Genomic DNA, 45,853 nt, shown 5'->3' on the forward strand with positions numbered 1-45,853 from the left:
TGATTAGTTGGTCGAATAACTATCTTAACCAAAGTGGGCACTTTTTTTATCCCTAATTACCTTTTAAAACAGCTTCTAAGCTAAAAAAGATACCCCAACTGGAGCCTCCGCTTTGCCTAAGCAGCATCGCGGGGGCTTTTTTATGATAACATAAAGTGCTCATTGAAAGTACACTACACCAAAGTTTTGGGGAGCGACTCCTGCGCGACATTTAGCGGATACAACTATGGAAGACAGACTTTTTAACTATACCCAGCTTAAGAAGGAGAAAGACCTGGACGTGTTGATGGAGGAGATCGGGGATGCCAGGGTGGTGATGCTTGGCGAGGCGACGCACGGCACTTCTGAATTTTATACCTGGCGCACCGCCATCTCGAAAAGGCTTATCCAGCAAAAAGGCTTTGGCTTTATAGCAGTGGAGGGAGACTGGCCGGAGTGCTACGCCGTGAACCGCCTGATAAAAGGCTATCAGGGAGAAAACAGCAAGATTGCCGATGTGCTGCAGGTGTACAAGCGCTGGCCCACCTGGATGTGGGCCAACTGGGAGGTGGCGGCCCTGATCGAGTGGATCCGCGAATACAATCATCTGAAAAGCGTGCAGGAGAAGGTGGGCTTTTACGGCCTGGATGTCTACAGCCTGTGGGAGTCGCTGGACCAGATCATGTCTTTTATGGAGAACAACAACGGGCAGGCGGCCGAGGCGGCCCGCATGGCCATCAGCTGCTTTGAGCCCTTTAACCGCGACCCGCAGGAGTATGCGCAGGCAACAGCCTTTGTGCCCACCGACTGCGAGCAGGAGGTAGTGGAGATGCTGCAGAAAGTGCAGGCCCAGCGCGTGTACCACGACGACTCGGAGCGGGAGTTTAACACGCATCAGAATGCCCTGGTGGCCGTGAATGCCGAGAGGTATTACCGGGCCATGATTCAGGGGGGGAGCAACTCCTGGAACGTGCGCGACAGCCACATGATGGAGACCCTGGATCGGCTGCTTGAGTTTCATGGGCCGGAGGCGAAGGCCATTGTGTGGGAGCACAACACGCACGTCGGAGACGCCAGCTATACCTCCATGGCCGACGACGGGATGTATAACATTGGCCAGCTGGCCCGCGAGCGGTATGGCCGGGACCAGGTGAAGCTTATCGGTTTTGGCACGTATCAGGGCACGGTGGTGGCGGGCAAGTCGTGGGGGGCGCCCATGCAAAAGATGGAGGTGCCGCCTGCCGTGGAGGGTAGTTGGGAAGACATGCTGCACCGTATGGATGACGAAGACAAGATCATCCTGGCGAAGGATTTACGCGATGTGCCTGCCCTGCAAAAGCCCATCGGGCACCGGGCCATCGGCGTGGTGTATGACCGGCGGTACGAAGCCTTCGGGAATTATGTGCCAACGCTTATACCGGATCGGTATGATGCTTTCCTCTACTTCGACGAGACGGAAGCCGTGCATCCGCTGCGCATGAAAACACGCAACGGCAAAGAGCCGGATTTATACCCCTGGAACTTCTAGCGCAGCGTCAAACCACCTCGTGCGGAACACGCGCGCCTTAAAAGCCTCATACTGCCGCTTGCCTTCGCGATGCGGTTGTTTTAGAGGGTAATTAGGAATAAAAAAGCGCCCTCCTTGTTTAAGATTGTTATTTGACCAACTAATCAAAATCTCGGTAAGCACCACGCAAGAGAAACAAAAAAGGAAAAGTTTTCTAAACGAGATCAGCCAAAACGGCTGGAAAAAGCTAAAACAAGCCGTGCCTGTTATCAGATCGGCAAACAAGGGCGCAGGCGTCCCGCAGCAAACACAAAAGAAGTCATAAACACGGTCTTTTACGTGGTGAAAAGTGGTTACATCTTGTCGCACAATTTTCCCTGCTGGCAAACTGTTTATGGCTATTTCAACCACTGGAGCAGGGACGGGGCCTAGGAGTCTCTATCAATTGATTTCTGATCAAGAAAATCCGAACTCAGGCCGTCCGTCGTGCTCGCCATATGGCTGGCATCGGGGCTACGACGCGGGAAAGCGGCTAAATAGCCACATGTACTTAATTATCACTTATATGCAAGGGATGTGCTGGCCGTCTGGGTATATACCGCTAGAGTGTTTGAGAAGAGGGGCAAGTCCCTGCTACGCTACCTGCGCCTCTTTGTTAAGAAGCTATGAGGCAGATGCTGGCAGGTGCTGCTGCGAAGCGACAGCAAGAAAGACTTTAAGGTAATGCCTAGGAGGTGGGTAGCGTAAAGGACATTTGCCTGGATGATACACGCAAGACGTCTGAGCAAAGGCTATGAGAAAAACAGAATAAACGCCCAAAGCATGCTCTAATTAACTATGATAGCAGTGAAGTTAAAAAGTTTTTTCAATAGGTTTTAAAGTAGCTTCTCAAATTTTTAAGCCAATTTATGTATCATAGCCCTATTAGTTTAAGAAATACTCACAAATAGGTATTGTTAGCTAAGTTATAACTTATCATCTTTATTTCGTACTAAAATAAAGACGATACTATGAAAGCAATTATATTCCTCTGCCTAATCTGCCTAGTTCCGGTTATAACTAATGCACAATTTTCTATACAATCTTATGTTCCAGATACAGTAAAAATAGAAGGACTCGCAGAAGTTTCATTTGTTGGAACCGGAGATATACAACTTGCCTTAAGTGAAGGTAAAGATATATCTGCAAGAACAGGGTTAGGAGGAACTTTATGGAGAATATGGCCAGATAATCTAGGCGGTGGGGAACTTCAACTCGATTTTATAATCAATGTAGCATCAACAGTAGATACATCTTTTGCTATAACTAGCAATAACGTCATAACAAATAATAGAACATTTGGAAATTACATTCTTGCTCCAGTGCCTTCAGGACGTGCAACTGATTTGAATTTTGTTTTTTACTTTAAAGAAAATTCCATTACCACTAGAGATGGAGAAAATTTGGGAGATAAGTTGAAAAATGTTTGGAAGAGGAGGTTATATATAGATGGCTTACAGATGAATGCTTTCGCTGCAAGTCAATTTTGGGCATACGATTCTACGTATTTAGGATCTAGCTCAGAAATATTATCAATTAAAAGGCATTTAGATGTCGCTGTAGTTGGTTGGAAAGCAGGTATATTTCATGAGTTTATTCCTCAATATGATAGGAGAAAAAGCGGAATTTCTGTTAGAGTTGGAGTAAGTTATATTGGTAGAAGCATTCAAAGTGATGCAGGAAACAAAAATGGAATTGGTCGTTTTACACGTGAGAAATATCTTCTTAATGACAGGACAACTTATCACGGGATAGAATACTCATTAACGGCAAAGTTCGGAAATATTAGAGCACAGGCAGTATTACCAAGAATGCAGGCATATAACAATCATGTTCCTGGCCTTTCAGGCACTCAGTTTATCACATCCATTAGCTTTGTCGGTGGATTTCCACTGCCCCTACGACTGAAGCCAACGCCATAGTAGCTCATTATCCAGTAATTAGCCCACTACCTAAATAATAATATCATAGAATTTTTCTAAAGACTGCCCTTCAAACCATGGATAAGTCTGATGATATCACCAAATACAATTGTATACTTGGGGGTACTATTATGTAACTAATCTATTATAGTACTCCCAAGTATCACTTATTTAAATTTTCTAAATTCTGATAGACTGTTATAAAACCTATACAAGCGGGAAAATTGGATTCTGGAAACTAATTAAACACTGTGGAAATGGCCTTTAGGACTATAGTCTATATTTCTAAAATAGCTCTTACAGAAGTTTTAAAACAGCTTCTAAATGTTTGCGCTGTTCCAGCCACGCTGTTTCATGTAAAGTTATCCCGCCATACCTGCTAACACAACCTGTACGCTCTTCCCCCTGAGTGCCAGCTCGGTGCGAGCATAGCCTGGGTTCAGGAGCCACAACTGTAGTTGCGCATCGCAGGCAGGCAACCATTTGCCTAAATTGTTGTGTTTAACCCATGAAGCGCTACTATGCGCAGGGCAGCTCGCTTGCGCGAAAATATTTTCGGCCCGGTATAAAGCAGGCTGCGCCGCGAAAACTACCATAATCGCATTATATTGGTTAGCTTTATCTTTGATTCAGGCATATGATTTCTTCGCTCAACCGAAAACATATGCTCACAATATGATCTAGCTAAAGAAGGGCAGGATTTTAAATGAAAAATTTAATCATGATACTCATGTGCATGCTGCTGGCATGTGCTGCTACCCTGGCACAGGGCAGAAACGAGGGCATCCCTTACATCACCAACTATACCCAAAAAGAATACAAATCCTCGCCGCAGAACTGGGCCGCGGTGCAGGACCACCGGGGTGTCCTTTACTTCGGGAATAACTTTGGGGTGCTGGAGTTTGACGGGAATCATTGGCGCACCATCAGCCTGGCCAACCGCACCATCGTGCGCTCGCTCGCGGTAGACAAAAAGGGCCGCGTGTATGTGGGCGGACAGGACGATTTTGGCTACTTGCAACCCGACGCGTCCGGGCGCATGTCGTATCAATCGCTCAAACCCCGGATCGAGAAAAAGTACCGCGATTTCGACGACATCTGGAAAATCTATATCTCCGAAGAAGATGTTTTCTTTTGTTCCGTGTTGGCCGTGTACCGTTTGCGCGACAATGAGATTACGGTATACGAGGCACCCGCCGCCCCCAGTGGTTTCCCTTTTGTAGTGCAGAAAAAACTGCTGGTGCCTGTGCCTGGCCAAGGGATTTACGAGCTCCGGAACGAGCGCTTTATGCTGATTCCGGGAAGTGAGGCGCTTGCCACAAAGGTTGTCGTGGCCATGCTGCCTTACAGCGGCGGCAAAACGTTGATCATGACGGAGGAGAACGGGGTTTACCTGTATGATGGCTACAGTAGCTTTGAGCCGGCGGGTTGGCCAACGGAAGACTTCCTGATCCGAAATAAAATCAATACGGCCATACCCCTGGGCGAGGAGTACGCCATCGGGACTTCGCACAACGGCCTCCTGATTGTTGATAAAGAAGGCAGGCCGCGCCAGCACCTGAACCGCGAGAAAGGGTTGCAAAACAGCACCGTCCGGAGTATCTACCAGGATCAGGGGGGGAACCTGTGGCTGGCGCTGAACAATGGCATCGACTACGTGGAGATAAACTCGGCATTCACGCTTTTCAACGCCAAGAACGGCCTGCCTGGCACAGGATACGCCTCGCTGCTGGACGGGGACATCCTTTACCTGGGCACGAACGACGGCCTGTTTTATAAACCGTGGTCGGATGCCGAGAATCCGCTGAACCCCTCTTCTTTCCGGCAGGTCGAAAACTCCCAGGGGCAGGTATACAACCTGCAGAAAATCAACGGGCAGCTGCTGATGTCGCACCACAGCGGGCCTTATACCATTGAAAATAACAAGGCCCGGAAACTGTCTGACCATCGCGGGGCCTGGATCTTTGTGCCTCTGGCATCGCGGCCAGACTACGTGTTGTGCGGCACCTATTCGGGTTTGCTGCTTTATAAAGTTGTGGATGGGCGGCTCATCTTTCAGCACAGAATGAGCGGTTTCGACGAATCATCCAGGATAGTGGAGGAGGACAAGGAGGGCCATATATGGGTGGCGCACGGGTATAAAGGGGTGTATAAACTCAAGCTTTCCGCCAATCTTGACACAGTGGAGCAGTTGCGTTTTTATGACCAGCGCGCGGGGTTTCCGTCTAACCTGTTCATCAACGTGTTTAAGGTAGACGGCGAGCTGGTTTTTACCGGGGAGCAGGGGGTATACCGGTATGATCAGGGCAAGGACCGCTTTGTGAGGCACGAGGAGCTGAGCAAGTTTTTTGCTGAGGGCACGCACGTCAGAAAGCTGATTGAAGACAGAGAGGGCAATGTCTGGTTTTCGGCCGGAGAAGAAATGGGCGTGCTCAAGAAGCGAAGCAACGGCAGCTATGAGGTCGAGAAAATACCGTTTAACAAGCTGGAGGGCAAGCTGATTGGAGGCTTTGAGCACATTATGCACTACAACCAGCAGAATGTGCTGATCGGCACCGACGAGGGCTTCGTGCATTTCCATCCGTCGTACCTGCAGGCCAAAAACTTTAACAGGAGCTTCCATACCCTGCTCCGCCGCGTCGAAATAACGGCCCAGGCCCAGGACTCCCTGCTCTCCGGCGGAACCTTTGCCCGCGAGGGGGAAGCCGTGCTCGATCAGTCAGAAAGCGAGGTGCCAGCGCTGCCCTATACCCTTAACTCCCTGAAGTTTACCTTTTCGGCCATCTTTTACGAAGACATCGACAAGGTGCAATACCAATACAACCTGGAGGGGTTTGAGACGAAGTGGTCGCCGTGGACGGCCTCCCTGCAGAAGGAATACACCAACCTGCCCGAGGGGCGCTATACCTTTCACGTAAGGGCGAAAAACGTGTATGGGAATGAGAGCGAAGAGGCCACGTATACCTTTGTCATAGTGCCGCCCTGGTACCGCTCGGTGTGGGCGTATATCGGTTACTTCGTGCTGGGCATGCTGCTGCTGCTGCTGCTAAAGCACCTGATGGACCGGCACATAAACGCCACAGAGGCAAGGCTGCAGGAAGAGAAAGAAAAGGAGATTAAGCTGAAAGAGGCGCAGCATATGGAGGAGGTGCTGCAGGCTGAGAAAGAGATCATCAGGCTGAACAACGAGAAACTGGAGAGTGAGCTGGTGCACAAGAACAAGGAACTGACCAGCTCCGCCGTGCACGTGATGCAAAACATGGAGGCCGTGCACAAGGTGAGAGACCAGCTGCAGGAGACGATCGATCAGATCAGCTGCAAGGACACGCAGAAGCAGGTGAAGAAGCTGCTGAAGTCGGTGGACGAGGAAATCAAGTTTGAGAACAACTGGGAGCAGTTTGAGTTGCATTTCGACCAGGTGCACCAGGATTTCCTGAAGCGCCTTCGGGAGGACTACCCGGAGCTAACGCACCGTGACCTGAAGCTGTGCGCTTACCTGCGGCTGAACCTAACCAGCAAAGAGATTGCCTCGCTGCTCAAGCTGTCGTTGCGGGGTATAGAAACGAGCAGGTACCGCATCCGGAAAAAAATAAACCTGAGCCAGGAGGAAAACCTGACAGAGTTTATGCTCAACTACTGAGGCGTTAAACAAGGAGAGGCAGGCCATACAGCCTGCCTCTCTCTTTTAGGGTTAGGGTAATAGTATAGGGGTGCTTCAGGCTACCGGCAGCAAATGGCTTCTGCTCGGGGTGTTTAGCCGCACTTGCTCGGATAGGGTAGACTGAGTGTTGGAATTCAAGAGCATCGGTTACAGCGTATTGGTTTCGGTGAGATTGAATTTCTGCGTTTGGTCTGCTATCTGTACCTCAAAGGCACCTGCCTCCACCAGCCTTTTGCCATCCCGGGCGGTATAAGCCAGATCATCGGGCGTAAGCGTGAACGACACCGTTCGGGTTTCGCCAGGCTTCAGCGTGATTTTCTCGAACCGGCGCAGGCGACGCACATCCGGGGTGATGCCGCTGGCATATAGGTCGGAGGTGAACAGCTGGATCGTCTCTTTGCCTTCCCGCTGGCCGGTGTTCTGCACGGTTACGCTTACCGTCAGTTTCTCGTTGGGGCCAATCTCGGGCTTGCTCAGCTTCAGGCCGCTGTATTTAAACGTGGTATAGCTCAGGCCATGGCCGAACTCATACTGTGGGCTGTAATCGGCCTCGTAGTTATAAACGCCGGCTGCCTTGCCCTGCTCCGCGGCGGGCTTGTGAATATAGGGCACAATTGCGTTGGGGTAGCGCGGGTAGTTGTAAGGCAGCTTGCCGGAAGGGTTCACGTCGCCGAACAACACGTCGGCCAGCGCGTTTCCACCGAAGTTGCCCGGCTGGTAAATCTGCACAATGGCCTGGGCATTTGGCTCGATGCGGCTGATGATGCGCGGGCGGCCCTCGTTGAGCACCAGCACCACAGGCTTCCCGGTGGCAAGCAGTTTGGTGGTAAGCTCAGTCTGCAGGTCAGAGAGGTATAAGTCGTTGAGGTTGCCGGGGGTTTCTGTGGAGGTGTTCTCTCCGATACACAGAATCACGACATCCACGTTTTGGGCCGCCGCTAATGCTTCTGCCATCTGATCTGCAGTCTCTTCGTAGTATTTGCCCTCCATCTTATAGCTCACGCCCGGCACATAGGTCACGTTTTGGTTGCCGACTTCCTGCTGCACCGCCTCCAGAATGGTGTTATACCTGGCGGCAAACGCGTCCGTTTTTTCACCTTGCCAGGAGTAGGTCCAGGCTCCGTTGAGGGTGCGCATGTTGTTGGCATTTGGGCCTGTTACCAGTACCTTTGCCGTTTTCTTCAGCGGAAGCACGCCATTCTGGTTCTTGAGGAGGGTAATCGATTCGGCTGCCATCTGGTATGCGGCGTCTTCAAACTCCTTGCTGCCAAACTTAGGGTAGTCTTTGGGGTTGGTGGTGGGCCGCTCAAACAGGTTGAGGGCGTACTTCACACGCAGGACACGGCGCACCGCGTCATTTATCCGCTCTTCCTTTACTTTACCCTCTTTCACCAGCTCCACCAGTCCATCGCAGAAAGGCTCATACTGGTATGGGATCATCGACATATCGATACCGGCGTTAATGGCCAGCATGATGGCTTCCTTCATGTCGCTGGCCACGCGGTCGCGGTTATGGAGGTACTCAATATCACCCCAGTCCGTTACCACAAGGCCTTTAAAGCCCAGTTCTTCCTTCAGCAACTTAGTCAGGATGTCGTGGTTGGAATGCACCGGAACGCCGTTCACGATACCGGAGTTGATCATGATGGTATGCGCGCCTGCGTCTATGGCCGCCTTGAAAGACGGCAGGTGATACTCGCGCAGCTCCACGTCGGAGATGGTGGTTGGGGTGCGGTCCTTGCCGGAGGTCGGAACCTGGTATCCCAGGAAGTGCTTCATGCAGGAGGCCACATGCTCGGGGTGCCCGATGTTGTTGTGCACGCCTTCGTAGCCGTCGATCATCTGCACGCCCAGTTCTGTCGTTAAGTAAGGGTCTTCGCCAAAGGACTCGAACTGGCGCGGAAACCGGGGATCTGGTGCCAGGTCCAGCACCGGGGAGAAGTTCCAGGGTATGGAACTGGCGCGGGTCTCGTACGCCGTGATCTCAGCGCCGCGCTTCACCAGCGCACGGTTGCGGCTGGCAGCCTGGTTTATCTGCTGCGGAAACATGGTGGCCCCCACGGTATAGGTCGCCCCGTGAATCTCATCCACCCCGTATATGACAGGTATACCCAGGCGGGTGTCTTTCATGGCTACCTGCTGTATCTCGCTGATAAGGCTATACCACTTTTGTGGCGTGAGGGCAGTGTTGTTGGCGGTATTCAGCACAGAGCCGATTTTATAGTCAACCAGTGCCCTTTTCAGGGCCTCTTTGTCCAGTTGCAGGGGCTCGAAGCTCGTGTAACGGTTCTCGCCCTTGCCCACCACGTCCAAGGTAATCTGCGCCATCTGGCCCACTTTCTCCTCCAGCGTCATTTTCTGCAGAAGCGCTTCTACCTTTTTGTTTAATTCGGCCTCGTTGTAGGGGGCCTCTGCTTTGACGGTGCCTGTTTTTGATTTTTGTGCCTGCACATTGGAGAAGCACGTGAGGGCGATACAGGCTGCCCAGGCTATAGTTCTTATTCTCATTTTTATTGGTTCTGGTTAATATCTGTGCGGTATCGCTACTCAATCATTTTGTACACGCGCACATAGTCTATTTGCATGCTTTGCGGGAACACGTTCGGATCCACGCCTTCTGCGCCTCCCCAGTTGCCGCCAACCGCAATGTTGAGTAGCAGGTGGAAGCGCTTGTTGAACGGCCAGGAGGCATAGCCCTTTCCGTCGTTGATGAACTCAAACACCTGCTGGTCGTCTATGGAGCCTCTCACCGCGTATGGGGTCCAGTCGACGCGGTAGAGGTGGAACTCGGTGCTGGCCGTGGGAATTACTTTGCTGTTTCCCTTTTGGGTGTTTTTGCTGTGGTTATAGGCTTCGGTATGCACGGTGATGTGGACCTTGTTCTGGTCGTAGCCCACGTGCTCCATGATGTCAATCTCGCCAGATTTGGGCCAGTCGCCGTATGCCCAATCGGTAGGCAGCATCCAGATGGCGGGCCAGGTGCCCCGGCCGGTGGGCAGTTTGGCTTTGATCTCAAACCTGCCATACAAAAAGTCGCCTTTGCCCTTGGTCACCAGCCTGGCCGAGGAGTACGCGTTGCCGTTCGTGTTCTCTTTTCGGGCCGTGATGACCAGTGTCCCGTCCGCCACGCTCGCATTGTCCGGGCTATTGGAGTAGTACTGCAGTTCGTTGTTGCCCCAGCCCGTTCCGCCGATATCATACCCCCATTTTTCAGGGTCGGGTGCGCCCGTGTAACTGAATTCATCGGCCCAGATGGGCGTGCTCTCAAATTTCCAGTTCTGGTCTGTGGGGGCCTGGGGTTTGGTGATGATGGGCATCGGCGTTTCGCTTTGTGAGCAGGAGCTGCAGACAGACAAGGCAAAAATCGCCGCCAGCGAGGCAAGGGGTTTTGTGATACTGATGAAAAGCATAAGAAAGGACGTTTAGCGCAGGTGAAACGCCTGTTCCACTGCATGTTTTGAATACTCAGATAAAGCGCGTGCTCTTAAAAAAAGCCAGGGCACAACACCCTGGCTTCCCAAACAGCTATTTCACAAGTTCGATGTCGTCGAGGAAGAAGATACCCGGAATGAAGTTGCCCTCGCCTCCTATCTGGATTACGATCCGGTCGAGGTCTTTCCGGTTCACCACATCGGCGGCTCCGAAGTCAAAGGTCAGTTCCACCCATTTGTCGAGCTCATTCACCTGCTGCTTCACTTCCACCTGGTTTGTCCAGGGCTGTGCAGAGGAGGCGTCCTGCAGCTTGACAGACACTTGCTTCAGCAGGTTCTTGTTCGCCCAGTCTTCGCCGGCTGCCGTCGTAAAGTCGTTGTAGCTGGGTATAAATACCTTGAGCTTGATCACGTGGCGCTCGCGCAGGTCCAGCTTGTGGGCGAACTCGGTGTACATGTTGGCGAACTCAAAGGCCTGGCCTTCCTGCTTGATGTACATCGCCACCTTGGCCGACTGGTTGACCGGGATGGGAGCGGGGTTGTCGTAGCTTTCGTTCAGGGTCAGGTTATCCCGCTTCCACACCACATTCCCGTCGGTGTCAAACGTGTCGTAGATATCCGTGCTCTTGTATGGTTTTTCAACTACCGGACGGCTATACCCCTTCGGCACCAGGCGCAACCACCAGCCGTTCGCCGCGTTTGCAGCGTCAGCACCCTTCAGGTACAGCTCGTTCTCTGTCAGTTTTAGGATCTCGTAGCGCGACACGCCCGTGTAATATCCAACAAACCCTTGCTTGGACAGGGAAAGGTATTTCTTGCCGTTCTCTTCCACGATGCTCCAGGTCATGTCGGTAGGAGGGGTATAGGACAAGGTAAAGTCATCGCCCTGTTTGGTGCCACCTAAGCCCGCGGCGTTCGCCCCGTTCACAAACGTGTTTCCGTTGTTCTTATAGGTATAGGCAAAGCCGTTCAGGTTGAAAACCATCTCGTCATCGTACAAGCCCTCGCCGGCCTTGTCGTTTGGCGCGGCCGACCACCACTCCGGCGTTGCGGCGCCGATAGGTCCCACACCCATATGGCCTGCCTCGTCTTTCTCGATCACCCATGTTTTGCCGGTCGCGTTGCTGGCACCGCCCGTCAGGAAGTTATAGTCTTCCCGGTCCAGCATCGAAAAGTTGGTGTTGTCTATGTGGATGGTTTTGGTGTTGGAGGTATAGCCCCCGCTGGTAAACACGGTCAGCTTCACGGTGTAGTCGCCTTCAACGGCAAAGGCTCCTTCCGCAGTCTGCCCTTCTGCTGTAGACCCGTTCCCGAAGTCCCAGATTGCCTTAAAAGCGCCGGGAGTCTCGTTATTGAAAGTGATGATGTTCGGGTTGTCCGTATTTGGGGTTGCCGAGAACGCCACCATCTCTGCGGTAGGGGCGGGGGCCAGCTCCGCGTCTGATTCGTCCGGCGAGCAGGCTGTGAACATACTTGTCAGCAGCGCCACAGCCAGCAGGGAATAAACTCTGGATATAGATGTCTTATACTTCATGGTTATTTCTTTAAGAGGATTGCCTAATGGTTAGCGGTACTCGGGGTTTTGCTCCAGCTTGGTGTTGTTCAGCTCCGACTGCGGGATTGGCAGCACTTCGTGCTTGCCGGCTTTAAACCCGAATGGGGCAAGCACGGTGGCGGCTCTGCCGGTGCGCACCAGGTCATACCAGCGGTGACCTTCTGTGGCTAGTTCCAGGCGGCGCTCGGTGTACACGTTTTCCAGTGTGGCGGCTACGGGGGCAAGGCCTACGCGGGCGCGCACGGCGTTGAGCAAGGCAGCCGCCCTGTTCAGGTCACCGCCGCCCTGGATCAGGGCCTCGGCCTCCATCAGGTAGGTGTCTGCCAGGCGAATCTCGATGTAGTCGTTCGGCCAGTTGAGCAGGGGCTCGCCTCCTCCTGTGCTTTTCCAGTCAGCCTTCGGCGCAAACTTCTCTACAAAATAGCCGGTGTTCTGATAGCCTTTCTCGTAGGTAGCCGCTCCCGCGTTCTCCAGGCTGTCCAGGTTCGCGACGGTGTATTTATACCGTGGGTCGCCTTTCAGGGCATTTACCAGGTCCAGCGTCAGCGGGTTGAAGCCCCAGCCTGCCACATAGGTGGCGCCTGAGTAGCCTCTCGGGCCCATCATGGTAACGGCCACGTTGCCCTCCACATTCGGGAAACTGCCCCAATGGCCATTCGCCACTGACGTATGCACAATCTCAAAGATAGACTCGCTGTTGAACTTGTTTGCCGGGCTGAAGATGGCTCCGAAATTGTCCAGCAGTTTATACCCATACTGGCTCGATCCGCCCGGCGTGCCGTTCACGTCTGCCAGTTGCGCGGCCGCCGCGCTCCACTCTTTCTGGAACAGGTGTACTTTCCCCAGAAGCGCCTTGGCGGCTCCTTGCGTCGCGCGGCCGCCTTCGCTGGCTGCAGATACCGTTTGCGGCAAGCCCGGGATCGCCTCAGTCAGGTCTTTCTCAATCTGGGCGTATACCTCCTCGGGGCTCGCCTGCGTCACGCTGTAAATTGCCTCCGTAGAGAGCGAGCTCGTGATGAGAGGCACGTTTCTGAAGAGGCGAACCAGGTCAAAGTAGTAGTAGGCGCGCAGGAACTTCGCTTCGGCCATATACCGGGCTTGCGTCGCGTTGTCGAGGCCGGGGATGCCTGCCTGCACTTTCTCCAGGATCGTGTTGGCCCTGGACACACCCGTGAAGTTCCGGTTCCAGTATTCGCTCTGAGGCCCAATGGCAGGGTCCAGGGTATAGTTGTTCCATACCTGCCAGGTGTTCATGTCAGAAGAGCCGCCGCCACCGGCGTAGGCATCGTCTGAGGCGGCATTGATGCCCGCAATGTTATGGAACGTGCCGCCGGCCTCCCAGCCCAAAGGGTCGTAGGCGGCCACCATACCGGCAAAAGCCTCCTGTGGGTTGCTGTAGTAATTCGATTCCAGCACGGTGCCCCGAGGGTCTACCTCCAGAAAATCCTTCTCGCAGGCACTCAGCGCCGGTAAGCCCAGCGCCATGATCGCAGCGTATTTTATATAGCTCTTTTTCATCTTGTCTCTGTTTGTCTAATTAAAATCCAATGTTTACGCCAACCATGAAGGAGCGGGCCTGCGGATAGAATGCCCGGTCGATACCGAAAATGTTTCCGCCGATCTCCGGGTCATACCCGCTGTATTTTGTGAAGGTCAGCAGATTGTTGCTGCTCACGTACACGCGGGCTTTCTGCATCGCCAGCTTAGAGGATAGCGTGCCTGGCAGCGTGTAGCCAACCTGCAGCGTCTTGATGCGGAAGTAGTCACCATCTTCCAGGAAGAAGTCAGAAGGGTAAGTGAAGTTGCGGTTCGTGTCTTCGGTTGTCAGCCTCGGGTAGTCGTTAGAAGTACCCTCGCCAGTCCAGCGGCCAAGGGCGGATTGCTGCCAGTTAGCCGTGGGGATGTCGAGGCGGCGCAGGCCCTGGAAGATCTGGTTGCCAGCCACACCCTGCCCGAAGATCATCAGGTCAAAGTTCTTGTAGGCGGCATTCAGCGTGAGGCCATACGTCCAGTCGGGGAGTGGCTTGCCGATAAAGGTGCGGTCATCTGCGTTGATCTGGCCGTCACCGTTCAGGTCTGCCCAACGGAAGTCGCCTGGCTGGGCGTTTGGCTGGATAGCCTCGCCATTAGCACCTTTGTAGTTAGCTACCTCTGCCTCGTTCTGGAAGATGCCCATCGTGCGGAAGCCGTAGAAAGCGCCGTATGACTGGCCAACGGCCACGCGCGTAAGTGGGTAAGCAATGTTCTGGATGCTTTCGCCGCCCTCCAGAAAGTCTTTGCCATCGCCTAAAAAGGTGATCTCGTTTTGCAGGTAAGACACATTGCCGTTTATACCGAAGCTAACATCCCCAATTGTCTTGCGGTAGCCCAGTTCAAGCTCCACGCCACGGTTCTCCATGTCGGCCACGTTGCCCCACGGTCTGCCGGTGGCCCCCACGTAGCCTGGCAGGTCAATCTGCTGCAGGATGCCCGTGGTTTTCTTGTTATACCAGTCGAAGGTCAGGTTCCAGTCGTTGAAGAGGGTTGTCTCGAAGCCAACGTTTGTCTGGGTGGTTTCTTCCCAGCGCAGGTCTGGGTTTGCAGGCGCGTCGGGGCTGTATCCAATCAGGTAGTTGTCGTTCCCGAAGGTATAGTTTCGGTTGGCGCCCACAGTGGAGATGTAGCGGAAATTACCCAGAGCATCGTTACCAACCACTCCGTAGGAGCCGCGCACTTTCAGGAAGTTCACTGCTTCGTTGGTCGGCCAGAAGTCTTCTCTGGAAGCCACCCAGCCGATAGAGGCCGAAGGGAAGTAGCCATACTTGTTGTTGGTGCCGAACCGGGAAGAGCCGTCGCGGCGGATGATACCCGTGAACAGGTATTTCTCGTCGTAGTTGTACACCACGCGCCCGAATAGGGAGCTTACGGTATGCTCAATTCCCTCATAGGCGTCGGCGGTTCTGCTTGCGGTTGGCACTTTCAGGTTAAAGGATGCCTCATCGAACGAATTAGCCGGGATGTTGGAGAAAGAGATAAACATGCCGCTGGTATTGCCGTCTTTGTAGGCTCCCTGGCCTGCCAGCACCGTGAAGTTATGCTTCTGGATAGTGCGGGTATAAGAGAGGATGTTCTCGATGTTGTAGTCAAAGGCCTTGCTTCGGTCGCGGTTAAAAGCCGTTTGCTGGCTTATGGAAGAGGCATTGAGGTAATAGATCGGCCGGAAGCTCTCGCCTCCCCAGTAGGCAAGCTTGGTGCCTACCGTAGATCTGAGTTTCAGGCCCTCGATCGGCTCCAGTTCCGCGAAAACGTTCCCCACAATGTTGTCAGACCAGCCGTAGTTTCCGAGCTGCGTCTGCACATAGGCCAGGGGGTTGGTCATTTCCTGCTGCACGGTCGTGGAAATCCCGTAAGGGTAGCCCTGCGGGTTGCGCAGTGTCGGCTGCGCGTTATAAATGCTGTTCGGGTCGTTGAGGATGGCCTCATCCGTGATCAGCGCTGGCGTGGTAGGGTCCAGGTTGATCGCGGAGCTAAGCGGCCCACCGAACTCTGTGTTCGGGTTCAGGCTGCCCTGGCTTTTGATGTGCGAGTAACCCAGGTTCTGACCAACCGTCAGCCATTTTGCTACTTTATGGGTAGAGTTCAGGCGGATGTTGTGGCGCTTGTAGTTCGAGATCTCGCTGGTCACGATGCCTTCCTGATCCAGGTAGCCATAGGAGCTGAAGAACGTGGACTTTTCGTTGCCACCGCTGATGCTGAACTCATGGTTTTGGATGCGGGCATTGTCGTTAAAGACATACTCCTGCCAGTCAGTGCCTTCACCGAGTGCGCGCGGGTTTTCATACACGATGTTTCCGCCGCCAGCAACAGAAGCCTCGTTACGCAGCGTGGCATATTCCATGGCATTCAGCATATCCAGCTTTCGCGCCGGACCCTGCACACCGTAGTAGCCGTTGTAGTTCACGCTCATTACGCCAGCCTTTCCGCGCTTGGTCGAAACCAGTATAACGCCGTTTGCGGCTCGGGCACCATAAATAGCGGCAGAGGCAGCATCTTTCAACACCTCAATCGACGCGATATCGGCCTGGTTCAGGTAGTCGATGCCACCATTCACCACCACACCGTCCACTACATAAAGTGGGTCATTGCTGTTAAGCGTGGTTATACCCCTTACCCGTACCGTAGCGGCTGATCCCGGTGCTCCTGAGTTAGAGGCAACTGTAACGCCTGTGGTACGGCCCTGCAAAGCCTGCTCCACCCGCGTGATTTGCTGGTTCTCCAGGTCAGAGGCCTTCACACTGCTGATCGCTCCCGTCACAACGCTTTTCTTCTGGGTACCATACCCTACCACCACCACTTCATCCAGGGTTTTGGTGTCGGGCTTCAGCGAGATGTTTAGGGTAGCGCGGTTATTAATCGGCACCTCCTGCGCAAGGTACCCGATGAAGGAGAACACCAGTGTGCCGTTGCCCTCCGGCACGGGCAGCGAAAAGTTTCCAGCTATATCTGTGGTGGTTCCTTTAGTCGTGCCTTTCAGCACCACCGTTACCCCCGGTAACTCAGCCCCATTCTCGTCTGTTACTTTACCTGTTATAGTGGCCGCTTGCGCGGTCTGTACGCGCAGTGGCCGTAGCGTACTGTAACCGCCCGCAACCGCGCCTGTGTGCAGGCAGGCAGTTAGGGTAATGCAGCCCAATGCTGTGTAAAAATGTTTTCTCATCATGGCGTTTTGGTTAGGTAATCTTTTGGTGTGACTTGAAGCGAAACGTGATTAGTCAATTACTTTTAAGGGCGAGGTCTCCCGCTTGCCATGTATAAAAATGAATTGATTCTAGCTGACAAATGGGTGGTGGTTTCCCGAAAAAGTAATTCTTCAATATTAGGCAGCGTTGCACGGCTCACAAAAGAAGTACCTACAGCATGACTACTTAGGGGCTACGTCATGACTACTTCAGCAGGAAAGAATACAGCTATAATGGGCTGGTAATCAGTTTTATATACTGATATAGGTGTAATGAGGCAGCTTCGGGGGTATGGATGCCAGGCCTAGCTGCAGAGCGAGAAGGGAAGTGGTGAGTAGGCGCTGAATTGAGGATAAAAATGATGTTAGGACATGGGCGTCCAGGCGTAACCCCTACCAAACCAGCAACATTATACCCATCAAACTGAAGCATCACCCCTGTCTATAGAGGTGTGTAGTTGGTCGCCGTTGTGCATTTGCACGGCGGTAAAAAGCAAAGCTGTAAACTATTTTGATATATCCTGAAGCTTATCCGCGCACCACCAGATAGCCGATGTAGCTGAAGTAGATCAGCAGGAAGAAGACGCCTTTCCAGCGGTCGATGGTGTTTTTGCGGGGGAGGGGCATCGCCAAAATGAGGAGCGTGCTGGCGAAGATCATCATCACGATGTCGGAGTTGCTCACCACATCAAACGGAAGCGGGCGGATCAGGGCGCTGACACCCAGAATCCAGAGGAGGTTGAAGATGTTGGAGCCCACCACATTGCCCACCGCAATGTCGATGTTGCGGCGGAATGCGGCCGTGGCAGAGGTGACCAGCTCGGGGAGCGACGTGCCAATAGCTACAACGGTAAGGCCGATGAACGACTCACTCATGCCAAATGACTGCGCAATGTGTACCGCCCCATCCACTACCCATTTGCCCCCCAGGAACAGGCCGCCCGCGCCCAGCACAATCATCAGCACCGATTTTCTGATGGGCATCACGGGTTCATCGGACTGCTGCGCCAGCACTTCTTCTTTGTTGGTTTTCGCGATATGGTAAATGTAGACCATAAACAAGACGAAGAAGAACAGGAGCACGATTCCATCCACGCGGCTGATGTATAGCTCGGTGCGGTTATAGAGCAGGGTGGCGTTGGCCAGAAAGCCCACCAGCAGCGTAGCGATGAGTGAGAAGGGAAGCTCGTTCAGGATGGTGTTCTTGTTGATCGGCAGCGGGCAGATAATGGCAGTTACCCCCAAAATGAGCAGCAGGTTGGCCACATTGCTGCCGAACACGTTGCCGATGGCCAGCTCAGACTGTCCCTGCAGGCTCGACAGCACGTTGATGATCAGTTCGGGCAGCGAGGTGCCAAACGACACCACCGTGAGCCCCACCACCATGTCTGACAGGCCAAAGCTCCTGGCCACAGACGAGGCCCCGGCCACAAGCACATCCGCGCCCTTGATGAGCAAGACAAATCCGATAGCGAAGAGGAAGTATAGCAGCATGGCTGGCGAGGTATGGTATGTCCGGCTTTGTCAGAAGTAATACGACCGGATGCGATGGAGAATGCTTAAAAAAAGATGGCTGCCCCTATAGCCTGAAGCCATGGGCAGCCATCGGTATAACTTATGCGGCAGCCTACGCCATGTTGTGGTATACGGCTTGCACATCGTCGTCTTCCTCGAAGCGCTCGATCAGGCCCAGCACTTCTTCTTCCTGCTCTTCTGTCAGCTCGGTTCGGGTGGTCGGGATGCGCTGCACATCGGCACTAATCACCTCCAGGCCTTTTTCCTCCAGCCCCTTCTGCATGTTGCCAAACTCCGTGAAAGGCGTCTCGATGATGATTTCCTCCTCGTGCTCATAGATCTCCTCGGCGCCAAAGTCGATCAGCTCCAGCTCCAGTTCCTCCAGGTTCACGCCTTCGGCGGCTATTTTAAAGATACCCTTACGGTCGAACATGAAATCCAGGGAGCCGGTTTTGCCCAGGGAGCCTCCGCCTTTGGAGAAATGCATGCGCACGTTGGCTACGGTGCGGTTCAGGTTGTCTGTGGCGCACTCAATCACCACCGCAATGCCGTGGGGGGCATACCCTTCGTATACAATCTCCTCGTAATCTTTCTCTTCTTTGGATGAAGCCCGCTTGATGGCCGCCTCAATGCGGTCTTTCGGCATGTTCACGCCCTTCGCGTTTTGGATCGCGGTGCGCAAACGTGAGTTGGTGTCTGGGCTGGGTCCGCTTTCTTTCACCGCCATCACAATCTCTTTGCCGAGGCGCGTGAAAGCCTTCGACATTTTGTCCCAACGCTTGAACTTGCGGGCCTTTCTGAATTCAAATGCTCTTCCCATGGTATGAGTTACGTGTTGTTATACAAAGTTAGGCAGCTTCCCTGAAAATTGGTAGTTTTTTGATCGTTGGATTGCCCAAATGCTTGCTGAGGTATATGGCGCTAACTTTTGAAAGGGTATAAGATGCTATTGGTTTGATATCGAAATGTATTTGAAAGTTTCATCAGAGGCCATCTCAGCAGTCAATAATGAGCACCCACTACCGCCTGACGGGCTGCGGATGAAAGTCTGAGATGCGCAGTTGCTGCTCGCAAAAACCATATTCGTGCAGTATGTTGGAGCCCACGATGATGAGGCGGTCTGCCTGGTTTAGGGCCACATGCTCCTGATACCAGGCCACACCGTCCTGATCGAGGTTGGTGGTAGGCTCATCAAGCAGCAACAGCGCCGTGTCTGAGTAGATGGCCAGCCCGAGCTTTAGCCGCTGCTTCATACCGGAGGAAAAATCCTTCACAAACTTATTGCTGGATTTCTGCAGGCCCATACGGTCGATCAGGGCGGTATGGGAGAGGCCCTGTCGCAACGGTTTGAAGCGGGTATGGAAGGCAATGAGCTCCGTGAGGGTGAAGTCCTCGACGAGCTCCAGGTAGGGTGCCGTAAGCGAGAGGTGGCGGTATACCTCGTCAGGGGCTATTGTTTGCCCGCCAGCCGTGTAGGCTATTTCGCCCTCGCTGTGCAGGTTGTGCCCGGCAATTATCGTGAGAAGTGTGGATTTTCCGGAGCCGTTGTGCCCCAGTATGGCATAAGATGAGCCTGAGTCGAAGGTATAAGACAGGCCCCGGAAAATCCACTCGTAGTTGTAGCGTTTACCTAAATTGCTTAGGCTAATTTGCATCTTTTGTGAAATAGCTCTTGATGATACCGCGGCCGGAGTTGCGCACAAAATTCAGGATCTCGTCGCGCTCTTTGCTTGGTGCCAGCTCTATCTCGATTTTATCAAGGGCCTCGGTATAGTTCAGCCCGCTCATGAAGATCAGGCGGTATACATGCTGAATGTCGTTTATCTGCTCGCTGGTAAAGCCCCTGCGGCGCAGCCCGATAGAGTTGATGCCGGCATAGGTAAGCGGCTCGCGGGCAGCTTTTACGTAGGGCGGCACGTCCTTGCGGATCAAAGAGCCACCCGACACCATGGCGTGCGCCCCGATCCTGACGAACTGGTGCGCTGCGCTGGAACCGCCGATGATGGCGTATTCGCCCATCTCCACGTGCCCGCCCAACTGCACAGCGTTTACCAGGATGCAGTTGTTGCCAATGATGCAGTCGTGCGCAATGTGGGCATACGACATCACGAGGCAATTGCTCCCGATCACGGTTTTCATCTTGTCGATCGTGCCGCGGCTCACGGTCACGCACTCCCGGATTACGGTATTGTCGCCAATGACGGCAATGGTGTCTTCGCCGGCAAACTTCAGGTCCTGCGGCACAGAGGAAATAACGGCCCCCGGGAAAATCTTGCAGTTCTTACCGATGCGGGCCCCCTCCATGATGGTCACGTTGGGTCCGATCCAGGTGCCCTCGCCAATCTCCACGTTTTTGTAGATCGTGGAAAAGGGCTCCACCACCACGTTCTGCGCGATCTTAGCCTCTGGGTGTATATATGCTAATGGCTGGTTCATGCGTCTTTTTTTACTATGCTTGCCGACATTTCAGCTTCCATCACCAGTTGTCCCGCTACAAAAGCCTGACCGCTCATTTTGGCAATTCCGCGCTTTATAGGCGCCAGCAACTCACATTTAAAAATGATTGTGTCTCCGGGGATGACCTTGCGCTTGAAGCGGCACTTGTCTATCCCCAGGAAGTAAGTCCAGTAGTCCTCCGGATTTTCTACCGTGCTCAGCACAAGAATCCCGCCAGTCTGGGCCATGGCCTCTATCTGAATCACGCCGGGCAACACCGGGTTACCCGGGAAGTGCCCCTGAAAGAACGGTTCATTCAAGGTTATATTTTTCACACCTGTAACAGTCGTCTCATCCAGGTGGATTATCTTGTCGATCAGCAGAAAAGGATAGCGGTGTGGCAGGGTAGCGGCAATCTGGTTGATGTCCATCACCGGCTTCTTCTTCGGGTCGTAGGTAGGCACGTTTTTAATGCTGGCGTCCCGGATCATCTTTTTCACCTTCTTGGCGAAAGCCACATTGGCCGCGTGGCCAGGGCGGGCCGCCAGGATCTGGCCTTTAATTGGCCTGCCGATCAGGGCCAGGTCGCCCATCAGGTCCAGCAACTTGTGGCGGGCAGGCTCATTTCTGAAGCGCAGGTCGGTGTTGTTCAGCACCCCCTCCGCTTTTACCTGTACCTTCGGCTTCTTGAGCAGGTCCGACAGGTAGGCCAGTTCCTCCTCCTTCACCACGCGGTCCACGATCACGATGGCATTGTCCAGGTCGCCGCCCTTGATCAGATTTTGCTTGTAAAGCGCCTCCAGCTCGTGCAGGAACACAAACGTGCGGCACGGGGCGATTTCGCCCTCAAACTGCTCCATGTTGGTGATAGACGCGTGCTGGCTTCCCAGCACAGGCGAGTTGTAATCCACCATGGCGGTCAGGCGGTAGTCGTCCAGGGGCAGGGCCACGATCTCCACGCCCCGGCTCTCATCCTTGTAGGTGATGCCCGAGGTGATTTCGAAGTAGTTGCGCAGCGCGTTCTGCTCTTCCAGCCCCACGCTTTGCAGCGCCTTCACAAACTCAATGGAAGACCCGTCCATGATGGGAGGCTCCGGGCCGTCCAGCTCGATTAGCACATTGTCCAGCTGGAGGCCGACCAGCGCGGCCAGGGTATGCTCCACGGTGTTCACGCGCGCGCCGTTCTGCTCAATGGTGGTTCCCCGCGACAGGTCTACCACATTGTCCACATCGGCGGCGACAATGGGTTGGCCAGGCAGGTCAATGCGCTGAAACTTAAAGCCATGGTTCACAGGGGCAGGCCTGAAGGTCATGTTTGACACTACACCTGTATGCAACCCAATGCCCGATATGGTTACCGGTGCTTTTATGGTATGCTGTTTATCGTTCATGCACGTATCTTAGTCGTGTAAAGTGCTTGCTGCGGAATAACAAGAGCGGCAGCAAAATGCTGCCGTCATTTATAATAAAGCAGGGAAGGGGTATGAAACCCTTTGCCGTTGCAAACTTAAGATTTTATATAAGCTATTGCCACTTTTTATTCGGAAAGTAGCGCCTGTGTAGGACGGGGTGTTCAGTCCTCGCTTTTTGCTTTGAGGAGCTCGACCTCACGCTGCAGCTCCGGCAATTTGCGGAATACCGTCATGGCACGCAGGTTTTGCTTGTAGTCGAAGGCAGGGGAGCCCTGAATGATGGTGCCTGTCTCCTTCACCGATTTCGAAACGCCCGACTGCGCCCCCACTGTGGTTTTGTTGGCGATGGAAATATGCCCCACTATACCCACCTGGCCCGCGATCACGCAGTTGTCGCCAATTTTGGTGGACCCGGAGATGCCTGTCTGGGAGGCGATCACCGTGTTCTGGCCCACTTCCACATTGTGCGCAATCTGCACCAGGTTGTCTATCTTGGTGCCTTTCCGGATGCGGGTGGCGCCCATGGTCGCACAGTCTATCGTGGCGTTGGCACCGATAGACACCTCGTCTTCCAGCACCACGTTTCCGATCTGCGGGATGGCTTTGTAGGTGCCGTCAGGCTGCGGCGCGAAACCAAAGCCATCGCTGCCCAGCACCGCTCCCGCGTGAATGGTGCAGTTGCTTCCTACCTCCGTGTTGGTATACAGCTTTGCCCCCGCAAAAATAGTCGTGTTGTCGCCTATCCGCACATTGTCGCCGATGTATACCTGCGGGAAGATGCGCACATTCTGGCCGATCCGGCAGTTGTTGCCGATATAGGAAAAGGCGCCCCGGTAGTGGTTCTCGCCAATCTGGCTCTCCGCGCCCATGTGGCAGGGTTCCTCCACGCCTGTTTTGGAGGCAAGCAGCGCTGTGTGGTAGTAGTGCAACAGGGTAGAAAAGCTGGAATAGGGGTCGGACACGCGTATGAGCGCCGCGGAAACAGGTTTCTTCACTTCCAGTTTGTCCGATACAATCACTGCGCTGCCCTGCGTAGAATACAAGAAAGGCTCATACTTGGGGTTCGAGAGGAAAGCAAGCGCGCCTGCCTGGGCCTCTTCTATCTTTGCTAAGGTGCTGACCTTTATCTGGTTGTCTCCTTCCACCGTGCCCTGCAGCAGGTCAGCTATCTGTTGAACAGTAAATTCCATGTTGTAAAATTAGGGCAAAAACTCAAAAACGCTACTGCTTAGGGAGTGCAAATTTGCAAAAAGCGGAATCGGGTTTAACAGCAAGACCCCATTTAGCTATATAGGGTTGCACAGGCACACAGTCCGTGGCTATACACGTTAACATAATTTGGTATGGTGGGTATGGAAAGGGGTTTTCCTTACAGCACCGCCACCTCCTTGGGGTAGCACACGTAGTACTTTTCCACTTTATTGCTGAGGGCACGGATATTTGGCAAGTCCGACGCTTCGGCCACATCCATCACATAGCCCGATTTCGTCAGCATGTCGATGGCCTGGCCCTCGCTGTCATAGGCGTTGTTGCCGATTTTGCCGGAGATCATCAGGTACTTCACTTCTTCCTCGCTGATGCCAAATTTCTCCTGCACCAGTTCGCTGATGCCCAGCAGCATCTCTGCCTCAATAGGTTTGGTGGAAATGATGACTTTGAAAAGCCGCCGGTTCAGGATGCTGGTTGCCAGGAAGGACAGCACTTTGTCTGGGTGGGCGGCCCACATTTTTATACCTCCCCATACATCATGGTCGTCCAAGCTGACGAAGCGCTCCAGAATCGTGTTGTCGGTCTTAAAGTCCTGCATGGTGAGGTCGGAGGCGAGGAAAAACCGGAGACAGGGGCTGGCTGGCACCTCCACGCCCTGTTGCAGCAGTTCGCGGGCACGCTGCACCACGCGCAGCACCATGTTCTCGGCACTGATCACAGTTTTGTGCAGGTATACCTGCCAGTACATCAGGCGGCGGCTCACCAAAAAGTTCTCGATGCTGTAAATGCCCTTTTCCTCCACCACCAGCTTGTCGTTGGCTACGTCCAGCATTTTGATGATGCGGTCGGCGCCAATCTTGCCCTCGTATACCCCTGTATAAAAGCTGTCGCGGTTCAGGTAATCCAGGCGGTCCACGTCCAGCTGGCTCGACACCAGTTGGTGGAAAAACCGCCGCTCGTAGGTGTCGGTGAATATAGCGATGGCCAGGCGCAGTTTCCCGCCAAAAGCCTCGTCAAGCAGGTGCATAATATGCAGCGAGAGGTCCTCGTGGTGGGCGTTTTTGAAAATGGCCGTCTCCAGCGCATGCGAAAATGGGCCGTGCCCGATGTCGTGCAACAGGATGGCAATCAGCGACGCCTCGAATTCTTTGTCGTTTATTTCGTTATTTTTACTTTTCAGTGTGAGAAGCGCCGTGTTCATGAGGTGCATGGCACCCAGGGCATGGTGAAAACGCGTGTGGAGCGCCCCCGGGTATACCATCTCCGTAAGCCCTAGCTGCTTGATGCGGCGCAGGCGCTGAAAGTAGGGGTGGTTGATGATATCGAAGATCAGGTCGGAGGGCACGGTAATAAAACCGTAGACGGGGTCGTTGAGTATTTTCTTTTTATTCACTGAAAGTAGGATTGATTGTTGGTTGCTAATGGTTGATTGTTGCCAACATACCAGAAGGAGCTGTTATTTGCTGTTTTCTACTGCAACTTATACAAGGAACGTCTTTGCGTTACCCTTTTTCCCGTAAATGATAAATATACATTTGTAACAATCCAATTATCAAACCATAGCGCGTTTAACAACTAACAAACTAACAATTAGCAACTAATTATAAAACTATGCAAAGATACGATATTTTATGGGCCGATGATGAGATAGATTTGCTCAAGCCGCACATCCTTTTCTTGGAGGACCGAGGCTACAACATCACGCCCGTAAACAGTGGCACCGACGCGATTGAGGTGTTTCAGGAGCGGACATTCGACCTGGTTTTTCTGGACGAGAACATGCCCGGCATCAGTGGCCTCGAAACACTGACCGAGCTAAAGAACATCCGGCCCACCGTTCCCGTGATCATGATCACGAAGAGCGAGGAAGAACACATTATGGAGGAGGCCATCGGCTCGCGCATCACCGATTACCTGATCAAGCCCCTGAACCCGAACCAGATTCTGCTGTCGGTGAAAAAGGTGCTGGACAACAAGCGGCTGGTTTCTGAAAAAACAAACATGAGCTACCAGCGCGATTTCCGGACGCTGGGGATGGCTTTTGGCGAGCGCCTGAGCCCGCAGGAATGGACGGACATCTACAAAAAGCTGGTATACTGGGAGCTGGAGATAGACGAGACGGAAAACAAGAGTATGGCCGACGTGATAAACATGCAAAAGGACGAGGCCAACTCCAACTTCGCCAAGTTTATCATGGAGAACTACGAAGACTGGATCAATGGTGATGAGGATGCTCCGCTCATGTCGCACCAGCTGTTCCGGGAGCGGGTGTTCCCGCTGATGAAAGAGTCGGACAAGCCCGTGTTCTTTCTGTTGATCGACAACCTGCGCTACGACCAGTGGAAGGTGCTGGAGCCGCTTATCTCGGAGTATTTCACCGTGGATCAGGAGGAGATGTTTTACTCCATACTGCCCACCACCACCGCCTATGCCCGTAACGCCATCTTCTCGGGCATGCTGCCTACCGAGATCGCCAAAAAATATCCCAACATGTGGGTGGGCGACGACGAGGATGAAGGCAAGAACCTGCACGAGGCCGACTTTCTGGATATACAATTCCAGCAGAACCGCATGACCGACAAGCACAGCTACCACAAAATAACAAACCCCGCTGCCGGCAAAGACCTGCTCGCCAAGTTCAACAACCTGGAGAACAACAAGCTGAACGTGATCGTCTATAACTTCGTGGACATGCTTTCGCACGCCCGGACAGACAGCAACATGGTGCGCGAACTGGCCCCCGACGAGTCGGCCTACCGTTCTATCACCAAATCGTGGTTCATGCACTCGCCTCTGTTTGAGACACTTAAGATGATTGCAGAGAAAAAAGGGCGCCTGATCATCACCACCGACCACGGCACCATTAGGGTGAAACGCCCCTTTAAAATCATCGGCGACCGCAACACCAACACCAATCTGCGCTACAAGCACGGTAAAAACCTGGGGTACACCGACAAGGACGTGTTTACGGTGCGCAAACCGGAACGATTTTTCTTGCCAAAGGCCAATGTTTCCACTACGTTTGTGTTCGCGATAGGGGACTACTTCTTTGCGTATCCGAACAACTATAATTACTACGTGAACTTCTACAAAGACACCTTCCAGCATGGGGGTATCTCACTGGAGGAAGTCATTATACCGTTTATCACGCTTTCTCCGAAGAATGGATAACACCGGAATACAAAGGGCACGCTTTAAGATGTCGTCGTTGGCTGATGTGCCAGCGGCGGCTTCTGTGCTTTTAGAGGCGGCCCACCAGGCGCAGATCGTGCTCTTTGAAGGGGAGATGGGCGCCGGCAAGACCACCCTGATCAAAGAGATTTGTTTGCAGCTGGGTGTGCGGGAGAATGTCAGCAGCCCTACCTTTGCGCTGGTGAATGAGTACGAGGCGGCTGAAGGGAACCTTATTTATCATTTTGATTTTTACAGGATACGAGAGGAGCGGGAGGCGCTGGACATCGGGGCCCCCGAGTATTTCGAGTCGGGCAGGCTGTGCCTGATCGAGTGGCCCTCGATGATCCCGAACTTGTTGCCCGAGCACTACCTGCTTGTGACGCTGCAGGCAGATGCCGAGAACCAGGCGCGTACCATGACCATAAACCAAGTATAGTATGACGGAGAAGTTAGCCGTGGATTTAGCGAAGTTAGCGACAAGCAGGGCCCTATACCCAAAAGAGTCGATGCTGGCATTAGAAGAGAGGCGCCGCAGCTTGTTTATCGGCATACCCAAAGAGTCGTCGTTTCAGGAGAACCGCATTGGCCTGACGCCTGACGCCGTAAAGCAGCTCACCGACCAGGGCCACCGCATCTGGGTGGAGGCGGGAGCCGGGAGTCCCTCCAAATACTCCGATCATGAGTACTCTGAGGCGGGAGCCAAAATCGTGTATACCACCCAGGAGATTTATGAGGCGAACATCATCCTCAAGATCGCGCCCCCAACCTATGATGAGGTCGAGTACCTGCGGGCGGGCCAGACGCTGATCTCGGCGCTGCAGTTCGGCAACCTGACGGCAGATTATATCAACGCCCTGCTCCAGAAAAAAATCAACGCGATATCCTTTGAGCTTATCCGGGACAAGTCGGATGCCAAGCCCGTGGTGCGTGCCATGAGCGAGATTGCAGGCAGCACGGTCATGCTGGTGGCAGCCGAGTACCTAAGCAGCAGCAGCGACGGCAAAGGCGTCATCCTGGGAGGTATAACCGGGGTGCCGCCCAGCAAGGTCGTGATCCTGGGGGCAGGCACGGTGGCCGAGCACGCCGCCCGCGCCGCCTTTGGCCTCGGGGCCGAGGTGAAAGTATTTGACAACCATATCTACAAGCTGCGCCGCCTGAAGCAGAACGTGGGCACGCAGCTGTTCACGTCTACGCTGGACAAGGCGGTGCTATACCATGAGATAAAGCAGGCCGACGTGGTGATTGGCGCTCTGGTGGCCGAGGAAGGGCAGATCACCTGCATGGTGGAAGAGAGCGTGATCGCGCAGATGAACCCGGGCTCAATCATCATTGATGTGTGCATCGACCAGGGGGGATGTTTCGAGACCTCGGAGGTCACGTCTCACTCCCGGCCGGTCTACCGCAAGTATGATGTCATCCATTATTGCGTTCCCAACATCCCGTCGCGGGTACCGCGCACGGCCTCGCAGGCGCTCAGCAATATCTTCACCCCCATTTTCACGGAGTTCTCCAAATACGGCGGCATCAACGAGGTGCTGTTCATGAACGAGCACTACCGGAGCGGGGTATACATCTACAAAGGGAGCCTTACGAGCAGCAGCATAGCCAAAAAGTTTGGGATGCGCTACAAGGAGCTCGGGCTGATGATTGCGGTGCGAAATTAGTTGCTAAACGCCAGCGACGTAACACCAGAGGGGTATAAACAGGGGCGCTCGCTTTAACGGGCGCTCCTGTTTATACCCCTCTGATGATTTATACCTCTATCTTGGGCCATCGATTCCGAGGCAGAGAGGAGGATTTATATATGATTCCGCAACAGCAGCACTTTCCAGGCCTCCTGCACCTGGTTGTCTTCCAATAGCTTTTTCCCCAGTTTTTCCAGTTCCATATGCAACAGTTCCGGGTCGTTCTGGTGCTTAGTCAGGGTATATCCCACCAAAGGGTCTGTTTTGAAGGCAACTACCTCCTGGGTGTCGGGCATTTTTTCGGTGTTGCCGAGGCGCGCCAGGTTGTTGCCGGTGAGGATGCTGCTTTGCCGTATGAAATCTGGCAGTTGATCCACGCCCATTCCTTTGCCGCGGATGGGCTTTGGCAGCTTAAAAAGCGACTCTTTGCTGGCACGCAGGTAATAGTCGCCGCCCATACGGGCGACAGCGTCTAGTTTAAAGGGATCCACTTTGCCGTGCTCGTCCAGGATATGCTCGCTCACATGCATCAGCAAAACCTCGCAAAGCACCAGGTTGCCTGCCCCGCCCTCTGTGCCGAGCTTTATCACGTCGGTTACCTTGCACTCGAAGGCGGCGGGGGCCTCCTGTACGCGGGGCGGAGCAACGCGTGCAGAACGCACCGGGGTAAGCCCCGATTTGATGAACTCGTTTATACCCTGATCATACTCCGTGCTGGCCAGCGACATCTGCTCTACCATCGGGTAATTGCCAATGTTGATCACAACCTCCTTTGTGGCCAGAATATTCTGCAGCGTATGTTTACTGCTGTTGTCGCGCATGCGGCTCAGCGGAGAAAAAATAAGTACCGGGGGATTGGCGCTGAACAGGTTGAAGAAGCTGAAAGGGCTCAGGTTCACGTTTCCCGCGTCGTCTACGGTACTGGCAAAGGCAATGGGCCGGGGCGCGACAACGCCAGACATCAGCGCATATAGCTCGGATGCCTGTTCCTGCTGTGGATCTATGGTTTTCATGGTTCGAGACGCTACAAAGTTTCTGTTCGGTGACGGACAATTGGGTTACTAAATACGGGTAAAGATATAAAAACAAAGAAAGGAAGCACCACGGTTGGCCATACCCGTCAAAAATGCAGAAGAGCCTTTGTGTCAAACACACTGACAGTCAGCGGTGATTAGGAAGGAAGTGCCTGATAACAGAGGGTATAGGGATGGCCGGAGATCAAGTTTGCACGCTTCCCTAATTGAGAAGACAACCCTCTAGTGCATATTTGAGTAACAAGCGTTGCAACATAAATTACCAGTTTTAACGTTAGGAGTATTTGTATAAGAAATATGCACAAAACAATTGACCTGAAAACGTAATGATAAGGCTAACAACTGGTGCCGCATAATTAAATCTTGCTAAGGTTTCTGTATACCTGGTTTTAAATCAATAACTTGCGTTTTGAAAAATTAACACAGTAAATTAAATTAATCTGACATATATACTTTTTGTAATGTATTCCGTAAGATAGGGGAGTCTCAAGGAATTTGTTAAAAAAATAATTTAAAAAACACTATTAAAGCACAAGATACCTATAGATAAAATTATCTTCAGGGCTGTCTTATAAACCATCGCATGAAAAAGAATTTATTCTACCTACTATCCCTTTTCACCCTGTTTTCTTGCAACAATAGGAACCTGGCTTACTTTAGTGACCTTCCAGAGGCTACGGTTTACAAAGAGAACATCACCAACGCCTCAGAACCTTCCATCCAATCCAATGACATACTGGGCATAACCGTCAGCAGTTCCAATGCTGAATCGAATGTGCTCTTCAACACGGCGGGAGGCAAATCCGTTGGTCAGGCCCTGGCCGGTAGTATGACTTACGACCAAAACACCGGGGACGCAGGTTATCTGGTGGACCCGAACGGCTACATCGACTTTCCGGTACTCGGCAGGATCAAGCTGGGCGGGCTGACCAAGCAGGAGGCCAAAGCCAAAATGATCGGGGAACTCAACAAGTATGTAAAAGACCCCGCCGTCAACATCAGGTTCCTGAACTTCAGGGTAACTGTTATCGGCGAGGTAAAGAACCCCTCCACGTTTACCATACCCTCCGAGAAAATCAACGTACTGGAAGCCCTCGGCCTGGCCGGCGACATGACTCCTTACGGAAAGCGGGACAATGTGCTGCTCATCAGAGAGGAGAAAGGGGAGCGGAGCCTGACGCGCATTAACCTCAACTCAAAAGAAGTGCTGAACTCTCCTAACTTTTACCTGCATCAGAACGATGTAGTGTATGTGGAGCCAAACAGCAACAAGGCGGCGCAGGCTACAAACAACACCCGATACCTCACGCTCGCTCTGACCATCATTTCGGCAACTAGCCTTATCATTTACAGATTATTTTAATTTCTTAGTGGGCATGGACAATAGAGATATATCCTCATTCGAGTCAGATCAGGTTGACCTCAAAGGTATCTTATCCAGATACTTGAAATACTGGTATGTGTTTGCCATCACCATCGCGCTGTGCGTGGCAGGGGCCTATGTATACCTGCTTTACGCAACTCCGCAGTACTACATTAGCAGCACCATGATGCTGAAAAGCGAGAAGAGCGATCCGAGCTCTTTCGACCTGACAGGCTTTACCGGGCTGGATGTGCTGCAGACAAACAAGCATGTGGAAGATGAAATCCAGGTGCTGAAGGCAAACAGCATTATGGAGCGCACGCTTGAGGAACTCTCTTTGTACACTACTTATTTTGTAGAGGACGAGGTGAAGCTGGTGGAGATTTACGGCGAGGACCTTCCGGTTCGGGTGATGGTGAGCAAGCTGGAGGAAAGCGCGTACAGTAACCCGGTAACCATACATGTGAAGAACCCAAGCAGCTATGAGTTGGAAGATGCTGACGGGAGCCTAACCACGCATAAGTTCGGGCAGGAGGTGAAGCGGCCATACGGCACGTTTACGGTGATTATGGGAGCGGCCGCGTCCAACCCCGACGCGCCAAAAGACATCCAGGTGAAGTTCAACAACCTGGTAAACCTGGCCATTGTCTATAGCGGAAGCTTGGAAATTGGCCCGGTGAACAAAGAGGCCAGCGTGCTTCGGATTTCGCTGGTGGATCCTGTTCCGGAGAAAGGAAAGGACATCATCAACAAGCTGATTGAAGTGTACAACAAGGAGGATGAGGAAGAGAAAAACCTGATCGCCTCCAATGCCATAGAGTTTATAGACGAGCGCCTGAAGCTGCTGACAGCCGAGCTGACTGATGTCGAGAAAAATGTAGAGAAGTACAAGCAGAAAAATGAGGTGACTGACATCGGCACGCAGGCGCAGATGTACCTCGAAAAAGCAAACGATTACAACCGCCAGATCAGCAACTGGGATATTCAGATTGATGTGCTCCAGTCGATTGAGAAGTACCTGAGCAACAAGCAGACTCAGGACGAGCTGGTGCCCAGTACCCTTAACATCCAGGACGCGACCTTGCTAGGCCTTATTGCCAAGTTTAACGAGCTGCAGCTGGAGCGGCAACGCATGCTGCGCACCACGCAGCCCGGAAACCCGATTGTGCAGGGTATGAACGATCAGCTGGCAAACCTGCGGGTGAATATCCTGGAGAACCTTCGGAATATAAAGAATAGTCTGGTTATTACCCGCAACCAGCTCCAGTCTAACTACGCGCAGTTTGAGTCGCGGGTACAAAAAGTGCCCTCAATTGAGCGCGACCTTTTGGAGATTAACCGCCAGCAAGGCACCAAAGAGCAGTTATACCTCTACCTGCTGCAAAAGCGTGAGGAATCAGCCTTATCATTAGTGGCTACCGTGTCTAACTCGCGGGTTATCGACGCGGCCACTGCCGATAAGCACCCAGTGCTGCCTAAAACAAATCTGGTGTATGTATTGGCCGTGCTGCTTGGCTTGGGCCTTCCCTTTGCCGGTATTTACCTGAAAGATGCCCTCAACGATAAAATCCAGGAGCTCCGGGATGTCGAGTATGCCACCTCCACGCCGGTGCTTGGCGAAATCACTTACAAGAAAACGCGCAGCGCCCTTGTAGTGACGCAGGATAGCAGAACCACCGTAGCCGAGCAGTTCCGCCAGATCCGGGCCAACCTGCAGTTCGCCTTTATTGGCAAAGAGAACAAAGTAATCCTCGTGACGTCAAGCATGAGTGGGGAGGGCAAGTCGTTCTTCAGCCTCAACCTTGGCGCAAGCTTGGTGCTTACCGGCAAACGGGTGGTGGTTCTGGGCTTCGACTTAAGAAAGCCTACCTTAACGCAGAAGCTGGACCTGCCAAACGATGAGGGCATCACCAATTACCTGGTGTCTGATTCCGTTACCATGGGCGATATTATCAAGCCATCGGGCGTCATGCAGGACCTTTTTGTAATCGGCTCCGGGCCAACCCCGCTCAACCCGGCGGAGCTGATGCTGCTGCCTAAAGTGGGCAAGCTCATCGGGGAACTGAAGGAGGCGTTTGATCATATAATAATTGATACCTCACCCGTAGGCCAGGTAGCGGATGCCCTTGCCCTGGCACCGTACATCAATTCCAGTATCTATCTGGTAAAGAACAATTACACCTACAAAAAACAGATAAAGATCGTCGACGACATCTATAAGAACCAGAAGTTCAAGCATGCGATGATTGTGGTGAATGGGGCAAAGATAGAAGCTGGGTATGGGTATGGGTATGGGTATAAGGAAACAGCATCGCCCAAGCGAACCCGCAGCCCTAAAGTTGAGGTATAAATCTTACGCTTTAGCACTGGGCCAGTCTGATAAACCGCTGGTAATCGGACTGGCACAGTGCTATTTGTGAATGCAGGTGCCTCACTGCGGATTTCATTAAAATATTTACTGCCATTTAATACTAATGGGACTTCAAAATACGAAAGGGAAGATAGTTATTGGCGTTTTTTGGAACGTGCTGCAATTGGTGGTGAATAAAACCTTCTCTTTTGCTATAAAGCTTGTTTTGGCAAAACTCCTGTTCCCTGAGCAGTTCGGCTTGGTAGGTATGGCGGCCGTTTTTACAAGCTTTGTGCAGGTTTTCAACGAGTTGGGCATTGGGGCCGCCCTGGTGCAACGCAGAGAAGAGAACCTGCGCGAGGCCCATTTCCATACCGCTTTTTGGACAGGGGTTGTATGGTCGGTAGGCATATTTCTGCTCATCGCGTTTGTGGTTGCCCCTTTGGCGGCGCGGTTCTACAATGAGCCCATGTTACGCAGTCTTATTCCCGTCCTGAGTATTGGCGTGTTATCCAGCCCGATTAACCTGGTGCACAAAGCCCAACTCACCAAGCAGATGGATTTTAAGAAGCTAGCTTTTATCGGGAATGCCTCCACGATTTTCTCAGGTGTAGTAGCCCTGTTTCTTGCATACCAGGGCGCGGGTGTCTGGTCATTGGTGTTCAATTCCGTGGCTTCATTCCTCATTGCCATGCCGCTTTACTTCAGGGCGACAAAGTGGGTGCCAAAGCTGATATGGGAAAAAGAGGCTTTTAACGACATTTTTGGCTTCGGCATATATACCACCGGTACAAGCGTGCTGAACAATGTGCTGGCAAACTTAGACTATCTGCTCATCGGAAAGCTCCTTAGCGCCAGTGCGCTGGGTATCTATACCTTCGCTTTTGTACTCACCGACACATTCAGGAACCAATTCACGGTGATGATGAACAAAGTGATGTATCCTGTATATGGCAAGCATCAGGACGATCCAGCGCTGTTGAAGAAATATTATCTCAAGGTAGTTACCTACAATAGTTTGGTTATTTACCCATTCATGGTGCTGTTAATAACACTAGGGGAGCCGCTTATCCTGAATTTTTTTGGCAGTAAGTGGCAGGAATCTATAGTGCCCATGAAGATTTTAGCCCTTTCAGTTATGATCCATATGCTTGTCAGCGGGCATTCATCCCTGTTAAGAGGGCAAGGTATGCCAAAACTGGAAATGAAATTACAATTTTTTAAGGCAATCTTTTTGTATGTCCCGCTAATCACTTTGGGGGTGTATAGCTACGGGATCGTTGGCGTGGCGTGGGCTTGCGTTGCTTATAAAGTGCTTGAAGTGATCTTAATACAGTATTACCTGAAAAAAGTAGTAGGAATTTTTCCTAGAGACCTTATCACACACATAAAAGCGCCGCTAATAGCCAGTATTGTGTCCTTTGGAATCACCTTTCTGCTTTATCGTGAGGGAGTTCATTACGCCGTCTGTGCTGTCGTCATGATACTATCCTACGGAGGGGTCGTTGCCCTGTTAATGCACTCAGAACTGATGCTTCAGTTTAAGGAGTTGAAAAGCGGAAGAGCAAAAAAGCAGGTAGCATAGGTCGTATACCCTGCCTCTATGTGATTATTTGGTTGAACAAACATGTAGTTGGTTTTCCTTTTAAAAAGCGGATACCTTCAACGACATATCTAAAGTGAACTTCGTGAAAAACAGGATGACAGAAGAGCAAAACGACAAAGCGCCCTTGGTTTCAGTTGTTATCCCTTGCTATAACTGCGAGGAGTTTATCCAGAAGGCCGTGACAAGTGCGCTGGAGCAAACGTACGCAAACATCGAGCTCATCCTCGTCGACAACAACTCTACTGATGGCACTTCTGCCATTTTGAAGCGCCTTGAGCAAGAGCACTCAGGCAAAATACACAGTTACGCTGAGGTAGTGAACGGAGCCTGCGCAGCACGCAACCATGGCCTATACAAAGCTGCGGGCGATTGGATTCAGTTTTTAGATGCCGACGACGAACTGTTGCCCGACAAGGTTGAGGGCCAGCTGCAAATCGCTTTGGCCGCCAAAACTGATGTTGTGGTCAGTGATTATTGCAAAGTTGGCGCGAAGCAAAAATCAGCGTCACCTAAAAAAGTTGTGGTAGAGGATGATCCGTGGTTAGGGCTTATCAACTCCGCGCTCGGCGTGACCAGCGCCCTTCTATGGAGAAAAGAGAACCTGCTTGCGGTAAACGGCTGGGACGCTACGCTAAGCTCTTCGCAGGAGTATGATCTTCTGTTCCGGTTATTAACACAGGGTGCCAAGGTAAGTATTGACCATCGCGCCAGAACGATCATATATGGTCGGCCGGAATCGGTGTCACGGACTGGAAGCGCAGATAAGCTACAGCAGGTGCTCTTGAACAGGTATGACCTGCGGCGCAGAATATATGATTTCCTGAGCGAAAAAGAGATGCTGCAGCCAGTTTATAAAAAACAGCTTGACGCCTACCTGTACTACCACTTGCTGCTGATCAGTGAAATGAATATGCCCTACTTTAAGGAGCAGGTGAAAAGCAATGAGTTCGGGGATATTGGAATTGTGGACAAATTGAAGGTCTTTTCAGAGTTTATCAGGCACAGCTCTAAACGCAAATACGGGTACTCCAACAAGCTTCTCAAACTGGCGGAGTGGCAGTACTTCTTTTGCAAGAATTTATACCTTCTGAGATTTTAGTCTTTCAGAAATTTTAGGAAATCAGGCGCTTAGCGAAGGCTCAAGCACAAAGCAGTTTTTATATCAGCATTAGGAAAAACTGATGTTCAGCTAGTTTTAATTACAAATCAAATTCAACTCTATGACCTACCAGCCATTTGTTTCAGTTATCATACCAACTTATCATGATTGGGCGAGGTTGTCTCTCTGTATTAACGCACTAAACAACCAGACATACCCAAACGATAAGTACGAGGTGATCATGATCAACAACGATCCTCGTGATGAGGCGCCGGCGGGGTACACCCTGCCAGCTAACTTTAAGCTGATAAGTGAAGGCAAGCCCGGTTCGTATGCCGCCAGAAACGCTGGGCTGGCCTTGGCTAAAGGGGAACTGATAGGCTTTACAGATTCCGATTGTATCCCGCACCCTACATGGATCGAGAACGCAGTAAGCATGTTCGGAACCGGTGAGGTTGACAGAATCGCTGGAAAAATTGAGCTGATCTACAAGGATGTCAATGACAAAACCTGGGTCGAGTTATACGAAAGTATTTATAGTTTCAACCAAAAGAAGGCCGTGGCAGTGCTTAAGGCATCTGTTACGGCAAACCTGTTTAGTAGAAAGGCGCTGTTTGACAAAGTGGGCGGGTTCGACGCCTCAAAAAAATCCGGCGAGGATATCGGCTGGAACAGGAGAGCGAACGCGGCGGGGTTTAACCTGGTATATGGTGATAAAGTGGTTATTAACCACCCGGCCAGAAGCACTTTCAAAGAGTTCAGAAACCAGAAACTCAGGGAGTTTGGGGGTAAAAAAGAGTTTAAGCTCAACTCATTAAAAGGAATTGTAAAGAATGCCTTGTTTATACCCTACCTCTTTTACAACCTCGTTATTTCAAAAACAATTGTCCTCTTCTCGCAGGTAAAGCAATTATCTGTGCTGGAAAAGGTTAAAGTGGCCGGAGTGCATCTTTATTTATACCTTATTATTGTACCAGAATTTATTAGATTACTTTTCGGAGGCGAAAGAGTAAGATAAAACCTAAGCAAAAAAGCATGAGAATTTTAAAGGTTCTATTTAGCAGTGACAAAGGGGGCGTGCTAGCCTACGAAATCCAATTTATCCAGGAGTTTAAGAAAAGAGGGATACAGGTGGATGCCGTTATTATTGGAGAAGAAGCGCAGGGGGAGGAGTATAAGAAGATCTGTGATAGATGTTACACCGTCCCAAATCTCGACGCACAGTTTATTGGATCCCCAGTCCACATCATGAACTCTTTGGTAAAGGCATACTCTTTTGGCGCTAAATACTCGAAGTATCTGATCAACAACAGTATAGACCCGAAAGCGAAGTATGACGCTGTGTTTTACTGCAGGCCTAATGTAATCCACCTGGCCGGGCTGCTGGCGAGGCATTTTAACTGCATAGGGCTATGGCACTTACCAAACACTGTTACACGAAAATTAGCAAGAAGCTATTATAAATACTTCTGTGAGAAATATAATATCGTGTCTGTAGGCAACAGCGCCTACACACAGGCTACACTAGGCCCCCAGTGCAAACACGTGGTATATATGGGGTATGACGAAGACCGGGTGCAACCCAGTGCGGAAAACTTCCGGTCGGAGTTGGGTATCGCGGAGGGCGCGCCGGTATATGGCATTGCGGCACGGTTGCACAAGGCTAAAGCCCAGGATATAGTGGTAGAAGCCTTCGTAAACTCCGACATTCCTGCTAAAGGTGGGCACTTGATAGTAGCTGGTGGCCCGCTGAATTCTGAATTTGCAAAGAAAGTCCAGCTCTCAGCGAAGGACCTTGCCGGAAAGCAGGTTCACTTTTTAGGAAATGTGTCTGAGCTCCCCAAATTTTACTCCACTTTAGATGTTGCCGTGAATGGCCGGAGGAATGTGGAGCCTTTTGGCATCAGTGTGGCAGAGGCCCTTGGCGCTGGGAGGCCCGTAGTTGCGTATTATCTGGGCGGGCCCTCCGAGATGATCCAACATGGTGAAAACGGCTGGTTGGTAAAGACCCCAACAGTTGAGGACTTTAGAGCTACCTTCAACGAGTCGATAGGGGACATGCCTAAGTGGCGCAAAATGAGTGCCAGTGCTAGAGCGTGCGCGCATACGTATAGTGTGAAGGAAAACACTGACCGGCTTCTGGATATTGTGGCCAGGCAAGAGATCCTGACTCATTAACGTGGCCACTCATAATACAGAAGCGCATATATGTTAGTAAGTAAATTCAAAGTCTATACAGTAGCTTTTTTTACAGCAGCCTTCTTTTCTTATTCAGGTTATTACGTGTTGCTAATGCTCGTCAGTAACTTGATTGGATTGAGTTATTCGCAGTTTTTTACAATCCCGGTGCGAATACTGATTATGCTGCTGCTTTTTTTGTGCTTCATGCTGATCGGGGGGAGGAAGCAGGTCAATAGGCCAGTACTCTTCTCTTTTATACTATTTTCCGGACTATACATATACAGAATAGCCGCGGAGACTTTGGAAGGCGTTCAAAACCACATGAGCACAGGGACTTTCCTTTTATATTTCTTGTCGTTCTGTTTCCTGCCCTTTATCTTTTTGCTGTGCAAGAAGGAGTTGCCAGCCGACATCAAATTTTTCAAGTGGGCAATTCTTCTGTCAGGGTTGCTCTTAGCCTTGATGTCCTTTTTCTTCTACAAAGACATTATTGGAACGGTTGGCCGGATCTCCTTAGCGATATCCAAAGACGAAAACTATATATCCCCGCTTGCGTTGTCCTATTCCGGCTCGCTTACAATGGGGGTGGCCCTCTTGCTGCTTTTCACAGGTAAAAACTCTAAGTTCGATAAATTGGTGCTTATCGGCATTGCCGGTGTTTCCTGCATTCCCTTCTTCTTAGGCGCCTCGCGCGGGTCTGTGTTGGCCCTTGCCGTTCCCTTTGTGATGTTTATCTTCTTCCAGAAGAGCAAGCTGACAAGCATTTACTTATTAATTGTCTTTATTTTGCTTTCCGCGGGGGTTGTTGCCCTAAGCGAGCAATTCGGCAGTGCTGTAATCGACAGGTTTGTGGGTATTGAGGCGGATGTGGACTCCGGGAGTTCTTCTGCCTCCCGAATTAACATTTGGGACTATGCACTCAATCATTTTTTTGACAACCCATTATTCGGGAAGTATCTGGAGGTGCCTGAGACCAACTTTCATCCTCACAACATATTTATAGAGGTGCTTATGGCGACAGGTATTTTTGGGTTTATACCTTTCCTGTATCTGATTGGCAAAACGATGCAGTATACGCTGTATATTTTCAAGCACAAACCTGAAGTTGCCTGGGTGTCCGTTATTTTCCTGCAGAGCCTAATTCATTATAGCTTCAGTGGGGCGATTTATGGCGCCAGCTGGATGTGGTTTTCAATGGCAATTATCTTGTCCATGAACCTTAAGCCCACTCCACGTCAGCATGCTGATTTGCAGATACCAAATCACAGGCCTTCGAAAGCTGTTGTATAGTATGGCCTGTACGGCTTTGATGGCCTAGATATACGGATCAGCTTGGTTTTGCCTAGCGTCTCGGCATATTAGGTTTGGGCTGCTTTTGTTCTCATACCCTATAAAGCAATCACCTACTGAGTGTACCTAAACGACCAGATAGCAGCGTCTGCCCAAAGTCATTTGGCTGCTTAATATGTAACAACCAGCGGCCTTAGGCCTGTAATAATATTGACTGTATCCCATAATCAGTCAAGCCTTTTGCAGTCGAGCGTGTTCGTACAGTTGTGATAAAAATCACCTGCCTGATTCCTTCGGAAATTCACCTTATACCGAGCAGACGATCTTCACTTCTAAACTGGAGCGGTAAAACGGAGATGATCCATTACTATTGGTATGAATTCAGATATATCCCGAAAGTTCTTTCCCTGTAACCTATTTACAAATGAATACCATTAGCAATCGATGGGCGGTACGCAAATCTGTTTGATAATGCGAGCACAAGAAAGTGCCATAAAAAGGGAAGCCGACTTTATAAGTCGGCTTCCCTTTTTATGGCACTTTAAAAAACGTTGCCTTATGGTGTTACCCGATAAGTGCTGTTTAACTATTCTTTAATGATGCGCTGTGAGCTACGGCCTTTTGGTGTTACTACCTCCAGTATGTAAAGGCCCTGCTTCAAGTTGTTGATATCTACTACTGTCTTTATACCTTCAGCGGCCGCCTTTTCAGCTTGTGTTAATACGACCTGACCATTGAAGTCATAGATTTTTATAGACACATCTCCTTCGCCAGTTTCAGTTGCCTCGATGTTGAAGAAAGATGTTGCCGGGTTTGGATAAGCAGTAACTCCATCCACGGAGCTAAAAGAAGAAGAAGCTTCGGATGCTGCAGTAGCCTTGCTTAAAGAAGATGCAGTAAGGCTGTTAGACACAGTAAAGTTGATGCTATACGTTGTGCCGGCTGTACCAGATGCGCGTGATTCAGAGTACGGAGTCGCTTTCAGGGTATAACTTCCGGTTGCTGGAGTCCAGGCATAATAATCTCCTTTGGTATCATCCGCAAAAAGTGCATATGGAGCGATACCTTCTACCGCTGTTTTGCTTTGAGCACCACTAAGCACCATTTTCACACTTGCCATTTTCACAGATCCATTATTAAACCTGATGTTTAGGTTTTTGGTAGGCAAAGTAGCCAGGTTAAGGTTAGCTCCGCTGGCTAGCGTAATGATATCAGTGTCTGTGTCAGCGTTTATTAGGGTGAAGCTCTCGCCATTTGCCCCAATCGAAGCAGCCGCACTGCTGCTAACCACCACAAAGTTAACGGTATAGGATGTTCCGGCAGTTCCAGAGCCCTTAGAGCCAGAGTAAGGTGTCACTTTCAGCGTGTAAGTGCCAGTAGCCGGCACCCAGGCGCCATTGTCACCCATCAGGTCATATGGTGCCGATGACTCAACTGCAGATTTGGTTGCAGTGCCTGACAGGGCAAATTTAACGCTGCCCACGTTTGATATATTGGCGCGGATGTTAAGGTTTTTGGTAGCTAGTTTGCCTAGGTCAATCGTTGCTCCGTCGTTCAATGCGATCATCTCTGTTTTAGTATCGGCATTGTATACAGACAATGAGATCCCGGATGGGCTAGGCGCGGTAGAGGTTGATTTAGACGTTACGTTAAAATTAACGGTAAGCGCAGTGCCGGCAGTTCCGCTACCATTTGATTCGGTGTAAGGCGTAGCTTTCAAGGTGTAGCTTCCTTCAGCGGGTGTCCAGGAACCGCTGCCACCCAAAAAGTCGTAAGGTGCCCCTGACTCTGTGTTAGACTTGCTGGAAGCTCCGCTAAGTGAGAACACTACGCTACCCACGGTTGCTGGGTTTGTGTTTGCTCTGATATTGATGTTTTTAGACGGCAGAGTAGAAAGGTCAAGTGTTGCGCCACTTTCAATAGTTTTGATGTCTTGCTTCGTATCTGCGTTGAACAGCGTATAGCTCACTACTTGCTGCGTTGATGGTGCCGGGGTGGTAACTTTTCCTTCGTTGAGCACATCTTTAATGTGCTGCGCATAGTTCACAAGCATCGCATCGTAAGTTGCCTCATTGTAAACTTTCCCTTTCAGGTGTCCGTTGATGCCCTCGATGTTATCCAGTCTTCCAGATACGTTGTCCCACCAGAAGGCTCCGCTTGCTTTGTAGCCGTCGTAAGAGAAAGTAGAGATTAGTTTTACGTAAGAAGCAAGCACCTCTTTCTGCATGATCTCACGACCATAGTTCTTGTCGTTGAAGTGGATTCTGTGCCAGAAAACAGGCAACACTGGTTTGTTAAGCCTCTTACCGTATTTCAACGCTGATGTCAGGTTTTCACGGATGTAGCGAAGGTTACGTTCGTGTCCAACTGACTCATCGGCGTAAAGGTTATAAACAGAAGGGCTGAGGAAATCTACCTTCGATAAAATTTTGTCATATTTCCCATCAGGGTTGTAGTTCTCAAACTGCCATGTGTTCCAGGTACGGAAGGTAATGCCATACATCGTAACCTTAACATTTGGCCTATAAGCCTTAACTGTGTTTATCAGCAGGAGCATCTTTGCTTCAGCAGACTTGAATCGGCTATCTGTAGCAGGGTAGTTCCGAAGGTCAGAATAAGGATCCTCCTCCCAGTCAAGCACTAGCCATCCGCTGCTGCTTGAGCTTGGGTAGTACTTATCAAGGAATCCTTTGACTTTAGAGGTGTTGATCTCAGTGTACTCCGGATAGTCAGCAAAAGATGATGCTGTCATTACCTGCACATTGTCACGTGTGTACCCACTACTTTTAAAGTAGTCTTCCAATGTGTTACCATTGAAGCGGGTCTCAATCATATAAATATTGAAATTGGGTGCCACCTGTGCATAAGAATGAATGGAGAAAGCAAGGCAAGCAAAGAGAAAGAATAAAATTTTCTTCATGACTGGTAAATAATTGTTGTTTTTGAGGATTTTCTTAAACTATATAGATTTTTGTCGAGAGTTAGTGGCTGTCACAGGGACTGCTCTCTTTGATGTGCCAATCTTTCCGATCAGCATTGCAAATATACTGGCCGTGGTAGCCCAGATGCTGGCAGACGGCTAAAGAAACATCCTCGGCTAAAAGTTGATTTCTCATAAACGTTCAATAGTTAAATTTTATAAACCTGTTTCGAATCAAAACTATGCAAAAAAACGTAGTTCCAAACAACACTTGCTAAATTCTTTAAAAGTTTATATAACCTAATTGAATTCTATAAAAAAAATACATTTAAGATATTGCACTTAATGGCTGTATGAAAAAATATAGTCTCAGGAATAGTAATTGAGAATAAAATAGTGTGATAAGTTTTGAGTTGCTGAAATATTTGGTATCCAGTAAATTGAAGCGTTTTGTCTTCAGGTTTGGGTACCTAGATCAGTTTAAGGGGGGATTGGGATACATTAAAATCTTTGCACTAGTTTTTTGGAGATTCTTAGAAGTAGCTGTTTAGTATTCAAGAAAGCGTATTCTTGATATTTTTTACTAAAAAACAGAAATAGCCAGGCGAATCAAGCTGAAAAAAACTTAGTAAAACCTTATTTAGCTAAATATTGCAAATAAATAAAATAGCTCATTAATTCAATTTGCATTTTAAAATATTGTTCAATCTTAATTCTGCAATGTTTAAATTAAAAAATGTGTCTCTCGCAAAGCACCATAAGTAACTTGCATTTACTGTTTTATTGGTTTGGCCCTATAAGTAGTTAATCTATAGTATATGTTGCTTCCGAGAGGATTTGTTATAGTATAGAACATCGTGTGATTTTCAAAGAAATACCCTTGCTCATGAATCCATCTACAGATAGAGTTGAGAAAGAAGGAATAGCTACACTGTTCATAAATACTCTTTTCGATTCTGAGGTAAAGCCCTATGGTTTGTATTTCAAGATTCAATCGACTCTAAGACCCAATATGACATAATCATACCAGTTCTGTAACCTTTTTTAAATGTATTGATAGTCAGTTAATTAAGATGTATTTTAGTTTTCTTAAATTGTATGAATCACACTTTGGTGTAGAAATATTCCACACTTTGTAGAGCTTTTACACTGTTTGCATACCCACTTTTTAGTATTTGTCCCAATCTAATGGTTTACTCATGTTTATTTTCAGGATCTGGGGATAGATAAGCAGACCTAAAAAATGTCTTCAGATGTACTTCACAAAATAGAGCAGATGTGTTGAATCATACCTGGCCAAGGAGTGCGCTACCCTAACTAAGCGGGTGTTGTTTGAAACAGTTAAGTGACTTTTAATGATCGAGTCCTTTGAAAGGTGGCACTGTGATAGAGAGGCAGGGATTTAAGTTAATCGCCAAACAAAACTACATAAAATATCACCTTACATAAGTATTGCTGGGAATGAAGCGGAAAGGATTCGGCGTGTTGAAATTTGGAAAGTAAAGTTAGCAGGAAACCCTTTTTGCAAATAATAAGCATATATTTTAAAGATAATGTGCCAAAGTTTGATATTGTAATATGTTGATTATTTGCGTTTTGTGACTTGAGCGAATAAGGAGTAAATAACAAGAGCTGAAAAGTGTAATTTATTTTAATAATCTATGAAACAATTGGCTTTATAAACGTATATGAGGTTTTCGTCGTTCAAGGAGTATATATCTTACGGTCTTTTAGAAGTATAAAAGCGCGATTACAAAAGGCTTTTATAGGCTTCTTTGGGTATATCTATATATTATTTAATGTATATATAGTTTCAAAGGTTCCTGTTCCGATAAGCGGATTGCATTGAACACTACATGTAGTTTCAATGCCTTTGACATTAGAAAAGAGAGGTTAGCGCTTGGCCAAAACTTAATTCATGACCTTTTTATACTGATTGTAACAGAAATTTGAGTCTCATAACAATGTAGTAGCCTACTCAATGGAAAAAAAATTTACACGCGCATCTAGTTTTGCAACAGCGTTTTCTGCTCTGGAAAAGTTTCTACTCCTATTGGTGTGTGGGCTCCTTTCTGGTTTTTATGCATCCTCATCCGGGCTCCCATTAAATTCCGAACCGGGTAACAGACATAAGTATGCCCATGTTGTGCCGGTCAAAAATGACCTGGCCTTGCATCAATCGGTTTTATTTAATGCAGATGCTACTACCAGAAATCCTGATATCAGAAATGTATCCGCTAGCGGGCCTTTGAACGCTGTTGGCATGCCCAGCCATAATTCTGCCACTAATTTTGGAGACAAACAGGTTCTTTATAATCAAATCGCAAGTAAGCTTGCGGCTGCATCTTTTACAGATATTGATTGGACATACGCTGCCCGGCAGCCTTATACTGTCACTGAGTCGCAAGGCAAAGTAGTGAACGGGAAACTCTATACCTTCGGCGGGTTTGATAGCCAAAAGTCAACCTTCACTCCAACAAGCCGCGCCTATTCTTATGACCCAATAGCGAATAATTGGACGGCTATTGCACCCATGCCCCCGATGAACGGGACTAACTATGGTGGCGTAACGCACGCAGGTTTTGCCACAGATGGTACGGACATATACTTTGCAGGTGGGTATACGTCTAACTCTTCAGGAACAGGGCAGATTTTTGGAACGAAAGAAGTATGGAAATACATCGTGTCAGAAAACAGGTATGAACGATTGCCTGATCTGCCCATCGTGGTTTCGGGAGGGCAATTAGAGTTTTTAGACGGCGGACTTCATCATATTGGAGGCACCAATGCTTCCCGCACGGCAGACCTCGGAAACCACTATGTGTTACAACTGAATAATTTAACTGGCGGTTGGAAGACGCTGGAACCGCTTCCTATGCCCCGTCACCACGCTGGATCAGCCGTGTATCAGAACAAGATATACTTTATCGGTGGACAAATGGGGCACGACAGCAAGTTAGTAACCTCTAAGCTTGTGCATCGATATGACCCGGTGATAAAAGAGTGGCAACAAATGGCAGAACTGCCCGTGCCTTCAGGGGCGAACGGAAGGGGTCATATTTCCTCTGCCGCAATTGTGGTTGGTGAGCGAATTCTGGTGCTAGGTGGTGAAACAGTGCATGTTACTGGTGTGACAAATATGGTTTCGGCTTATACACCTGCTACCAATTCCTGGGAAAACCTTACGCCTTTGCCACGGGGGCGCTACTCGGGGGTTGCAGCGTATCTCAATAGTAAAATCTATTACACAGGAGGGTCAAATTCGAGTATCACGTATAAAGGTACCCCAACCAACACATCCACTCCACAGCAGTTAACCAGTTTCACGCTCACAAACGCAGACACCAAAGAGGATATTCAGACTCTAAGTGATGGTGCCGTCCTGAATCTGGCGACGCTCCCTACAAAGAACCTGAATATTAGGGCCAACACAAATCCATCCATTGTAGGGAGTGTGGTCTTTGACTTGAGCGGAGCCGAGGTAAAGAACGTTACCGAGTCTATGGCTACGTATGATCTGATGGGGGATGACGGTGCCTGGACACCATCTGTTGGTAAGTATACCCTTAAGGGAACACCTTATACAAGTTCAGGGGGTGGCGGTACCGTCGGCCAATCCTTGACGGTGTCTTTTTCGGTAATAGAGCAAAATACAAACCCGGATCCTGGGCAACCATTGATTTTGAATATACAGGCGAGCAGCGGCAAGAGCTACGTTCTGGCTGACCTTGCCGTGGGGGTTGCCCATTACACGGACCGGGCCTACAC

Annotated in this window: 30 protein-coding genes; 15 read left to right on the forward strand and 15 right to left on the reverse strand. The window is 50.5% G+C overall.

The window, feature by feature from the left end; translation table 11 throughout:
* The first annotated feature begins 226 nt into the window (after nucleotides 1-226).
* The gene (locus MKJ04_RS06070; RefSeq protein ID WP_241640285.1) at nucleotides 227-1,507 is read left to right on the forward strand and encodes an erythromycin esterase family protein; all 1,281 of its coding nucleotides are present in this window, start codon (nucleotides 227-229) and stop codon (nucleotides 1,505-1,507) included.
* Here MKJ04_RS06070 and MKJ04_RS06075 read toward each other — a convergent pair.
* On the reverse strand, nucleotides 1,487-1,873 hold the full coding sequence (locus MKJ04_RS06075; protein ID WP_241640287.1) for a hypothetical protein: 387 nt from the start codon (nucleotides 1,871-1,873) through the stop codon (nucleotides 1,487-1,489). The genes MKJ04_RS06070 and MKJ04_RS06075 overlap by 21 nt on opposite strands.
* Here MKJ04_RS06075 and MKJ04_RS22940 point away from each other — a divergent pair.
* From MKJ04_RS22940 to MKJ04_RS06085, 3 genes are all read left to right on the forward strand, one after another.
* Nucleotides 1,829-1,918 carry a transposase gene (locus MKJ04_RS22940; RefSeq protein ID WP_410896810.1) on the forward strand — a complete coding sequence of 30 codons (90 nt, stop codon included), beginning with the start codon at nucleotides 1,829-1,831 and terminating at the stop codon, nucleotides 1,916-1,918. The two genes, MKJ04_RS06075 and MKJ04_RS22940, sit on opposite strands and share 45 nt — an antisense overlap.
* 578 nt (nucleotides 1,919-2,496) lie before the next feature.
* The gene (locus tag MKJ04_RS06080; RefSeq protein ID WP_241640289.1) at nucleotides 2,497-3,447 is read left to right on the forward strand and encodes a hypothetical protein; all 951 of its coding nucleotides are present in this window, start codon (nucleotides 2,497-2,499) and stop codon (nucleotides 3,445-3,447) included.
* A 721-nt stretch (nucleotides 3,448-4,168) separates the two neighbouring features.
* Complete coding sequence (locus MKJ04_RS06085; RefSeq protein WP_241640291.1) at nucleotides 4,169-7,087, forward strand: two-component regulator propeller domain-containing protein; 2,919 nt, start codon at nucleotides 4,169-4,171, stop codon at nucleotides 7,085-7,087.
* A 168-nt stretch (nucleotides 7,088-7,255) separates the two neighbouring features.
* On the opposite strand, the gene MKJ04_RS06090 is transcribed toward MKJ04_RS06085, so the two are convergent.
* From MKJ04_RS06090 to MKJ04_RS06145, 12 genes are all read right to left on the reverse strand, one after another.
* A complete protein-coding gene (locus MKJ04_RS06090) occupies nucleotides 7,256-9,616 on the reverse strand; it encodes a glycoside hydrolase family 3 N-terminal domain-containing protein (RefSeq protein ID WP_241640295.1) in 2,361 nt (786 codons plus the stop codon).
* A 35-nt stretch (nucleotides 9,617-9,651) separates the two neighbouring features.
* Nucleotides 9,652-10,518, reverse strand: coding sequence for a family 16 glycosylhydrolase (locus tag MKJ04_RS06095; RefSeq protein ID WP_241640296.1), 867 nt, complete (start codon nucleotides 10,516-10,518; stop codon nucleotides 9,652-9,654).
* 115 nt (nucleotides 10,519-10,633) lie between these two features.
* A complete protein-coding gene (locus MKJ04_RS06100) occupies nucleotides 10,634-12,073 on the reverse strand; it encodes a PKD domain-containing protein (protein WP_241640297.1) in 1,440 nt (479 codons plus the stop codon).
* Between the two features lie 30 nt (nucleotides 12,074-12,103).
* A complete protein-coding gene (locus tag MKJ04_RS06105) occupies nucleotides 12,104-13,612 on the reverse strand; it encodes a RagB/SusD family nutrient uptake outer membrane protein (RefSeq protein ID WP_241640298.1) in 1,509 nt (502 codons plus the stop codon).
* Nucleotides 13,613-13,631: 19 nt separating this feature from the next.
* Nucleotides 13,632-16,793, reverse strand: a complete 3,162-nt coding sequence (locus MKJ04_RS06110) for a SusC/RagA family TonB-linked outer membrane protein (RefSeq protein ID WP_241640299.1) — start codon at nucleotides 16,791-16,793, stop codon at nucleotides 13,632-13,634.
* A gap of 546 nt (nucleotides 16,794-17,339) precedes the next feature.
* The gene (locus tag MKJ04_RS06115; protein WP_241640306.1) at nucleotides 17,340-18,305 is read right to left on the reverse strand and encodes a calcium/sodium antiporter; all 966 of its coding nucleotides are present in this window, start codon (nucleotides 18,303-18,305) and stop codon (nucleotides 17,340-17,342) included.
* Nucleotides 18,306-18,438: 133 nt separating this feature from the next.
* Nucleotides 18,439-19,146, reverse strand: a complete 708-nt coding sequence (locus MKJ04_RS06120) for a YebC/PmpR family DNA-binding transcriptional regulator (protein ID WP_241640308.1) — start codon at nucleotides 19,144-19,146, stop codon at nucleotides 18,439-18,441.
* 199 nt (nucleotides 19,147-19,345) lie between these two features.
* Nucleotides 19,346-19,981 (reverse strand): ATP-binding cassette domain-containing protein, encoded by a 636-nt coding sequence (locus tag MKJ04_RS06125; protein ID WP_241640311.1) that lies wholly within the window; start codon nucleotides 19,979-19,981, stop codon nucleotides 19,346-19,348.
* A complete protein-coding gene (gene lpxA / locus MKJ04_RS06130; RefSeq protein WP_241640313.1) occupies nucleotides 19,971-20,762 on the reverse strand; it encodes an acyl-ACP--UDP-N-acetylglucosamine O-acyltransferase in 792 nt (263 codons plus the stop codon). Before lpxA ends, MKJ04_RS06125 begins: the two co-directional genes overlap by 11 nt.
* A complete protein-coding gene (locus tag MKJ04_RS06135; RefSeq protein ID WP_241640321.1) occupies nucleotides 20,759-22,153 on the reverse strand; it encodes a bifunctional UDP-3-O-[3-hydroxymyristoyl] N-acetylglucosamine deacetylase/3-hydroxyacyl-ACP dehydratase in 1,395 nt (464 codons plus the stop codon). Before MKJ04_RS06135 ends, lpxA begins: the two co-directional genes overlap by 4 nt.
* Nucleotides 22,154-22,335: 182 nt before the next feature.
* Nucleotides 22,336-23,364, reverse strand: a complete 1,029-nt coding sequence (lpxD, locus tag MKJ04_RS06140; protein ID WP_241640329.1) for a UDP-3-O-(3-hydroxymyristoyl)glucosamine N-acyltransferase — start codon at nucleotides 23,362-23,364, stop codon at nucleotides 22,336-22,338.
* Nucleotides 23,365-23,543: 179 nt separating this feature from the next.
* A complete protein-coding gene (locus tag MKJ04_RS06145; RefSeq protein WP_241640331.1) occupies nucleotides 23,544-24,776 on the reverse strand; it encodes an HD domain-containing protein in 1,233 nt (410 codons plus the stop codon).
* A gap of 218 nt (nucleotides 24,777-24,994) precedes the next feature.
* Here MKJ04_RS06145 and MKJ04_RS06150 point away from each other — a divergent pair, with 218 nt between their 5' ends.
* From MKJ04_RS06150 to MKJ04_RS06160, 3 genes are read left to right on the forward strand one after another with little or no spacing between them, the layout of a single operon-like run.
* The gene (locus MKJ04_RS06150; protein ID WP_241640332.1) at nucleotides 24,995-26,554 is read left to right on the forward strand and encodes a response regulator; all 1,560 of its coding nucleotides are present in this window, start codon (nucleotides 24,995-24,997) and stop codon (nucleotides 26,552-26,554) included.
* On the forward strand, nucleotides 26,547-26,993 hold the full coding sequence (gene tsaE / locus MKJ04_RS06155) for a tRNA (adenosine(37)-N6)-threonylcarbamoyltransferase complex ATPase subunit type 1 TsaE (protein ID WP_241640336.1): 447 nt from the start codon (nucleotides 26,547-26,549) through the stop codon (nucleotides 26,991-26,993). Before MKJ04_RS06150 ends, tsaE begins: the two co-directional genes overlap by 8 nt.
* A gap of 1 nt (nucleotide 26,994) precedes the next feature.
* Nucleotides 26,995-28,221: an alanine dehydrogenase gene (locus MKJ04_RS06160; RefSeq protein ID WP_241640337.1), complete on the forward strand. Its 1,227-nt coding sequence runs from the start codon at nucleotides 26,995-26,997 to the stop codon at nucleotides 28,219-28,221.
* A gap of 134 nt (nucleotides 28,222-28,355) precedes the next feature.
* Here the strand turns inward: MKJ04_RS06160 and MKJ04_RS06165 are convergent, their stop codons facing one another.
* Entirely contained in the window at nucleotides 28,356-29,255 is a 900-nt protein-coding gene (locus MKJ04_RS06165) for a flavin reductase family protein (RefSeq protein WP_241640338.1), read from the reverse strand.
* 604 nt (nucleotides 29,256-29,859) lie between these two features.
* Here MKJ04_RS06165 and MKJ04_RS06170 point away from each other — a divergent pair.
* The 7 genes from MKJ04_RS06170 (at nucleotide 29,860) to MKJ04_RS06200 (ending at nucleotide 39,165) form a co-directional block, all read left to right on the forward strand.
* On the forward strand, nucleotides 29,860-30,639 hold the full coding sequence (locus MKJ04_RS06170; RefSeq protein WP_241640342.1) for a polysaccharide biosynthesis/export family protein: 780 nt from the start codon (nucleotides 29,860-29,862) through the stop codon (nucleotides 30,637-30,639).
* 13 nt (nucleotides 30,640-30,652) lie between these two features.
* Entirely contained in the window at nucleotides 30,653-32,989 is a 2,337-nt protein-coding gene (locus tag MKJ04_RS06175) for a GumC family protein (protein WP_262918059.1), read from the forward strand.
* Between the two features lie 124 nt (nucleotides 32,990-33,113).
* Nucleotides 33,114-34,574: a lipopolysaccharide biosynthesis protein gene (locus MKJ04_RS06180; RefSeq protein WP_241640346.1), complete on the forward strand. Its 1,461-nt coding sequence runs from the start codon at nucleotides 33,114-33,116 to the stop codon at nucleotides 34,572-34,574.
* Between the two features lie 94 nt (nucleotides 34,575-34,668).
* The gene (locus MKJ04_RS06185; RefSeq protein ID WP_241640347.1) at nucleotides 34,669-35,694 is read left to right on the forward strand and encodes a glycosyltransferase family 2 protein; all 1,026 of its coding nucleotides are present in this window, start codon (nucleotides 34,669-34,671) and stop codon (nucleotides 35,692-35,694) included.
* A 121-nt stretch (nucleotides 35,695-35,815) separates the two neighbouring features.
* Entirely contained in the window at nucleotides 35,816-36,712 is an 897-nt protein-coding gene (locus tag MKJ04_RS06190; protein ID WP_241640349.1) for a glycosyltransferase, read from the forward strand.
* 17 nt (nucleotides 36,713-36,729) lie between these two features.
* A complete protein-coding gene (locus MKJ04_RS06195) occupies nucleotides 36,730-37,872 on the forward strand; it encodes a glycosyltransferase family 4 protein (RefSeq protein ID WP_241640351.1) in 1,143 nt (380 codons plus the stop codon).
* A gap of 324 nt (nucleotides 37,873-38,196) precedes the next feature.
* The gene (locus MKJ04_RS06200; RefSeq protein ID WP_241640357.1) at nucleotides 38,197-39,165 is read left to right on the forward strand and encodes an O-antigen ligase family protein; all 969 of its coding nucleotides are present in this window, start codon (nucleotides 38,197-38,199) and stop codon (nucleotides 39,163-39,165) included.
* A gap of 586 nt (nucleotides 39,166-39,751) precedes the next feature.
* Here the strand turns inward: MKJ04_RS06200 and MKJ04_RS06205 are convergent.
* On the reverse strand, nucleotides 39,752-42,085 hold the full coding sequence (locus MKJ04_RS06205; RefSeq protein ID WP_241640359.1) for a T9SS type A sorting domain-containing protein: 2,334 nt from the start codon (nucleotides 42,083-42,085) through the stop codon (nucleotides 39,752-39,754).
* A 1,981-nt stretch (nucleotides 42,086-44,066) separates the two neighbouring features.
* Here MKJ04_RS06205 and MKJ04_RS06210 point away from each other — a divergent pair.
* On the forward strand, nucleotides 44,067-45,853 hold a 1,787-nt coding region (locus tag MKJ04_RS06210), incomplete at its 3' end, for a Kelch repeat-containing protein (protein ID WP_410896811.1).

Source organism: Pontibacter sp. E15-1 (assembly GCF_022601975.1).
GTDB lineage: Bacteria > Bacteroidota > Bacteroidia > Cytophagales > Hymenobacteraceae > Pontibacter.

Coding starts and splice junctions, on each gene's coding strand:
- MKJ04_RS06070 (WP_241640285.1), top strand. CDS start 227: ATGGAAGACAGACTTTTTAACTATACCCAGCTTAAGAAGGAGAAAGAC.
- MKJ04_RS06080 (WP_241640289.1), top strand. CDS start 2,497: ATGAAAGCAATTATATTCCTCTGCCTAATCTGCCTAGTTCCGGTTATA.
- MKJ04_RS06085 (WP_241640291.1), top strand. CDS start 4,169: ATGATACTCATGTGCATGCTGCTGGCATGTGCTGCTACCCTGGCACAG.
- MKJ04_RS06090 (WP_241640295.1), bottom strand. CDS start 9,616: ATGAGAATAAGAACTATAGCCTGGGCAGCCTGTATCGCCCTCACGTGC.
- MKJ04_RS06095 (WP_241640296.1), bottom strand. CDS start 10,518: ATGCTTTTCATCAGTATCACAAAACCCCTTGCCTCGCTGGCGGCGATT.
- MKJ04_RS06100 (WP_241640297.1), bottom strand. CDS start 12,073: ATGAAGTATAAGACATCTATATCCAGAGTTTATTCCCTGCTGGCTGTG.
- MKJ04_RS06105 (WP_241640298.1), bottom strand. CDS start 13,612: ATGAAAAAGAGCTATATAAAATACGCTGCGATCATGGCGCTGGGCTTA.
- MKJ04_RS06110 (WP_241640299.1), bottom strand. CDS start 16,793: ATGATGAGAAAACATTTTTACACAGCATTGGGCTGCATTACCCTAACT.
- MKJ04_RS06115 (WP_241640306.1), bottom strand. CDS start 18,305: ATGCTGCTATACTTCCTCTTCGCTATCGGATTTGTCTTGCTCATCAAG.
- MKJ04_RS06120 (WP_241640308.1), bottom strand. CDS start 19,146: ATGGGAAGAGCATTTGAATTCAGAAAGGCCCGCAAGTTCAAGCGTTGG.
- MKJ04_RS06125 (WP_241640311.1), bottom strand. CDS start 19,981: ATGCAAATTAGCCTAAGCAATTTAGGTAAACGCTACAACTACGAGTGG.
- lpxA (WP_241640313.1), bottom strand. CDS start 20,762: ATGAACCAGCCATTAGCATATATACACCCAGAGGCTAAGATCGCGCAG.
- MKJ04_RS06135 (WP_241640321.1), bottom strand. CDS start 22,153: ATGAACGATAAACAGCATACCATAAAAGCACCGGTAACCATATCGGGC.
- lpxD (WP_241640329.1), bottom strand. CDS start 23,364: ATGGAATTTACTGTTCAACAGATAGCTGACCTGCTGCAGGGCACGGTG.
- MKJ04_RS06150 (WP_241640332.1), top strand. CDS start 24,995: ATGCAAAGATACGATATTTTATGGGCCGATGATGAGATAGATTTGCTC.
- tsaE (WP_241640336.1), top strand. CDS start 26,547: ATGGATAACACCGGAATACAAAGGGCACGCTTTAAGATGTCGTCGTTG.
- MKJ04_RS06160 (WP_241640337.1), top strand. CDS start 26,995: ATGACGGAGAAGTTAGCCGTGGATTTAGCGAAGTTAGCGACAAGCAGG.
- MKJ04_RS06165 (WP_241640338.1), bottom strand. CDS start 29,255: ATGAAAACCATAGATCCACAGCAGGAACAGGCATCCGAGCTATATGCG.
- MKJ04_RS06170 (WP_241640342.1), top strand. CDS start 29,860: ATGAAAAAGAATTTATTCTACCTACTATCCCTTTTCACCCTGTTTTCT.
- MKJ04_RS06175 (WP_262918059.1), top strand. CDS start 30,653: ATGGACAATAGAGATATATCCTCATTCGAGTCAGATCAGGTTGACCTC.
- MKJ04_RS06180 (WP_241640346.1), top strand. CDS start 33,114: ATGGGACTTCAAAATACGAAAGGGAAGATAGTTATTGGCGTTTTTTGG.
- MKJ04_RS06190 (WP_241640349.1), top strand. CDS start 35,816: ATGACCTACCAGCCATTTGTTTCAGTTATCATACCAACTTATCATGAT.
- MKJ04_RS06195 (WP_241640351.1), top strand. CDS start 36,730: ATGAGAATTTTAAAGGTTCTATTTAGCAGTGACAAAGGGGGCGTGCTA.
- MKJ04_RS06200 (WP_241640357.1), top strand. CDS start 38,197: ATGAGCACAGGGACTTTCCTTTTATATTTCTTGTCGTTCTGTTTCCTG.
- MKJ04_RS06205 (WP_241640359.1), bottom strand. CDS start 42,085: ATGAAGAAAATTTTATTCTTTCTCTTTGCTTGCCTTGCTTTCTCCATT.